The 57,671-nt window shown below is 41.7% G+C and carries 57 protein-coding genes, 1 tRNA gene and 2 riboswitches (1 of these 60 running past the window's edge); of the genes, 18 read left to right on the top strand and 40 right to left on the bottom strand.

The window, feature by feature from the left end:
• Both FC98_RS01835 and FC98_RS01830 read left to right on the top strand, forming a co-directional pair.
• Positions 1-4, top strand: the end of a protein-coding gene (locus FC98_RS01835) for an APC family permease (protein WP_056949114.1). It extends 1,598 nt beyond the left edge of the window; the window shows 4 of its 1,602 coding nt (coding positions 1,599-1,602); its start codon lies off the left edge, out of view; the stop codon is at positions 2-4.
• Between the two features lie 283 nt (positions 5-287).
• Complete coding sequence (locus tag FC98_RS01830) at positions 288-1,046, top strand: exodeoxyribonuclease III (RefSeq protein ID WP_040471882.1); 759 nt, start codon at positions 288-290, stop codon at positions 1,044-1,046.
• A gap of 130 nt (positions 1,047-1,176) precedes the next feature.
• Here FC98_RS01830 and FC98_RS01825 read toward each other — a convergent pair whose 3' ends face one another.
• The 8 genes from FC98_RS01825 to FC98_RS01790 form a co-directional block, all read right to left on the bottom strand.
• Positions 1,177-2,097 carry an ABC transporter substrate-binding protein gene (locus FC98_RS01825; RefSeq protein WP_056949113.1) on the bottom strand — a complete coding sequence of 307 codons (921 nt, stop codon included), beginning with the start codon at positions 2,095-2,097 and terminating at the stop codon, positions 1,177-1,179.
• 430 nt (positions 2,098-2,527) lie between these two features.
• A complete protein-coding gene (locus tag FC98_RS01820) occupies positions 2,528-3,097 on the bottom strand; it encodes an ECF transporter S component (protein ID WP_008857846.1) in 570 nt (189 codons plus the stop codon).
• A 96-nt stretch (positions 3,098-3,193) separates the two neighbouring features.
• Positions 3,194-3,285, bottom strand: a riboswitch (TPP riboswitch).
• A gap of 543 nt (positions 3,286-3,828) precedes the next feature.
• A complete protein-coding gene (locus tag FC98_RS01815; RefSeq protein WP_040471569.1) occupies positions 3,829-4,587 on the bottom strand; it encodes a sulfite exporter TauE/SafE family protein in 759 nt (252 codons plus the stop codon).
• Between the two features lie 106 nt (positions 4,588-4,693).
• Positions 4,694-5,137 (bottom strand): flavodoxin family protein, encoded by a 444-nt coding sequence (locus tag FC98_RS01810; RefSeq protein WP_050806270.1) that lies wholly within the window; start codon positions 5,135-5,137, stop codon positions 4,694-4,696.
• Between the two features lie 609 nt (positions 5,138-5,746).
• Complete coding sequence (locus FC98_RS01805) at positions 5,747-6,541, bottom strand: sulfite exporter TauE/SafE family protein (protein ID WP_420805273.1); 795 nt, start codon at positions 6,539-6,541, stop codon at positions 5,747-5,749.
• Between the two features lie 344 nt (positions 6,542-6,885).
• Positions 6,886-8,226, bottom strand: coding sequence for an APC family permease (locus tag FC98_RS01800; protein ID WP_056949112.1), 1,341 nt, complete (start codon positions 8,224-8,226; stop codon positions 6,886-6,888).
• A gap of 217 nt (positions 8,227-8,443) precedes the next feature.
• Entirely contained in the window at positions 8,444-9,034 is a 591-nt protein-coding gene (locus FC98_RS01795) for a DJ-1/PfpI family protein (RefSeq protein WP_040470570.1), read from the bottom strand.
• 182 nt (positions 9,035-9,216) lie between these two features.
• Positions 9,217-10,659, bottom strand: a complete 1,443-nt coding sequence (locus FC98_RS01790; protein WP_008855303.1) for an MFS transporter — start codon at positions 10,657-10,659, stop codon at positions 9,217-9,219.
• A 309-nt stretch (positions 10,660-10,968) separates the two neighbouring features.
• Between FC98_RS01790 and FC98_RS01785 the strand changes: the two genes are divergently transcribed.
• A complete protein-coding gene (locus FC98_RS01785; protein WP_056949111.1) occupies positions 10,969-12,084 on the top strand; it encodes a hypothetical protein in 1,116 nt (371 codons plus the stop codon).
• Positions 12,085-12,336: 252 nt separating this feature from the next.
• Here the strand turns inward: FC98_RS01785 and recQ are convergent, their stop codons facing one another.
• From recQ to FC98_RS01745, 9 genes are all read right to left on the bottom strand, one after another.
• Positions 12,337-14,109, bottom strand: coding sequence for a DNA helicase RecQ (gene recQ, locus FC98_RS01780; protein WP_008855300.1), 1,773 nt, complete (start codon positions 14,107-14,109; stop codon positions 12,337-12,339).
• Positions 14,110-14,435: 326 nt separating this feature from the next.
• Positions 14,436-15,419, bottom strand: a complete 984-nt coding sequence (locus tag FC98_RS01775; RefSeq protein ID WP_040470568.1) for a choloylglycine hydrolase family protein — start codon at positions 15,417-15,419, stop codon at positions 14,436-14,438.
• Positions 15,420-15,474: 55 nt separating this feature from the next.
• Positions 15,475-16,350, bottom strand: coding sequence for an acyltransferase family protein (locus FC98_RS01770; protein WP_008855297.1), 876 nt, complete (start codon positions 16,348-16,350; stop codon positions 15,475-15,477).
• Positions 16,351-16,368: 18 nt separating this feature from the next.
• Positions 16,369-16,530, bottom strand: coding sequence for a respiratory nitrate reductase subunit gamma (locus tag FC98_RS14565; protein ID WP_258430164.1), 162 nt, complete (start codon positions 16,528-16,530; stop codon positions 16,369-16,371).
• A 36-nt stretch (positions 16,531-16,566) separates the two neighbouring features.
• Positions 16,567-17,223 (bottom strand): VTT domain-containing protein, encoded by a 657-nt coding sequence (locus FC98_RS01765; RefSeq protein WP_008855295.1) that lies wholly within the window; start codon positions 17,221-17,223, stop codon positions 16,567-16,569.
• A 364-nt stretch (positions 17,224-17,587) separates the two neighbouring features.
• A complete protein-coding gene (locus FC98_RS01760; protein ID WP_008855294.1) occupies positions 17,588-18,199 on the bottom strand; it encodes a sugar O-acetyltransferase in 612 nt (203 codons plus the stop codon).
• A 132-nt stretch (positions 18,200-18,331) separates the two neighbouring features.
• The gene (locus tag FC98_RS01755) at positions 18,332-20,473 is read right to left on the bottom strand and encodes a DUF5776 domain-containing protein (protein ID WP_008855293.1); all 2,142 of its coding nucleotides are present in this window, start codon (positions 20,471-20,473) and stop codon (positions 18,332-18,334) included.
• A 675-nt stretch (positions 20,474-21,148) separates the two neighbouring features.
• Positions 21,149-22,108, bottom strand: coding sequence for an AEC family transporter (locus tag FC98_RS01750; RefSeq protein WP_054655000.1), 960 nt, complete (start codon positions 22,106-22,108; stop codon positions 21,149-21,151).
• A gap of 27 nt (positions 22,109-22,135) precedes the next feature.
• Entirely contained in the window at positions 22,136-23,758 is a 1,623-nt protein-coding gene (locus FC98_RS01745; RefSeq protein ID WP_008855291.1) for a malolactic enzyme, read from the bottom strand.
• Between the two features lie 109 nt (positions 23,759-23,867).
• On the opposite strand from FC98_RS01745, the gene FC98_RS01740 reads away from it, so the two are divergent.
• Positions 23,868-24,776, top strand: a complete 909-nt coding sequence (locus FC98_RS01740; RefSeq protein ID WP_056949110.1) for a LysR family transcriptional regulator — start codon at positions 23,868-23,870, stop codon at positions 24,774-24,776.
• A 225-nt stretch (positions 24,777-25,001) separates the two neighbouring features.
• Here the strand turns inward: FC98_RS01740 and FC98_RS01735 are convergent, their stop codons facing one another.
• From FC98_RS01735 to FC98_RS14560, 5 genes are all read right to left on the bottom strand, one after another.
• Positions 25,002-25,925 (bottom strand): NADP-dependent oxidoreductase, encoded by a 924-nt coding sequence (locus tag FC98_RS01735; RefSeq protein ID WP_008855288.1) that lies wholly within the window; start codon positions 25,923-25,925, stop codon positions 25,002-25,004.
• 249 nt (positions 25,926-26,174) lie between these two features.
• Entirely contained in the window at positions 26,175-27,125 is a 951-nt protein-coding gene (locus tag FC98_RS01730; protein ID WP_040470583.1) for a DMT family transporter, read from the bottom strand.
• Between the two features lie 241 nt (positions 27,126-27,366).
• Complete coding sequence (locus FC98_RS01725) at positions 27,367-27,804, bottom strand: GNAT family N-acetyltransferase (protein ID WP_040470564.1); 438 nt, start codon at positions 27,802-27,804, stop codon at positions 27,367-27,369.
• Between the two features lies 1 nt (position 27,805).
• Positions 27,806-28,240 (bottom strand): MarR family winged helix-turn-helix transcriptional regulator, encoded by a 435-nt coding sequence (locus FC98_RS01720; RefSeq protein WP_056949109.1) that lies wholly within the window; start codon positions 28,238-28,240, stop codon positions 27,806-27,808.
• A 275-nt stretch (positions 28,241-28,515) separates the two neighbouring features.
• Positions 28,516-28,668 (bottom strand): DUF1304 family protein, encoded by a 153-nt coding sequence (locus FC98_RS14560; RefSeq protein ID WP_008855284.1) that lies wholly within the window; start codon positions 28,666-28,668, stop codon positions 28,516-28,518.
• 416 nt (positions 28,669-29,084) lie between these two features.
• On the opposite strand from FC98_RS14560, the gene FC98_RS01715 reads away from it, so the two are divergent.
• Positions 29,085-29,357, top strand: coding sequence for a type II toxin-antitoxin system prevent-host-death family antitoxin (locus tag FC98_RS01715; protein WP_008855283.1), 273 nt, complete (start codon positions 29,085-29,087; stop codon positions 29,355-29,357).
• Between the two features lie 713 nt (positions 29,358-30,070).
• On the opposite strand, the gene FC98_RS01710 is transcribed toward FC98_RS01715, so the two are convergent.
• The 3 genes from FC98_RS01710 to FC98_RS01695 all read right to left on the bottom strand — a co-directional run bounded on the left by FC98_RS01710 (position 30,071) and on the right by FC98_RS01695 (position 35,719).
• Positions 30,071-31,843, bottom strand: a complete 1,773-nt coding sequence (locus FC98_RS01710) for a hypothetical protein (protein ID WP_008855282.1) — start codon at positions 31,841-31,843, stop codon at positions 30,071-30,073.
• Between the two features lie 389 nt (positions 31,844-32,232).
• Positions 32,233-34,425 carry a hypothetical protein gene (locus FC98_RS01705; protein ID WP_156637180.1) on the bottom strand — a complete coding sequence of 731 codons (2,193 nt, stop codon included), beginning with the start codon at positions 34,423-34,425 and terminating at the stop codon, positions 32,233-32,235.
• Positions 34,426-35,149: 724 nt separating this feature from the next.
• Positions 35,150-35,719: a recombinase family protein gene (locus FC98_RS01695; protein ID WP_056949106.1), complete on the bottom strand. Its 570-nt coding sequence runs from the start codon at positions 35,717-35,719 to the stop codon at positions 35,150-35,152.
• Positions 35,720-36,647: 928 nt separating this feature from the next.
• Between FC98_RS01695 and FC98_RS15305 the strand changes: the two genes are divergently transcribed.
• Positions 36,648-36,779: a hypothetical protein gene (locus FC98_RS15305; protein ID WP_268872047.1), complete on the top strand. Its 132-nt coding sequence runs from the start codon at positions 36,648-36,650 to the stop codon at positions 36,777-36,779.
• Between the two features lie 51 nt (positions 36,780-36,830).
• On the opposite strand, the gene FC98_RS01690 is transcribed toward FC98_RS15305, so the two are convergent.
• The 8 genes from FC98_RS01690 to FC98_RS14555 form a co-directional block, all read right to left on the bottom strand.
• A complete protein-coding gene (locus FC98_RS01690; protein ID WP_054654982.1) occupies positions 36,831-37,292 on the bottom strand; it encodes a hypothetical protein in 462 nt (153 codons plus the stop codon).
• Positions 37,293-37,325: 33 nt separating this feature from the next.
• Positions 37,326-37,751: a hypothetical protein gene (locus tag FC98_RS01685; protein ID WP_054654980.1), complete on the bottom strand. Its 426-nt coding sequence runs from the start codon at positions 37,749-37,751 to the stop codon at positions 37,326-37,328.
• A gap of 27 nt (positions 37,752-37,778) precedes the next feature.
• On the bottom strand, positions 37,779-38,231 hold the full coding sequence (locus tag FC98_RS01680; RefSeq protein WP_056949105.1) for a hypothetical protein: 453 nt from the start codon (positions 38,229-38,231) through the stop codon (positions 37,779-37,781).
• A gap of 54 nt (positions 38,232-38,285) precedes the next feature.
• The gene (locus FC98_RS01675; RefSeq protein WP_056949103.1) at positions 38,286-38,747 is read right to left on the bottom strand and encodes a hypothetical protein; all 462 of its coding nucleotides are present in this window, start codon (positions 38,745-38,747) and stop codon (positions 38,286-38,288) included.
• Between the two features lie 14 nt (positions 38,748-38,761).
• A complete protein-coding gene (locus FC98_RS01670; protein WP_054654974.1) occupies positions 38,762-39,262 on the bottom strand; it encodes a hypothetical protein in 501 nt (166 codons plus the stop codon).
• An 11-nt stretch (positions 39,263-39,273) separates the two neighbouring features.
• Positions 39,274-39,564, bottom strand: a complete 291-nt coding sequence (locus FC98_RS01665) for a zinc ribbon domain-containing protein (RefSeq protein ID WP_054654972.1) — start codon at positions 39,562-39,564, stop codon at positions 39,274-39,276.
• Positions 39,565-39,732: 168 nt separating this feature from the next.
• Positions 39,733-40,197 carry a hypothetical protein gene (locus tag FC98_RS01660; protein ID WP_156637178.1) on the bottom strand — a complete coding sequence of 155 codons (465 nt, stop codon included), beginning with the start codon at positions 40,195-40,197 and terminating at the stop codon, positions 39,733-39,735.
• A gap of 160 nt (positions 40,198-40,357) precedes the next feature.
• Entirely contained in the window at positions 40,358-40,510 is a 153-nt protein-coding gene (locus tag FC98_RS14555) for a hypothetical protein (RefSeq protein ID WP_156637176.1), read from the bottom strand.
• 144 nt (positions 40,511-40,654) lie between these two features.
• Between FC98_RS14555 and FC98_RS01655 the strand changes: the two genes are divergently transcribed.
• The 3 genes from FC98_RS01655 (at position 40,655) to FC98_RS15095 (ending at position 42,434) form a co-directional block, all read left to right on the top strand.
• Positions 40,655-41,002, top strand: coding sequence for a helix-turn-helix domain-containing protein (locus FC98_RS01655; RefSeq protein ID WP_056949099.1), 348 nt, complete (start codon positions 40,655-40,657; stop codon positions 41,000-41,002).
• Positions 41,003-41,175: 173 nt separating this feature from the next.
• Positions 41,176-42,210 (top strand): site-specific integrase, encoded by a 1,035-nt coding sequence (locus tag FC98_RS15100; RefSeq protein ID WP_235803562.1) that lies wholly within the window; start codon positions 41,176-41,178, stop codon positions 42,208-42,210.
• Positions 42,211-42,251: 41 nt separating this feature from the next.
• On the top strand, positions 42,252-42,434 hold the full coding sequence (locus FC98_RS15095) for a hypothetical protein (protein WP_235803564.1): 183 nt from the start codon (positions 42,252-42,254) through the stop codon (positions 42,432-42,434).
• 129 nt (positions 42,435-42,563) lie between these two features.
• Here FC98_RS15095 and FC98_RS01645 read toward each other — a convergent pair.
• A tRNA-Arg gene (locus tag FC98_RS01645) sits at positions 42,564-42,635 on the bottom strand.
• Between the two features lie 51 nt (positions 42,636-42,686).
• Positions 42,687-43,016 (bottom strand): hypothetical protein, encoded by a 330-nt coding sequence (locus FC98_RS01640; protein WP_008855261.1) that lies wholly within the window; start codon positions 43,014-43,016, stop codon positions 42,687-42,689.
• Positions 43,017-43,498: 482 nt separating this feature from the next.
• Between FC98_RS01640 and FC98_RS01635 the strand changes: the two genes are divergently transcribed.
• Genes FC98_RS01635 through FC98_RS01625 form a run of 3 tightly spaced genes read left to right on the top strand, consistent with a single transcriptional unit; the run spans position 43,499 to position 46,673 of the window.
• The gene (locus FC98_RS01635) at positions 43,499-44,146 is read left to right on the top strand and encodes an NAD(P)H-hydrate epimerase (protein ID WP_008855259.1); all 648 of its coding nucleotides are present in this window, start codon (positions 43,499-43,501) and stop codon (positions 44,144-44,146) included.
• A 58-nt stretch (positions 44,147-44,204) separates the two neighbouring features.
• The gene (locus tag FC98_RS01630) at positions 44,205-44,768 is read left to right on the top strand and encodes a M15 family metallopeptidase (protein WP_040470552.1); all 564 of its coding nucleotides are present in this window, start codon (positions 44,205-44,207) and stop codon (positions 44,766-44,768) included.
• 24 nt (positions 44,769-44,792) lie between these two features.
• Positions 44,793-46,673: an FAD/NAD(P)-binding protein gene (locus FC98_RS01625; protein WP_056949097.1), complete on the top strand. Its 1,881-nt coding sequence runs from the start codon at positions 44,793-44,795 to the stop codon at positions 46,671-46,673.
• Positions 46,674-47,048: 375 nt separating this feature from the next.
• Here FC98_RS01625 and FC98_RS01620 read toward each other — a convergent pair whose 3' ends face one another.
• Entirely contained in the window at positions 47,049-47,672 is a 624-nt protein-coding gene (locus FC98_RS01620; protein ID WP_008855254.1) for an LVIS_2131 family protein, read from the bottom strand.
• A 503-nt stretch (positions 47,673-48,175) separates the two neighbouring features.
• Between FC98_RS01620 and FC98_RS01615 the strand changes: the two genes are divergently transcribed.
• Positions 48,176-49,114, top strand: coding sequence for a linear amide C-N hydrolase (locus FC98_RS01615; RefSeq protein ID WP_054654966.1), 939 nt, complete (start codon positions 48,176-48,178; stop codon positions 49,112-49,114).
• On the opposite strand, the gene FC98_RS01610 is transcribed toward FC98_RS01615, so the two are convergent.
• Positions 49,106-49,912 carry an HAD-IIB family hydrolase gene (locus FC98_RS01610; RefSeq protein ID WP_054654964.1) on the bottom strand — a complete coding sequence of 269 codons (807 nt, stop codon included), beginning with the start codon at positions 49,910-49,912 and terminating at the stop codon, positions 49,106-49,108. The two genes, FC98_RS01615 and FC98_RS01610, sit on opposite strands and share 9 nt — an antisense overlap.
• Positions 49,913-50,028: 116 nt before the next feature.
• Positions 50,029-50,118, top strand: a riboswitch (TPP riboswitch).
• A 213-nt stretch (positions 50,119-50,331) separates the two neighbouring features.
• Between FC98_RS01610 and FC98_RS01605 the strand changes: the two genes are divergently transcribed.
• From FC98_RS01605 to FC98_RS01585, 5 genes are all read left to right on the top strand, one after another.
• Positions 50,332-50,925, top strand: a complete 594-nt coding sequence (locus tag FC98_RS01605; RefSeq protein ID WP_054654962.1) for an ECF transporter S component — start codon at positions 50,332-50,334, stop codon at positions 50,923-50,925.
• A gap of 18 nt (positions 50,926-50,943) precedes the next feature.
• A complete protein-coding gene (locus FC98_RS01600; RefSeq protein ID WP_008858046.1) occupies positions 50,944-52,374 on the top strand; it encodes an ATP-binding cassette domain-containing protein in 1,431 nt (476 codons plus the stop codon).
• Positions 52,371-53,024, top strand: coding sequence for an energy-coupling factor transporter transmembrane component T family protein (locus FC98_RS01595; protein WP_008858045.1), 654 nt, complete (start codon positions 52,371-52,373; stop codon positions 53,022-53,024). Before FC98_RS01600 ends, FC98_RS01595 begins: the two co-directional genes overlap by 4 nt.
• A gap of 459 nt (positions 53,025-53,483) precedes the next feature.
• Entirely contained in the window at positions 53,484-53,798 is a 315-nt protein-coding gene (locus FC98_RS01590) for a hypothetical protein (RefSeq protein ID WP_008858044.1), read from the top strand.
• A 70-nt stretch (positions 53,799-53,868) separates the two neighbouring features.
• Positions 53,869-54,054, top strand: a complete 186-nt coding sequence (locus tag FC98_RS01585; protein WP_008858043.1) for an LBP_cg2779 family protein — start codon at positions 53,869-53,871, stop codon at positions 54,052-54,054.
• Between the two features lie 756 nt (positions 54,055-54,810).
• Here the strand turns inward: FC98_RS01585 and FC98_RS01580 are convergent.
• From FC98_RS01580 to FC98_RS01570, 3 genes are all read right to left on the bottom strand, one after another.
• The gene (locus FC98_RS01580) at positions 54,811-55,539 is read right to left on the bottom strand and encodes a glucose 1-dehydrogenase (RefSeq protein WP_056949094.1); all 729 of its coding nucleotides are present in this window, start codon (positions 55,537-55,539) and stop codon (positions 54,811-54,813) included.
• A gap of 366 nt (positions 55,540-55,905) precedes the next feature.
• Entirely contained in the window at positions 55,906-56,148 is a 243-nt protein-coding gene (locus FC98_RS01575) for a zinc-ribbon domain-containing protein (protein ID WP_040471940.1), read from the bottom strand.
• Between the two features lie 195 nt (positions 56,149-56,343).
• Complete coding sequence (locus FC98_RS01570; RefSeq protein ID WP_008858040.1) at positions 56,344-57,507, bottom strand: hypothetical protein; 1,164 nt, start codon at positions 57,505-57,507, stop codon at positions 56,344-56,346.
• Positions 57,508-57,671 lie beyond the last annotated feature (164 nt).

Below are 57,671 nucleotides of genomic sequence, written 5' to 3'. Positions count from 1 at the left end.
GTAAGCGGAACAAAGCGTTTAGAGTCCGGAGCATAAGTCTCCACCAGCGGAAATTCCTGGGCTTGGAATTTTTGCTGGTGGTGCTTATGTGTAGGACTCTGCTTTGTGGAGCGATCCTAATCTATATAAATGTAGAAGACATTTCTAATAGCAGCATTCAACCATTAGAATGACCGCAGCTAGTTAGCTTTTTCATCTTTCCTCCTGAAGATCAGATATAGTATGATAAACGTAGGATTAAAGTCCTTATCATTTTCATCTCAAATTGAAAAAGGATGGCTAGATTAATGAAATTCATATCATGGAATGTCAATGGCTTGCGGGCCGTTGTTAAGAAAGACTTTGATAAAACCTTTAATGACTTAGACGCTGATTTCTTTTGCATTCAAGAAACTAAGATGCAGGCCGGCCAACTCGCCTTGACGCTTCCCGGCTATCACCAATACTTTAATTATGCCGAACGCAAGGGCTATTCTGGAACCGCCATTTTCACCAAACATGCCCCCCTGAACGTTTACTATGGCATCCAATCTGATGAATTTGACCATGAAGGCCGGGCAATCACACTGGAATACCCAACCTTTTACTTGGTCACCAGCTACGTTCCAAACTCGGGCGCTAAATTAAAACGCCTTGATTTTCGAATGGGGTGGGACGTTGCCTTCCAGCAATATCTTGCCAATCTGAATAAGGAAAAACCGGTAATCCTTTGCGGTGATCTGAACGTTGCCCACAAAACAATTGACCTTAAAAATCCCCAAACAAATCACCATAACGCTGGGTTTACTGACGAAGAACGAAATTCCTTCAGCCACTTCTTGGACCAGGGATTTATGGATACTTTCCGCCATTTTTATCCAGATATGACAGATATCTATTCGTGGTGGAGCTACCGGTTCCATGCTAGGGATCGCAACGCGGGTTGGCGGATTGATTATTTTGTTGCCAGCAACCGATTAGCTGATCATATTAGTGATTCAAAGATTTTAACCGATGTTTTTGGGTCAGATCATTGTCCAGTAGAACTGTTGACCGATGATATTTGATCATACTTGATAGCTCAAACAAGGATTTGAAAATCACATCTTTAAATCAAAAAATCTCGTAAGGCTAGTATAAAAAACTAGTCCCACGAGATTTTTTTGATTGCTACAACTTTTTAACATCTTTCAATTACTAGATGTCCAGATAACGATTCGTAAACCCGATGTCATTTGGAATCATCTTACCCATCTTTTGCCTATTCAACCAGACATAGAACTTTTCCCACCGGGATTTATCAATCACACCCCAAAGTGAATTTGGCATACGGTAATGCTGACTAATTTCTGACTGGCTTGCAAGCACCAGCGATTCTTGTAAGCGTCTGTCCGGAACATACCGCATCAATATTTGGGCAGCGGCTTCAGGAAACCGTTCAGCAAACATGAATCCCTTGCGAGTTGCTTTTAAAAATCGTCTGGCAACGTCGCCGTGCTCTCCCAAAAAATGGGTGTTAGCTGCCAACACAGGCGTGTAATAATCAAATTCAGGCACATAATCCTTTACATAGTAAAAATGATAGTCTTCATTCTCGTCACTTAATCGGGCCATTAACCCTTCCCAGTGATGGTAAACGAAAATGCCATCATATTTCTGATCAGCTAAATCCTTCACTGGATCAAAAATCATATCATTGGGCACAATCGTCACCTGATTGTAGTCGCCGCCATCCGCGTTAATCGTATCCCGAATAATTGCCTGTTCGGTTGGATAGCCAAAGGTCGCATAAGTGTTACCAGTCAAATCTTTAGGGCGCGAAATCTGATGGTTTGTCAGCAAGCCCGATAAGTTGTGGTCAGTTAATGCGGCAATTGCGACTAAGGGGGTTTGTTGATCCTTTACAAACACGTCAGACAACGACATCTGTTCAGTAATGGCAAAGTCAGCCTTTCCCTGTAGCAGCCAGTCCCGACCATCACCGTGGTCATCGGGCATAAAGATTGATAAGTTTAACCCTTCGTCAGCGTAGTAACCATTTTCAATTGCCGTATAAAAGCCAGTATGGTTGGTATTGGGAATCCATTCCAGCGCTAATCTAATTGTTTCAGTTTTCATTTCGGTCTCCTAACTAAAAAAGTGAGCGGATCCAGGCGGTTTGCAATCGGAGTGTAAGTCTCCGTCAGCAAAAATTCCCGGTCTTGGAATTTTTGCTGATGGTGCTTACGCGCAGATTGCTGCCTGGAGGAGCTGTCCTAATAAAATAGTGAGCGAAGCAGAGCGGTTAGAAATTGGAACATAAGTCTCCTCTAACAGAAATCCCTGGTTTTTAGGGATTTCTGTTAGAGGTGCTTATGTGGAAGTTTTTGCTCTGCGCAGCTGTCCTAGTAAAGTGAACGGCGTCAGGCGCTTAGAAACCGGAGGGTAAGTCTCCTTCGAGGGGAATTCCCGGTTCTGGAATTTTTCTCGGAGGTGCTTACACGCAGGTTTCTGCCTGACGCAGCGGTCCTAATAAAGTGAGCGGAGCAAAGCGCTCACACATCAATTATCACTTTGCAGAATCGTCACTATTCACAACGTGGCTGCGTTGTAACATCTTCACAATTAACATATTAACAACTCCACTAAAAATAAACGTTGAAATTAATCGAATTATAAACAGAACGATCACTAACGTTGGCGAATATTTTGAGTAACCATAGAAAATCATTTCCCGGATAAACGTAATGACCGTCACGAAAACAACGCTCAAGCTTAAGCTAATCCAGTTCCAAACTTTATATCCAGTAACTAAATACCCAAGCTCAGCCCCGATTCCTTGGACAAATCCGGCAATAACTGCTGCCGCACCAAATTGACCACCAATAAACATTTCAACGATTGAGGCCAGCGTTTCAACCAACGTTGACGATCCCGGCACCCGAAAAAGTAAACCGGCAAGCGGCCCAGCCATCACCCAGACACCCTCCAATATATCATTGGCAGCTGGCGCCAACCCAAATGGCGTTAAGGCAGCAGTTAGCGTAGTGTAAATTGGTCCGAGGATCCAATAAATCACACCAAAAAATAAAGCGATTAATGTCAATGTAATGACATCCTTTAAAGAAAAACGACGCATACAAAAAGCACCTCCATAAATTGATGGGGTGCCAGAATTGCAAGATGGGTTGACTTAAATAATTGCACACAGATACGTTCGTTAGGACAAACGATCCCAACTGCCGTAAATTTTCCCTTCGCTGGTGCTAACCAGATCAGGTTCAATGAGTATAATCTCAGCCAAAATTGGCACCCCAGTTATTTTGTTCTCATAAATAATACCAAGGAAGTGGTGAATTGTAAACGAAATAGTGAGCGAATCCAGGCGGTTTGCAATCGGAGTGTAAGTCTCCACCAGCAGGAATTCCCGGTTCTGGAATTTTTGCTGGTGGTGCTTACGCGCAGATTGCTGCCTGGAGGAGCTGTCCTAATAAAATAGTGAGCGGAGCAAAGCGGTTAGAACTCGGAGCATAAGTCTCCACCAGCAGGAATTCCTGGTCTTGGAATTGTTGCTGGTGGTGCTTATGTGCAGAGTTCTGCTTTGCGCAGCTGTCCTAAATAAGTGAGCGAAGCAAAGCGCTTAGAAACCGGAACATAAGTCTCCTCTGATAGAAATCCCTGGTTTTGGGGATTTTTGTTAGGGGTGCTTATGTAGAAGTTTCTGCTCTGCGCAGCTGTCCTAATACACGAAGCCAACCCCAATCAACAAAAAAAGACGGCCAAGACAAATTTAATTGTCCCCACCGCCCTTGAGCACAAATGGTTCAATGCCCCTGCCAAGGTATCTCTATCATACAACAATCTTCTTAATTACCCAACCAAATCCCAAATTGTCTTAGTTAAGAAAATAAGCAGAACAATTATAATGATTGGCCGAGCGATCCTACTCCCAAACCGTTTATAATAGGCTGCCCCTAAAAAGTTCCCAACAATACTAAAAAGGCCAGCAACTAATCCCAGCAGCATCATGACCTTACCACTCAGCAAGAAAACGACCAAGGCTGTTACGTTAGTTGTTAAATTAATGACTTTAGTATTGCCAGCAGCCAAATTGATTGGTAGATGGGCGATTCCCGTCAACGTAATTAATAAGAACGTCCCCGTACCAGGACCATAGAAGCCATCATAGGCACCAAGCCCCAGCGAAATAGCAATTGTCAGCATGAATTGAGAGCTAGTTAATTTAGTATCCGCTAGTTTAGAATTTAATGCATGACGGTTTAATAGCAAGTAGAGCGCTGTTAGCGGCAAAATAATTAATAAAATAACCCGGAAATCGTTTTCGTTAATATGTAAGGCTAATTGTGCACCCAATGAAGATCCAATGATTGCGGTCACAACCGAAACTGCCGCCAGTTTAATTCGAATGTAACCACTACGGGCAAATTCAATTGTGGAAATAACGGTTCCCATCGCCGATGACAACTTGTTTGTCCCGACGGCGAAGTGAGCTGGAATTCCAGCTAGTAAATACGCTGGTAGCGAAATCAAACCACCGCCACCACCGATAGCATCCACGAAGCCGGCTAAGCAGACAAGGGGACAAACAATCAAAAAAGTAAGTAGCAAATACCCATCCTCCCTTCTGTAAAATTAGTCAGCCTATTGCCATCAGAAAATAAAAATGAGGCTAAAAGTTTGTTTGGCCTCATTAATTTCAGATGTTAATTGCTAATTATTCAACGCTCATCGTCTCTGCCTGCGCCATCGTCGAAATTGTTCCCTTAAATTGCATATCAAACCGTTGGGCAACATGATCCCACACATGTTTAATGTGCTCGATCGCATCACCAGGCGCCGTTCCTGTAATGACGAGGTACATATCCTTATCCTCAAACGGATTATCTTCTGAACGGACTTCGGTCATCCGGTCAATAAACGTCTTCATATAACCGGTCATATCTGACCAATAGATTGGTGTTCCAAACACTAATGTGTCAGCCTTAGCTACTTGACCGCATACCTTAGCAAAGTCATCCTGGCTACTTTCTTGCCCATACTGAGCAATCTTCATATCCGCTAAATTAACCGTCTCATATTTTTGACCATCAATAAGCGTTCTGGCGAGCGTTTCCGTATCGCCATCTGTTTCTGCACTTGCGTTAATAAACAAAATCATCTTAATACCTCCTAGTGAGCGGAGCAAAGCGGTTAGAACTCGGAGCATAAGTCTCCACCAACAGGAATTCCTGGTTCTGGAATTTTTGCTGGTGGTGCTTATGTGCAGAGTTCTGCTTTGCACAGCCGTCCTAAATAAAGTGAGCGGAGCAGAGCGGTTAGAAAGCGGAGCCTAAGTTACTCCTACTGAGGCCATGGGCTTCGGCCTTTGGTAGGAGTAGCTTAGGTGCAGCTTTCTGCTCTGCGCAGCTGTCCTAAATAAGTGAGCGGAGTCAGGCGCTTAGAAACCGGAGTGTAAGTCTCCTCTGAGGAAAATTTCTGGTTCTGGAATTTTTCTCAGAGGTGCTTACGCGCAGGTTTCTGCCTGACGCAGCTGTCCTAAAATAGTGAGCGGCCCAAAGCGGTTAACAACCGAAGTGTAAGTCGCCATCGAGAGAAATTCCTGAGTTTGGAATTTTTCTCGATGGTGCTTACGCGCAGGTTGTTGCTTTGCGCAGCTGTCCTTAGTAATCCTACTTTACGATACACCAGAATTTCTTTAATGGGATAAGGATTTGCTCCTATTTGAAACATTTCTGAGGATTTTTTTGGTTTGAAATGACTATTACCCTTAAAAGTACGCCTTCATGAACAAGTCAACTGCTAACCCGAACGCGAGTAGGCTAACCACTAATTTCAGCTGGCGTTCAGGAATAATCCGGACGATTTTGGGACCAATATAGCCTCCCACAAACAAACCAAGTCCAAGTGGTAAAACCAGCCACCAGTATATATGCGAGTTAAACGCGTAAATGAGCGTCGCAACAAGGTTTGAAGCCCCCAAGGAAACGTTCTTAAGCGCATTATACGATGAATACGGCATAGAAGTGATCGAAGACAGAATTGCCAACATCATAACCCCGCCAGCAGCACCAAAATATCCACAATAAGCACCAACCAATAAAACCGCAATAATTACAATTGCAGAAATCACTGTCCTTTTGTGGCTGTGAGTTGAGCCATCCAAAGCTATTTCCTGCTTGTTCGCAGAGGTCTTCTTCACCTGGGTCAAAAGAAGCAGCCCCGCCAATAAAATAAAGAACGGGACAACCTTTGTAAAAGATGCGGATGACTGCTGCAATAATAGGAATGAGCCAAAGATACTACCGATAATTGTCAACGGTAGCACCTTAATCAAGTCCTTCTTATGATCCCCTAATTCTTTTTGGGAAGACACCGTCGATCCAAAGCCAGTCATGACCAAGGCAGCGGTGTTCGTAACGTTGGCGAACACCGGTGGGATCCCGACCGATAAGAGTGCGGGATAGGAAACCAACGAAGCTAGTCCCGCTGTCGTGCTAACAATTCCCGATAAAATTCCCACGGGAAATAAGATCATGATCATTTGGAGCATGTGAGTTGTCATATGTAGCCATCTCTTTCTTGAAAATTTATACTGCTAAGTATTTGAAAAAAATATATAATATTAAAATACAATTAAATTATAATTAAATCAATATATTTGCATTCTTTTTGTCTTAGCAATTATTTTTCAGAAAGAGTTGGTATCAAGCTGGATCAAAATATCATTTTAGTTTAGGATTCTTTGAAATACTAGATTGAAACATTAATCCGATCACATTCACTTTTCTAATTTTCTCATCAATTTCAAGGCCAATTCAAAAAGCAGGCAAACTCAAGCAGGTATTCACACAACGGCTCTTTTAAAAAGTTTTGCATGAATTTTCAATCGCTTGAATTTACCCGTTCCTAAAATGGCCGATCCTTCTCCGCAATATCTCGTTCTAGCCCATTTATTTGACGATCACGGTCATCATAGAAATACCAAATGCCACTAAGGATAAGTACGATGAGCCCAGCAAAAATCAATTCAACTGAGAAGCTTAAAATAAGGTATGCCGTTACTAACAAAGCAACAATCGGGATAGTGAGGCCACCTGGTAACTTGAACCCTTGAGGTAGCTTATTGTGGTGTCGTAATTTAATGGTTGCCATAATTGTCGGTACGTATTGAACAAATGACGTGAACACAATGCACGATGCCAAAAAGAGGTAATTTCCGGCGAAAAGCATTAACGCACAAATAACTGCCGAAATTAATAACGACACCATTGGAACTCCTCGCTTGTTTTGGTGCCCCAGCATTCTCGGCAACAACTGATGCTCAGAAGCGAGTGAAGCGGCAATCATTGGTGTTGAAAACGAAACGGAAAGGGCAACTCCAAGGATTGAAATTAACATGCCTCCTAGCGCCAAATCATATCCGAATGTGCCAGCAAGATGATAAAAAGATGCAGCGACCGGAACATTATCGGTCGCTAAATTGGTGCCAGAAACCCCAATCGCTGTGAATTGGACAATCATGTAGAGGGTTGCTGAAGTTAACAACACACTGATTAACGCCTTTGGTAATGTCTTTTCTGGATTCTTCATTTTGGATGCGGCGATTGGCAAAAACGAGAAACCCGTAAACATATAAAACACCATGCCAAAGCCCTCGTTGAATCTACCAAACAACGGCGATTCATTGGTAAGACTGCCACTGACATTACTAAAATTAGCGGGATGAATGAAGAAAATACCGATCGTGACAAAGATGACCAGTACCCCCACTTTGGCAATTGTTGAAATGTTATCCACCCAGTCCATAAAGTTAGTCCCAACTAAATTGAGACACGTTAACCCTGCTAAAATTCCAAGCGCAGCTAACAAATAATTACTATGATTATTCAAGCCCGGAAAAACACTCCGGAGACTTGTCACAAAGGCGGAAATTTCCGTTGCCATCGTAATAATGCCGAGTAACCAAGTGTAAATACCAATCTCAAAACCAGCAAAACGGCCAAACGCAGTGTATGTATATAACCACGCACCACCATCACCAGGAATTTTGCTGGCAAGGTTTGCAAAGCACAACGCGACCATCAAAACAGCTATTCCAGCCAGCGGCATTAGCAGCATACTCAAATCACCGAGTTTAGCGTAAATTCGGCTGGGCATCAAAAAAATTCCTGAACCAATAATGCCATCAACGCCGAGAAGGAAGACGCTGAGAAAGTTAAGTTGTTTGGTTGTAGTGTGATGAGCCATGTCAAGGACTCCCTTTGATCTAGTATCTTTTAGATTGATTTTCGGCGACTATCAAAAGTGATGTAATCGATTACAAGATCATTTTAACAGTTGTCTTAATCTAAATATATATTATTGACTCGACCATTAGTCGACCTTAATGGTTGTCAGCACTGCAGAATTGACAGCAGTAACCCTTACGTTTGCTTACTAAGGCCTCAAGCCAAAAAGGTCATCACTAGAATGGATTCCCATACTTCTCGCAATAGTCGTAGAATCCCAACCGATACAAATCAACTGCTCTTTTAGCATCGGCTTGATGATCGCCAATAAGTCCTAGAGTTAACTCAGTAAAATCTAAAGCTGCAGTTCCATTCGCAGTTACCAGATTTCGATCCCTTACCGCTTGTTTTTTCAAGAAACCAGCTTGATTTTGATACTCTGGAAAGTCCCGCCACAGATACTGAGCATTTCCCGTGTGCTGGTAATTGTTTAAGAATCCATTCTTTGCCAGAAAGTCAACGGAACCACAAATCGCCGCCAACGGTAATTGATTATCCAGCTGATCCTTAATCAGCTTTTTTAAATTTGAATCTTCCAGTGTCCAAGATTTGCCACCAATCAATATTAGAAGATCAATTTTAGAGTCCCGACCAGCCTCAGCTACCGCCTGGTCTGGTTCAGTTACCACCCCACCAATTGACGTGATCGTTTTTTGATTCGAAGCAACTTTTACCTGCCAATCCTTTCGCTGATTCAATATTCCCGTTAGATAACCAGCTTCCCAGTCCGCGTAATTATTTAACAATACGACAACTGCATTCTTCATTCGGTTTCCTTTCGACATAGAATTCAAATTTGCTTATAACAGCTGCGAACCTATGTTCGGTTAAAATTGTACAATATAACCATTATTTTAACAATGGCTCTCATCCTAATCCGCAACGTAACACGTATCCTAGGATTAGAAAAATCATCAGCAACAAAGTTTTAACCGAAAAAAGGTGCCCGCTAATCGGACCCCTTCGCAACAACCTTATCCGAATTTCTCCTTGAACCTAAATATCTAACTAGCACAACAATCAGGGCAATCGCCGAGATCACCGTTGCCATCCAGAACACATTATAGAACGCGTGGACAAACCGATCCCCGACTGCCCTGGTGATCCGAGTCACTCCTGGGAGTTGGAAGAACAACATTGATGATGCAAAGCTAATGCCAATCGTCATCCCAAGTGTTCGGGCAAACGAATTAAGCGATCCGGCAATCCCCGACATTTTTTTATCGACCATTCCCATCGTTAACGCATTGTTAGGCGACAAGAAGATCGCCATGCCAATTCCGTTCAACACAATTGGTGGAATTATCTGCCACATATTAAGGTTTTGCGGGAAAAACGCATAGCCAACTTGCGAAATCATCAAAATCAACAATCCAACAACCGTCATCAGCTCCCGATTAATCCGGTCAGCCAAGACACCTGCAAATGGCGTTGTCATCAACATGGTAACCGACTGCAACATAATTACCAACCCACTTGTAAATGGGCTCATGCCGTTATAGCTCTGCAGATAGAACGGTAACAAAATATTCGAAACGGAATTAACCATCATAACCAGCATTAACGCCAAGATTGAGGTCATAAATCCCCGATTGTGTAGTACTTCCGGCGCAATCCATGGCAAATTAGATTTATCATCTTGGACAAATGAGTAAACGGTAATCGCGCCACCAATGGCGAAGAATAGCAGGCCCATGAGTAGCTGTGAACGGCCGCTTTGGAAGAAGGAACCGCTCAAAAAGAAGATGATAATCCCCAATGTAAATAGGTTCTGACCAGTCCAATTAGCCCCCTTAGTAACTTCTCGAACGTGTGACCAGGACTCCCGTGGCACTGGCAAAAACTTGAAACCTAACCATAGGATAAGAATCCCCAATGGAATATTAATCCAATAAATCCACCGCCAGCTAGCAACCGAAATAATAAAACCACCAATTCCAGGCCCAGAAATCGAGCCAACCGAAATAAACATGGAAATCATTGCTAACGCTTCGGCCCGCCGTTTGTCTGGGAAATACTCGGTCACAATCCCCATCGAATTAGCCATAATCATCGCGGAACCAATTGCTTGAATCACCCGGCCAATTAAAATAATGACAAAATCAGGCGCAAATCCGGTAATCGCCGACCCAATTAAGAAAGCAATTCCCCCGGCTAGAAAGACCGCGTCCTTAGATAAAATATCACCAATATGCCCAAACATCACCAGCAAAATAGCAGTTGTTATTAGACCAATCTGAACAATCCAAGTTGCCATACTACTTGAAATATCCATCGAAACGGCAATCTTTGGAATTGCTAAATTCGTACTCGAACCCGACAAAGCTGTTAAAAGCGAAAATAGCCCTAACACAAAAATAATTGACAGGTTCTTTCCCCGACTTGAATCCATGTTACCCCTCCTCACTCTTTACAACTATTTATAACACTAAACGCTCTAAAAGTAGGAAAAGGTGCTTATCTTTATAGAATCAGTGGCTACGTATCTATTAGTCGAGATGATTAATGATCGTATTAATGATCCTTACAACTAAATAGGTCCATGCAACTGATAAGTTTGAGGGCCTAAAGCTCGTAGACGTGGTTAAATTTCTCCCCAAAAATTTAGGTCATGTTCGCTAGGCGATAGTGCTCTCCGTCTGTATAATGAGTACCTGAGGGGAACATACTATCCCAACTACAGGTTATTAGAGGCGATAAAATGGACAATCTTCAGCAACTCCAATCACTAAATCATTTAAGTTTACAGACACTTGCCACGAAAATTGGCATCTCTTTACCAACTATGAAAAAGGTCATGGCCAACGGACCCATCGCCAAACGAACTGAAGCCAAAGTAGCCGAGTTCCTACACAAAAACGTTGGTCACGCACGATTATTCCTTGATGAAACCTATTACAAGGCGACAAAAAGTGCAAATACTATGAGCCTGTCCTGCGTACTTATCAAGGCTGATAATGCCTGCGATTCTTTTAGAGAAAGCATGTATCCACTTGGCTGGCGGCCAGGTGATGAAGTTAAGGCAGCTGGGAAAGATATTGATACGTTGGTTAATTTGCTTTCAACCGTTTCAAATGATGATATTCAAGCGTTCTATACCAAAACATTAACCACTTACGATGACATCCCTGAATTAAAGTTTATCTGTCCCTACATTGTCACAATCCTCGAAACACTCACCCACTTACAATTTGAATCAATCAATCACTTGGACATCTTTTTAGATATGCGTAACGAATTTTCACCTGAAGCACTATCTGCCGGGAGTCAACTTTTGAAGGCCTTTCTAAAATTAATGAGGTGTCAAATTGGCAGTTTACAGCTAATAGCCAAAGATAGCCGAAACTTCATTGGTCTCCAATACGCTGACTTTGTGGCTAATTTGTCAATGCGAGCAAAAGAGACGCAATTGACAACAGCGAAGATCACCTCCCTGACCGTTAATAAAAGTGAGCGTAACCAGATGCTGCTAACGCTATCTGGATTGCAGCAACGTATTATCAGACACCATCGCGTTGCAAGTATCCCCGCTAATCCACCTCAAACAATTAAATACTTACTTGAATGTATTCGAGAGGTTGCCTACCGAGAACGAACCAGTCAAAACCGATCATCCTTCGGCCAACTTAAACAAGCCATGCAGCTATGTACCGACCAACTCCCAAAGGCTGACCAACATATCATCCTAAATGCCAAAGCTTCTGATTTCATTGACATGGAGGCCAGAGCATGCATCGCCTTACACAGCAATTTAAATGGGATTAATTTAAAAACCAGAACGTTTAATCAAATCATGAAAATGATCGATGCAAAATGAGCGCAAAAACGGCTGAGACATTAGTCATTTCTTTCATTTGTAATGGCAGCTTTGATCACTATTCACAATAGGACAACTGCGCAGAGCAACATTCTGCTTTGCTCACTTGTTTATACTGACCAAATCTAAGGAAACGACAAATTCCTGTCACTTAACGAAAGCGGGCCACTATTCCCCAAACTAGGAATAATGGCCCGCTTTCATTAAATTCTGAGGTCTAAATACCTACCCCAGTCTCTGCTATGCCCATTTTCAACTTACCGAATCAGCCGTGGCATCCTTAAAATCCGCAATCACTTCCAAGAACTCAGCGCCATACTTATCCATCTTGCTTTCGCCGACACCTTTAACGTCCAGCATTTCGGATGCCGTGGCTGGCATGACCGCACTCATTTCGTGCAATGTCTTATCCGAGAAGATAACAAACGGCGGCACACCCTGCTTTTCAGCAAATTCACGCCGTAATTTTCGCAACTCCTCGAACAAATCATCATTTTCTGGCAATGCTTTGGTCGCTTTAACTGACGTCTTTCGGGAAACCTTTTGCTCGCCCTTGAGAACTGCAAGGCCTAACTTGGTCACCTTTAAAACTGGGAATTGGCCGCCACTGGCAATTAAATAACCAGCTGCTGTTAAGTAATCAATCAAGCCAACAATATTCTTCTGTGACTTCCCTTTCATAATGCCATAGGTTGAAAGTTGATCGAAGCGAAAATTTTTAACCTTTTGCCCCTTTGAGCCAGCCAATACCAGTGCCACCAGGCTCTTACCAAAGTGCTCGTTCATTCTGTAAACGCATGACAACACCTTTTGCGTATCAACGGTAATATCCTGTGACTCACGCGTGTCCAAACAGTTACTGCAGCGGCCACAAGTCGGCCCATCCTCACCAAAGTAGTTAAGAATGAATTGCTGGAGGCACTGTTCGGTATTGGCATACTCAGTCATTACCTGCAGCTTCTGATACTCCCGACGTTTGCTGGGTTCGTCTCGTTCTGATTGGTCGATAAAGAATCGTTGGGTCTGCACATCGGCAATCTTAAACAGTAAAATTGCTTCACTAGGTAACCCATCCCGACCAGCCCGGCCAGCCTCTTGATAGTATGCTTCCAAGCTACCAGGGACCGAGTCGTGAATGACAAACCGAACGTTACTTTTATCAATCCCCATTCCAAATGCATTGGTAGCAACCATGACCTGCGCCCGATCATATAGAAAGTCATCTTGATTATGCCGGCGTTCATCTTTTGACAACCCGCCATGATACATGGTGACTGAGAATTTGTGTTTCTTTAACAGCTTCGTCAGCCGCTCAACTTCCTTACGAGTGCTAGCATAAATAATGCCTGACTCATCAGGATTGAGTTTCAAATAATCCAGCAAATACCGATCGCTATCTTGATCCTTCACGACCTTGAAAGAGAGATTGTCCCGTTCAAAGCCGGTCTTAACTTCTTCCTTGATTCCCAACCGTTGCTTAATATCCGCCGCGACCCGTGGTGTTGCCGTTGCGGTTAGGGCAACCACGGTTGGATTCGATGGCAGCTGATCTAGGTGATCCGTTAACGCCAAGTAACTTGGTCGGAAATCATGCCCCCATTGCGAAATACAATGAGCTTCGTCGACTGCCACTAAGTCAATTGGTAGCTTTGCTAATCGGAAAAAGGCGCCAGAGTCTAACCGTTCTGGGGAAACATATAGCAACTTAATGTCACCATTAGCCGCTTGGGCAAACCGTTCATCAATCTCATCATAATCCAAGCTACTGTTAATAAAAGTCGCTGGAATACCATTTTCGTTGAGTGCATCCACTTGGTCCTTCATCAGGGCAATTAGGGGTGAAACCACCAACGTTACCCCACCCAACAACATCGCCGGAATCTGGTAACACAGCGATTTGCCGCCACCGGTTGGCATAATTGTCAGCACATTTTGATGCGTCAAGATATCGTTAATAACAGTCTCTTGCCCTGGTCGAAAGCTGTCATAGCCGAATTTAGTTTTTAGAAGTTGTTGAGGTGTCATTCGTTAATCTGCCTTTCCAGTTACCTGCTTATATAGACTAAATACGTCAAAGCCTTTCAAATTCATTAAATAATTCGATATCCAGTTTGTGGATTGATTATTAAAAATACTCAATTCAAGAATCTTACTTTCATATAGTATCATAAAGATTATTCGTCGTAATCACAAGTAGCCTCGATCAATGGTCAAACAAAAAAGTCAGCTTTTTGAACGATATGAGCTGAACCCCTTAAATTGAATTTCTCCAATTCAAGGGGTTCAGTTCAATACTCAAAAAGCCGACTTTTTAAGTTACTAAACCGTTAGTCCATCACCAATTTACAATACTAGTTCAGCTTTTGAAACTGCTGCTGATCCGCAAGTGGAAATTCTGTCGGGACTGGTTTACTCATTAATTCTTCAGTGAGTGTTACCTGATACATCGTCTGATCAGTGTATGGCTGCATGTAATACGTTAAGTTTTGGGTGTCCATATAGCCCCGATATTGCGTATAATCTTCGGTGCCGTCTTGCTTAATTTTGACTCCTTTTGGAATCTCCACCGCATTTAAAACGTGACTCAATTCAGTGACGGTTTGGTCGGTTGTCATTTGATCCGTATACTCGCGCATGTAAACCGTTCGGATAAATCGGGAAACCGAGGTATAGTCACCCGGCATCCCCAACGCACCACTGCCGGGGCCAAACGACGATACTTGATAACCGTCATAATTTCTAGCTGGGTGTGGTGTTGGCTTAAGCTCCGTATAATTACTCAAATTTTTTAAGTGCCAGTTGAAATCTGGGCTATTAGTCATCACGCCAACCGGATTTTTCATGTAATGAATGCCGCTTTCAGTGACTTCCAAAACATCGCTTTCACCTGTTCGATCCGTTACGATCCAATGCAATGGCACGCTCTTACCCATAAGTTGAATTGGGGCGTTAACAATGTTTAATTGCTTCAACAAAGTTCCTAACTCCTGGCAACTAGATGCATTCCCCAAAATCAAGTTAAGAACTTCGTGCGGGGCAATGTTGATCTTGCCAGCTTTGGGCTGGTCGGCAAACTTAGCTTCACCGCTAAAGTAAAGGGCAGCAGCACTTACCCCCTTTTCATTGACACCATCAACTAATATGTAATGACCTAAATTCCTGCCAGCACCAACAAATCCATATTTAAGATGGTACTTCGAATCCAAAACATCACTCGGTAACGTCTGATCCCGAGGCATCACAACCGGCCGGCCTTTCAATTCAAACCCAAAATCCATTGTCCGAGCTAAAAAGTTATCACCCGTTTTTGATAGAAACGTGACACTTGTGCACATGTTTACCACTCCTTTGCTGTCTAGTTTACAAGTGTCAGATAGATTTGCCAACGAGTTAAGTAGTCCACGTAACTGGCAGATAATCGCGCAAATACTGATACATCATCGAAATCAGCACCGGAACCATAACAGCTAATACCAATTGCGGCATCCAATTCAGTCCACTTATTTTACAAATATCTAGAATAAATTTGTGGGCATACATAATGATCAACGTATGTCTCCCGATAATTCCAAAAAAATTCCCCAGTGGTATTTTAGCAGTCCACGATGCAGCAATAAATACCACAAAGCTAAAAAGTAGTGGAATTGTAAGCAGTAATATTACTTTAGGAAGACTACTAATAATTTCATGAGATTTCATCGATAATCTAAAATTGAACAAATTAAAATAATGCCCAGCCAGGACACCAACTGCTAATCCAATCATCCCCACCTCTAGCCAACCATTCTTAACTGATCTCTGAATAAATTGAAACCCTAAATAGCCGCAGAGCATATAAAAAATTGTCATTAATGTGATATCTAGATCCCAAGGAAGCGTCTTAAACCCTTCAATTGACACCCCAACAATTGTGTACCACGTGCTTAGATAAAGGCCCACTATTCCAATAGTTAATTGAAATAATTTAGATTTTATGACTGAAATAATCAACGTTACCACAACTGACGTAATGAGATAAACTTCGATAAACCAGAAAGTAGACGTATATAAGTTTAACGTTCGACCACCAATTAATACGCGAAACAAATGATCAAGCGTAAATGCCAATGGCTTCTTATGAATAAACGCGTAGGCAAACACCAACGCAATTCCACTGAGAAAATAAATCTTCAATTGTGGGAAGATTCGTTTGCGGAAATATTTTTCAAAACCTATGAGCGACACTGGTTGCAAGAAAAAGCCGCCTACAATAAAGAAAAGTGGCATGTGCCACCAGTATATTGATTATTTTAATAGGCCTGTCGTGACCATATGCCCGAGAACAACTGCGATAATTCCGTAAGCCTTCGTAATATCAACCCACGCCACCCGTTGGGAATCATGAATCAAGCTTGAATTGCTCTGCCAGATAACCCTCATTATTGTATATCTCTCCCATTTTCCTATCTTAATGACTTACGAGCGCCCAACAACATGAACAAGTTACATTAATTGCTTATTATTCCCAAAATATCTTTTCTTTAATGCCATCAATACTATTGGCAAGACAGAAGCCACTGCGATTCCAATAAAGATGAGTTCAAAATGGGCCTTAATAAAGGGAACCGTTCCAAAAAAGTAACCTGCTAAAGTGACCCCCAGTACCCAAACCAGTCCACCAACAACGTTGTAAACTAAAAATGTTTTCGTAGGCATTTTACTTAGCCCAGCGGTGAACGGAATCATTGTACGAATAACTGGTACAAACCTACCGATCGACACCGCTAAATTGCCATGGTGGGCAAAAAATTGATGAGATTTAGCTAACGGCAGCTTTTTAATTAACCTTGTGAATTTCGTTTTTCGTTTTAGGTGATGAGCGATCCTTGACCCTATTTTAAAATTAACAAAGTCCCCGGAAATCGCTGCTAATACAAATAGCGGCATTAGGATTTCAATTCTTAGCGAACCCGCAAGCACTGATAGTGACCCGCAAAGAAATAAAATAGAATCTCCTGGTAAAAAGGGGCAAAAGACAAGCCCCGTTTCTGAAAAGATGACGCCAAACAAGCCAACATATATTAATGAACCATAAGTTTCCATTAGCTCTGGTAACAAGCTTTGAATATGGAGACCGGATGCAAGTAAAGCAGTTATCATTAAAATTCCCTCCTCGCTTATTCGGATAACCACATGATAAAGGATTAAATTAGCTATATCTGGTGGCAAAGTATAAGCATTGTTTGAGAATTTCTCAGAATTAGGACATCTCTATTTTTAGATTTAGTGATGTGAAGGTTACTAAAACACATAACAAGACCAAGAAAATAACTATTTTACTTTTAGGGTTCAAAAAAAGAGACTGCGATAATGAGGTATACTCCAGAATTCAACCAAAAAAACGCCATCATCCTCGGTTTTAGAATGGTGGCGCTTTTTAAAATGATACAATTTTAAAGAAATCCTCAATATCAAAGATACTACCCTGCTTACACAACAGTAAAGTTTTATTAAATTCGGGAAATCAAAACAACTCTTTTTTTAACCGAATATTGTCCCCAACTGTAATCATGCGGATCACCTTGCAAGGATTACCCACTGCCAGTGAATTGGCCGGAATATCTCTGGTCACAACACTGCCAGCGCCAATAACCGAGCCATTGCCGATCGTCACACCACCGATCACCGTGACGTTACTGGCCAACCAGCAGTTGCTTTCAATCGTAATTGGTTTGGCATATTCTTTGCCGGGGAGTGATGGGTCGGGCATAAAGTTGCGGTCTTGGTATCGCAATGGATGCATTGGGGTGACAAGCGTCACGTTAGGTCCAAACAATACATCATGGCCGATCGTGACTGGCCCGCTATCTAGAATCGTAATGTTAGTGTTACCGTAAAATCGTTCCCCGATAGTCGTATGATCACCATAATCAAAGAAAATGGGGCCCTGAAAGTAAATCCGACCGCTAGTATGCGGCAATAACCGTTTCAACAAATCATGCCGCTTATCATCTTCATCATCAAATGTATCATTGTATCGTTTACATAACCGGTGGGCCAACCGTTGACGAGTCAATAATTTTGAATCACGTGGGTTGGTGAGCTTTCCGGCTAGCATCCGTTCCGTCTCGTTCATGGCATGCCTCCAAAGTCGTAAAATTTGTGTCGGTAAATGCAGTGTCTTTTGAATCTAGATTGAGTTAAGCAAGCATCATCCTTTTTTGAACTCATTCCAGATAATTCTTGGGGTTAACTAATCAGTTCGCACTCATTTAATAATCCTCACAAACTGGGTATTAGCCGTAATATAGCCGCCCTTTACCAACAGTCGCTTTGTTCCCGCCTGGGTAAACGACGCTTCGTGACTATAGGTATAGCCATTGACCTTTAAAGAAGTTCCCTTCTTGCATGACCCGTTTCGCTTAGTCAAGTTAGCATCCTGATACCTGTTGATGGCCTGTTTCACAACAACTCGTTTTGGCATTTTTAGCTGACCCATTTGAACTAACTTACGATTACCAGTAATATAGTTGCCGTCAGCCAGCTGATAACGCGTGGTTAAACGATGATCAACAAATCCAGTCATCTTGAGAACTTGACCTTGCTTATACCGCTTGACCTTTTTAGTCAAATTTCGGTTCTTGTAGGCATTCACGCCCTTGGGATTAACTACGGTTAAATGTGAGTGATTAGCTTGGTAGTAAACCGAACGCACGTATTTAGCATTGGCAGTAATATAGCCAGTTTTGCCCGCATTTTTACTATCATGATTCACGTCACGAACCCAATAACGCAGCCGCCCAGCCTTTGAGTACCGAACCCCATCAATTACAAACATGGGGCGAAAAATCCTGGGCTTCTTGACGTAGCTGGCTTTTCGTTCAGCCTTCTTAAAGTTGACATTTTTGTACAGGTAGATCTTCTTCAACGCATAAACTGCCGTCGGCGTTACCGTAGCTTCTTGAGTGGTGGTCTCAGTTGGCTGGGATTGGGTCGGCCCCTGCGTTTGATTTGGCTGTGTCGTTTCAACGGATTCACCAGGTGTGATCGTCCCCGTTGGATTGTCTGGAATCACATTCTTGCTGTAAACCAGCTTGAATGTCTGGGATTGATCACTAATTGTACCGGTTTGTCCAGGTTCATAATTTTTGAATGTATAACCGGCAATCGGCAGCTTGTACTGGCTTGCTGACAGATCAAAGGGTTGACCAATTGAACCAGTGATGGTTTGCGGGGTATGAATTTGATTTCCCTGCTCATCTACATACGTCACGGTTACTGATTTGGCAACCGGTGGCGTGATCGTATAAGGAAGAAAATACGTTAATACCGGGAACGGATAGTTCACATTATTGCCCGGGAAATAACGGTATTGGGCAATCATGTAATAAGTGTATGGATTGTGAACCACCGTGGCGCTTGACCCCCAAGGATCGGTATTATCCATGCTGGGCTGAATTTGGGGAGCCAGGCCACTATAGTCAATGTCATCGCCATTCACAGCTGCCTTGCCCGGAGCAACGTTCTTACCATAGATGCCATTCCGAAACACCTGAACATGTTGATACGGTGAAGTTGTTTCTAGCGGAAAACCACTAGCAGTTGTTCCCGTGGCAATCCACTTTGGATCGTATGGTTGAAACGGCTTGATGTCAGTTGTTTCGGCATTTTGAGGCAGGGCCTCTTTGAATGGTGCCTTCCAAGTGTACGAATTGCTCGGCAAATCTTTGGCTGGTAAAACCACTATTTGATTTAAATAATTGAATCCATCGGTATACTGTTTGGCATTCAAAACGTTTAAATTTGTAATGCAATTATCATTGATATATAAGGTTTTAACATTTGGCAACGCCGCAATCGGCGAGATATCCGAAATCCGGTTACCACCCAGGTCAATATAGGTTAGCTTTGTCAGCCCTTTGAGGGGTGAAATGTCAGTAATATCATTGTTATAAAAGTGATGACCGTAACTATAGTTCACACTGATACTTAGTTTAGTCAAATTAGTGGCATATTCAATTCCCTTCAACGAATAATTACCAGGATTAACCGGTCCCAATGCCCCATTGCCGCCATCAACCGGTTCGGTGGCGTTGTTTTCTGCGGTTGTGCCAGCTGCCGGCCACTCGAGGTCCTTCAGCTCAGCCAAATCGGCCTTGAAACTTTCAAGGGTAAAATCACCTAGCTGAAAAGAGTCTGGAACAATCCCTTCATGCTTCAGGTTTAGTAGAACTAATTGCTGCAGTTTCTGATTGGGCATGATATCGTTAATGGCCTGCTGATCAGTGATTGAATCAGCTTGAGCAATGGTCACAGTTGGAGTTGATGTAATAATAGTTGCTCCGACACCAAAAAGGACCGTCATGCCTGAAATTGCTATAATCGTCATGAATTTCTGACCAAATTTCATTTCATAGTCCCCCTCTTAAAAAAGTGAGCGGATCCAAGCGGTTAGGGATCAAAGCGGATGTCGCCTCTACCAGAAATTCCCGGTTTTGGAATTTTTGGTAGAGGTGCTTACGCGTAGATTCCTGCTTGGAGGAGCTGTCCTAAAAAGTGAGCGGATCCAAGCGGTTAGGGATCAAAGCATGCATTTCTGCCATCAGTGATCGCCTGGCTTAAGCTTTTATTGTAATCGCTTACATGTGATCTATAACCGACATGTTTAGCATAACCGCCTCTATATAAATGTTACCACTGGATACTCATAGCCTAGTGAGAATCCGCTTGTGAAAATAGTTACGTAGGTGGCTGTTTTTCAAAAGAGTGAACAATTATTTTAAATTTACTAATCATCTCCCAATTCGTAGTAGCAAACTTTCGAACACAATACCAGTGAATCCTGACCCAACCAAATCACATTACTTACCAAGTAAGTTCAAGTAATCAATAAATTTATCCAAGCAAGGCGCCTTCCCGAAATTCCGAGAAGGCGCCTTGCATGTTAACGTTCTAAATCAGCTTTTAACAAGTTGAATCATTAGTAGCGTTCATTATTTAGATCTTGCGACTGCTTCTAAAAGGTTGATACAGTACGGTAAATGATTGGATTGACGTGCCTATTCCAATTTGGTTTGTTAAAGCTTTAAATGAATCGAACAATTTCCATCAAAATCGGAATAACAATCACAAAGAGTACGGTACTAGTTGTGACAACGTTTGTTGCATATTCTACGTCACCATGAGATTGACTGACCAGAATCGGTAACACTGCTAATCCCGGGGTTGCCGATTGAATAATTAGACTGCTCGACTCCAGTGGCGCAATCGGATGACCACCCGAACGGAAAAGTACGACAATTCCAATCATGACTGCTGGTGCAATAATAAATCGCCCAATGAGTGCCATAATCGTATCCCGATCGAAGTGAATTGAACTCAGGCCAGCATCCGCTAACACGATCCCAATGTAAATGAGTGAAAGTGGCGTTACCAGATTTCCAACCATTGAGAAGGTTGAATCCACTAGCTTAGGAAGTGGTAACCCAATCAGCATCCAAATCAATGAAACAATAAAACCAATTAGTGGCGCTGGCAACAGTTTCCGCCAGTTAAATTCTTTCTTAACGGCAGTAGCGGTTGGATCATCGTTTGAGATAAAGAACACCCCAATCGCCCATGTGGAAATCGTGTTTGCCACATAGTAAATCAAGAAATATGGTAAGCTCACCTGACCGAACAACGCCAGATTTAGTGGCAGCCCAACAAAAATTGTATTTGCGTTAACAATCATATTGATAAACGTTCCTCGGCGTCCCTTACGAACTCGCAAAATTTTCATCAGTAGCCAGGCAATCAAATAACCGAGAGCAAAGCTGATAAAAACGTAGATCAGCCCGCCAGAGAGGCCTATCAACTTTTTTTTGGTTAAATTATCTAACACTGACACAAAAATTGAAAGCGGCAGTGCAACGTTCATAATCAAGAAGGAAATACTCCCCTTAAAATTGTCGTCAAACTTTTTCATTCTCCGTAATCCATATCCAAGAGCGATAACCAATATGATTTCAACCACACTTGAAATAGAAGTTAATAGTGCGTCCATGATGACCCCTTCCTTAAATCCTTGCTTTTAATATTGCGCGGTCCATTTTGTCTGCTCGATTTCCTTATCGACATCCTCGTTGGCAACGGTTGATAAGTGTCCTTTAACCGCTTGATGTGCAACTGCACTTGCGACCGTTGTTGAGAATTGGTTTAACAGATCCACTGGTGGGAGAACTGCTGCGCCGGGCTTGGTTGTATCCACAATGCCACCAAGGGAATGTGCAGCCGCACTGATCATCTCATCTGATAGCAACTTTGCATTCACCGCAATCGTTCCAAGTGCCAATCCTGGGTAAACAAGTGCGTTATTTGCTTGGCCAATTTGGTAGAAAACCCCTTTGTAGTCGACTGGCTTGCTAGGAACGCCCGTCGCAACGAGGGCCTTACCGTCTGTCCAATTAATCAGGTCTTTAGCATTGGCTTCCAACAGCTTGGTTGGATTTGAAATCGGGAAAATAATTGGTCGGTCGGTATGAGCCGCCATCTCTTGAACGATTTCTTTCGTGAAGGCACCCGAAACCGTTGATGTTCCCACCATAATTGTTGGATGAACCGCTTTAACGGCTGCCGCCAAGTTTGTAAGCTCATCAGCGTTTTCAAATTCCGACCGCTTTCTGGCAAATGGCTTCTGTTCTTGCGTCAAATCTGGCGTATCTTCGAATAAAAGCCCTTGCTTATCAACCAAATAGAAGTGCGATTTAGCTTCTTCTTCGGACAGGCCCTGTAGTCGCATCTCGTCATAAATACGTTTCACAATCCCTGCACCGGCAGTTCCGGAACCAAACGAAAGATACTTTTGGTCTGTTAATCGTTGCCCGGAAATTTGTAGGGCACCAAGAATGCCAGCTAAAACGATAATGCCAGTCCCCTGGATATCATCGTTGAAGGTTGTAATTTTGTCCTTATATTTATCCAAAATCTTTGCCGCATTGGTTCGGCCGAAGTCTTCCCAATGTAAGTAAAGGTTTGGAAAGAGTGATTCAGCTTCATTGACAAATTGGTCGATAAAATCATCATATTTTTGTCCCCGAACACGGCTATGACGATTTCCTAAATATAGTGGATCGTCAAGCAGGCTTTGCCGGTTGGTGCCATCATCAATCACAACTGGCAGAACCTGACTTGGGTCAATGCCAGCAGCAGCCGTATACACCATCAGCTTACCAACAGAAATATCAACCCCCTGGACGCCCCAATCACCAATGCCTAAAATCCCTTCAGAATCGCTAACAACGATGAGGCGAATGTCGCGGCCGTCCGCACCATTGACCAGCGCCTCTCGAATGTTCTCAGGATCATCAATTGAGAGAAAGACCGCATCCTGGGGATCCACAAAGTATCGGCTATAGTTTTCAATGGTATCGGCAATTGTCGGATCGTAAACGATTGGCATAAATTCGGCCACGTGTTGGCTAAATAAGTGAAAGAATAACGTTCTATTGGTGTTAAAAATCTGCATTAAGAAGAACCGCTTCTCTAAATCGCTCTGCTTACTTTGATATTGACCGTATACTTCATCGGCCTGCTCATCAATACTCTGGACAACGGGTGGAATTAACCCATTTAACCCAAGTTCACTGCGTTCTGCTTTCGTAAATCCAGTTCCTTTGTTTAAAAACGGATTGTTTAAAATTGCTCTTGCTTTCATTTCAATACACCTCGCATAAAAGATTTAATTAACGATACCCGTTATAAACGTTATAATGGATTATAGTCAAACATGTGTGTTTCGATAAATATTTTTTATGGAGAATATAATGCAAATCAAGGACATGGAATACTTCATTAAGCTCACGGAAGTCAGAAATTTTACTCAGGTTGCCCAGGCTTTCAAAGTTTCCCAACCAACGATCACGTACGCCGTTAAACGTCTAGAAACCGAATTAAATGCCCAGCTTGTCATTCGAAATCCGGAGCATCATAGTGTTTCGATCACCCCCGCTGGCGCGCAGTTCGTGGTTCATGCCAACAAAGTGATGATTGAACTCAAACGGGCAAGAGCGGAAATCCAAAGCCAAAAAGAGGCTAAGATTAAGTTAGGATTGCCACCGATTATTGGTAACTTTTATTTTTCAAAGTTCATTCCGCAATTAACTAAACAGGGATTGGTTAGTAAGTTAAACACAGACTCTTTTGGGTCAGAAGAAACCCTGGCTAAGCTATTAAGTGGTGACATTAATTTAGCCCTAATTGGCAGTAGTGAGCCGCTACGATCTCCCGACCTAAAATTATTCCTCCTGCGTCAAAATCCATTTACCATTATTACCGGATCTCGCAAGGACAGTATCAAGTTGCCAAAATTACTAAGCTTTTCCCAAGCTGCTGTCAATCCATTTATTGTCTTTAACGAAGGCTTTGTTCACAATAAGGCCTTCTCTTACTTCAACCTTTCAGCGGACGTTTCCCCGCAAATTATTTATAAAACCACCGATATCGGTATCCTTAAAAACATGGTTAGCCATAACGCCGGCATTGGCTTACTTACTGATTTAGCTATTGATAGCCACGACAAGCTCATCACCCATGCCATCATCGACGACAATCAGCCTTTGTTCAATATTTACCTTGCCTACCGTCGAAATTACCAATTATCTATAGATGAAAAGAAATTTGTGAAGTTGTTTCAGTCACATGTTTTACGCAATAAAAAGGCCCCCGGTTTTTGATACCAACTTGAATGACAGCTAAGTGCAGAAAAAATCAGTTTATTATCTGGTAAGTGATGACTTAGTTCTGGATCGTCTTCCTGACGTCACGACATCGGCTTTCCCTCTCAAACTTACAATCATTGGCACTAAAAAACGTTAGGTTCTGTACCCACCAATCAATTTGAGGGTTGCAGCGCCTAACGTTTTTTTAATTTACATTCATAATTCAATTAGTAACTACTATCAATCAGCTTCTTGGGTAACGATTATCCGCCCATCATGTTGTTTGCTCAACAATTGATGACCTTGAATCACCCCTGCGATCGAAAACGGCAGCTGATAGCCAATTCTGATTGAAACTTTCTTTTCAGCCATCAATTGCAATAAGGTCGTTAATGCCTTAGCGTCTGAAACAGCTTTGGTTGGGCCAATTGACTTGAACTGGAATGGTTTGTCAGAAAGGGGCTCATCACCACCAACACTGACAACAATGCCATTGTCTTTGACAATTTGAGCATCGCTGTCACTGCCGGCCCCATTAATAGCAGAATTAATCACAACGTCTGCTCGATTGGCGAGGACTAGTGCTGGATCCTGCTTATTATAAGCAACATATTCAGCTATCCCCAGCGATTTAACGTAAGCCTCATTTCGACTCGCGCCAATGCCGATCACGTTAGCGCCCAAGTTCAAAGCCAGTTGAGCAGCTAAAGAGCCAACCCCACCGGATGCACCCTTGACAACCACCGTTTGGCCCTTTTTGACCTCACCAAAATAATAGACGGCCTTATAAGCGGTAATCCCGGGCGTCACAATCCCTGCAGCTTCCGCAAACGTCACACCTTCAGGAATTTTGACGGTTCGGGCTGCCGTCGCATAGGCATATTCAGCGTATGAGCCGTGTCCATGAGCAACCACCCGATCGCCAACTTTAAAATCCGTAACGTTTTTGCCAAGTTTAGCAACCGTCCCGGCAACATCCCGGCCCGGAATAACGCGGTGAGTTGCTGGTTTCCACTCACCTGCCCGCATTGACTTTTCAAAGTTATTCAGATTAAAAGCCTCGGTCTTGATCAAAATTTGATCATCCGAGATTTCAGGGGTTGGCACGTCATATTCTTCAAAGACGTCCGCATCCCCATTATGATCGTATCCAAATGCTTTCATGTTGAGTCACTCCTATTCTAAAAGTGAGCAGAGCAAAGCGTTTAGGGATCGGAGTGTAAGTCTCCTATACCGGAAATCCCCGGTTCTGGGATTTTGGGTATAGGTGCTTACATGGAGATCCCTGCTTTGCGCAGCTGTCCTAGTAATTGATTAAATTGTAAGGGTTATCTTTTCCATTAGCAATCAAACGGCTTGGATATGTTCTCCAGCATCAAACAGGTAAAGCCACCACCATCGTCCCGCCGTTAGCTAGGCCATCTTAATCAATCCAACCCCAATTAACATTAAGACAATGCCAAGGACTTGGGCGGGTACCATGTGCTGTCTGATTGACTGCCACCAGCCAAACTGTTGCACTAAGATTGAGCCAATAATTTGACCGATTAAGCCCATCATAATGGTCAGGCCCGTCCCAATCTGAGGCACCGTAACGACGGTAACAAATAGAAATAAGCTCCCCAAAATACCGCCGAACCAGTCCCACGGTCGCGTGGCTTTGAGTTCGTTAACCGTTGGCAGCCGCTTATCGATTATCAAAGCAACAATGATAATTAAAAATGTGCCAATCAGAAATGACATGAACGCTGCTTGACTGGTTGACTGTAACAACGTACCTAGATGACCATTGATCGCCTGTTGCATCGCGGCAAAGATCCCCACAATGACTCCCCAAATCTGCCAACCAATCACAACTGACTGTTGATTCCTGTGGGTAACCGTTGAATCAAACGTCCTAACATCCCGATTTCTAAAACTGGGTAAAACGACCGCGACAACAACCCCAACGACTAAAATAAGGATGCCAATCAATCGCCAAGGTGTCATCGCAACTTTGGCCGCACCAAACCAACCAAATAAGTCAATGATGGATCCCATCACAATTTGTCCAAGAATCGGCAAGATCGTCGTTTGAATTGCGCCAATTTTAGGAAACAACAAAATATTAGAGGTCAAATAAATGACCCCTAAAGCCCCTCCAAGCCAAACCCAAACTGGCTGTGTTTGAATAAAACCAATGCTTGGAATTAGCCGTCCACTCATTGCCAATGATAATACCGCCAGAAATAGCGTGCCGACAACGAAGGAGATGGAACCAGCAATAAACGGTGACTTAACAATCCGGCTCAAATCGGTATTAATGGGACTCTGGTTTGACAGCAGGAACCCCGCGATTAACGCAATTAACATGAATATTAGTATGACGATCACCCTCACAACAATTGTATATTAAAAATTAGTATCACTTATCACCTAGAAATAAAAGCAGCCACCTATTCAGTTCAACTGAACGTTAGCTGTTTGAGATCGCTATTCTCAAAATGAATGAGTCATTAAATTGAATTACAATAATTGATTGTATTGTACACCTGTTGTTGGAAACAGGGCCAATGGCGGCAAACAAAAAGCAGGATATTTAAACTAACAGTCATATTCAATTGCCTTACATTGCCTGATGCACCATCTTGATATGTGGCGTTGATTCAAATGTAAAAACATTACCAATCGGCTTGAACAAAAACTTTTCGTAAAAGCCCTTCACCTGCGCCTGTGATTCGATTTCAACCCGCAATCCTGGATAATCATTGCGAATGACGGCGATAATGTTTTCCATCAATTCATTTCCCAATCCCTGGCCACGATAATCTTTTCGGGTAACAACCCGCCCAAATGTGACATGGTCATGATCTTGAAAGACCCTTGCATACGCGATAATTTCATCGTTCGCATCCGTCTTAAACACATGGATCGCCTTCAGATCATTTTTATCAACCTCTTGGTAAATCCGTTTTTGACTAACGACAAACACAGACGTTCGAAGTTCATATATTCGAAATATCTCAGTGTTCGTTAATTCATTGAATCTTTTAGCATGCCACATCTTACTTACCCCCATTAAATAGTAATTGATTAATTGTTACCACAGCTTTATAAAACTCCTGCTTTTGATCAACGTCTAAGCCAGAGAGTAGCTTCTCAATCTGGTCATCTGACTTGGTATCTAGTTCTTTACATAATTTAATTCCCTGAGCAGTCAAGTTCAAAACATTCGAACGGTGATCTTGCTGGGAAATTGTCTTATTAACCAGCTTTTTTCTCAATAGATGGTTAATTAAGCGGCTTGTGTAGCTCTTGTCAATATTCAAAAAAAGGGCAACGGCATTCATTGTTGTGAGCCGTTCAGTTCTCATTGTTAACAAAATTCTGGCTTCTGGCCAGCTAAGATCGATATTGAAAACATTTTTATTCAGGATCCCCAGAATTTCAGTATATTCTCGGTTGAAATACCGGATAGTGGCCAATTCATTAGGTTTCAAAAAACACGCTCCTCTCCGATGATTGTGAAAATTCTACTGCTTTTAGTGGCTTTTGTCCACTATTTATTGAAATGGCTGTTCTATATCAACCGTACTTATAGCATTTACTTCAGCTGGTACATTCATTAGAAGATATAAAAAAGGAATTTATGAATCGATGAGTTACGGCCCAAACCTTTATGATGATACAAGAAACGATATTCAGTTGATAACAGCTTATTTAGACGATAAATTTGACAGTTCTATCAGTAACACAGTGCTATCGGGGCATTTGATCAGCTTGAAAACTTACGAGACTTTACAAAGGTCGGCAAGCTGAAAGCCTTTTGAGCTAAACTAGTTTGACTTCCAAACATCTCTAAAATCATAATTCCCAACGCCTCAAGGGCCACTAATACGATGAAAATATCCGTTATCACTTTTAACATAACTTCACCTTGCTTTTCCCCTAGTATAAACCAGTAAGCCGCCAGCCCCTCTGCGACTCCTCTTCCAAATCGAATTCAATTCACCTAAAGGTTGATATTAACTTCATTTCGTTTTAAAAAATATTTATGATAGATTTTCCGAGATTAATCTAAAAACATCCGCTTTCATACATTACCAATCGCTCACTTTACCATTTTGCAACCTGATATTTTACTTTTTTGAAGGGTAAATTTGACTATTTTATAAGTTAATTCTATCGTCGCATAAAATATTTGGTAAATCTCAATTAAACTTTGCTTTCTGTCTATCAATCCTAAGACAATGGGTTCTGATCGCGATAGTTTAATAGGAACAAATAAGGACTTGTTGCAAATTTGCAGCAGCAATCGTATCCTTTTGCTAGGAGGAGGGGCGAATGAAAATACCAAATTCCAGAATTAAAAACATTAAACCAATTTCTGAATTGCGTTCCTACAATAAGCTTTTAGACGAAGTAACCCCTGAAAATCCTGTCATTCTCACTAAAAATGGCTACGGTAAGTATGCAATTATCGACATTGCGGAGTATGAGAAGTACGAGCGAACTCAAATGGCTGACGAGCTGGCCCAAATTCAATTTGTTAACGATGCTCGTAAAGGTGATTTACATTCGTTAGAAGATGTTAAACGGGAAATCATAAATCGATGAGTTACGGACTAAGCCTTTATGAGATGATACAAGAAACCAAACCATGTCCAGTCAATAGCAGCTTATTTAGACGATAATTTGACTGGTCTATCAATGATAGGGTGTTATTAGGAATACTTGATCAGTTTGAGAGCTTACAAAGAGTGGGATATAGTATTCGAATATCCATTCAAGAACAAAAAGCCACTTTCATTGAAGTGACTTTCTTACCAACCTTGATTCAATTCATCTATGTATCGTTCTCCAAATGTTAAACTGGGATCATGAATCCCACCTTAAAGCCTACAAATAACAGTATGGGTCTATAAACATTGGAACAACGATCATGGATAGTCAGTATAAATCTTGTGTTTTGAACCAACTTTCAAGAACTCGTTATGACTTAAAAATACAGGCAAATTTGTTAGATCAGTCAGTTAGATCTCTAACTGGCTTTTTCTTACCAGAAGCTGTTACAGAAGTGACTAAACAGTTTTTTTCATTAAAAGTAAACTTCCTTTTACAATATTTTCAAAGACATCTCTTAAAGTCTTTAGTTTACGTATTTGAACATTATCTCCTCAATAAGTTCAATACATCTCAATATTATTAACCAACATTCCGATATTAAATCAACTGAAAACTTCATGTAATTACAGAATAATACATAACACAAAGCACCATCATCTCACTAATATTAGCCTTACAATCAGGGGGAAACTAAACATGCTACTTTATAACTGCTTACGTAAGGATGGATCCAAAAGATTCGTTATTGGGTAACTTAATAATGTCTGTTGTTCCTTTGATGGGATATCGTTCCATAATTGTAGCAAATCGTCGTTGGAATATTGAAGGAGAACACCTGCTCCAAATTTTTCCTCAGAATACTTACTTCCTATCAGTCCAAATAATTTAGACTGAATATCACCAGGCAACTTACAATTTTTTCTAAAAAGAGTTTGTACATAATTTAACCATACTAAACTATCGCTATACTTAGACTGAAGAATTAATTTATAGCAAGAGATGGACGTATTTAAAAAAGTTTTACGATGAGTTCTATCGAATGCAAAAATTAACTTGATACAATAGCTGTCGGCAAATTCCACTTCCCTTTTTGAATGAAAGCCATGAGTTTTGTACCAGTCAATAATTAATTGGCCATTAAAATCCCCCACTAAAGGAATGTTTTGATCTGCATAAGTATAAGGATTTATAAAGAAACTGCCCTTTCTTTTATACTCTACATTCAAAAAAGCTGCCGTGCTCTTCTGAAACAAACTTTGAAATACAAATCTATGCTTTGGATTTCCTGGCGATACAACAATATAATAATCTTTGCCAAAAAACTGACTTTTATAAAGGCCAGCCCGTTGAATTTCATTACCGTTTAAATAGCCACGGAACAAATTAAAAAGTCGACTTTTTTCCTCTTCAGTACCCTGATGTTCTATCTCATAGTATGGAATATGTGTTGAGTCTTCAAATCCAGAAATAGTTTGTAAAGATTGATAAATTTTTTTCAGTCTCGCTTCAAATTGGTTATTCGAATGCTTGGAATTAGACTCAAATGATACCTCTTTATCATCAATTAAAAAGGAGTCACTATTCAAAAGCTTTAAAACCATTATTACATTGTTTAGTTGTTCATCTAAGTTCGGAGCATCCTTTAAATCAAGATGAACAACATTGGAATCTTTAATAAAAATAAGTTTGATACACCCGGAGTTGCCCACCCTAAGAATCAGTTTGTCATCGTAAACTTCTAATTTAGAAATGATAGCTTGTTTCTGCCCGGGAAATTGTACAGACACTTTTTTAGAATGAAATATCTCAATTTTTTCTGGTGATACAACTCCCACTGGTACATGCATATTATCAACATTTTTATAAAGAACAACATCAGTGGTGCGTAATGTTTCTTCGAGACTCTCATTTGAGAAAACTTTAATTCCAATCGAACCAGAATCCATTTGTTTTGGATTTTCATCTTTATTCCACAAAACTAATGGTTGTTGGTCACTAATTTGAGTCAACGACCTCAGCAATAAATTATTTGCTTCATTGTCATCTTCTGGGAATGGTAGAAACTGAAATAACTTTTTTTGCTTACCATGCATGTTTTTCAAATACCTATCAATCAAGAGTGGTGATAATTCTCTAAAACAAATATCTCCTGTTACACCATCATCATTCAAATAAACAACAAAAAATAACAAGCCACCATTTCTTTTTATTGAATTTAAACCAACCGTAGTTAATGGAAATTTTTTAGATTTCTTATTTTTTTGATTACGCGTCCCTTTTATCTGTACTTCAATTTTCCCAAAAAAGTCGGATTTTTTAAATTCTTTTCCCATGCTAGATGTATATAAAGCAATAAATCCATCACTTATTGGAGTTTTATCATTAACATTAAAACCAGTGTCAACGTGTAATCTAGCCAATCGAGCTTTTAGAATATTAATCGCCGACTCTTCTGTTTGCTTTGTATTAAGCTTCAATTTAATCTCTCCTCGCAGTTTCTAATAAGATAGTTCTTATGACTACAAATAAGCGATCACCCGATTGAATCAAAAGCCTTAAGTGGTCAGCAAAAAGCCGCTGATCTCTCAGCGACTTTCCTTGTTAAACTCGGTTTACTGCACCTATGCGTCCCCCGAGAGTCGAACTCGGATCATGAGGACCGAAATCTCATCCAAGCCCTTAAATAGCAACCGTGACCATCAGAATCACTGTTACAAAGGCGGTAAGGGGCAACGCAACTTTTTATACTTTGAAGCAATTTGCAAGAACTCGTCATGATTCTCGTCATGATTTTTAAAAATTTAGGAGAATTAGCTAAGTCAGTCAGTTAGGTTGCTAACTGGCTTTTTTTCGTGCCCAAAAGTTTTTAGGCAACAATCTCATCTCTCACAAACGGAGCCAAGACTTTTGAAATCTTACCTAAAGATAGCCAATTAATTTCTCGTCTAGAAATGTCTTCTTCGGAGTACTTGTTAATATATCCCTTCAAGGTTTTTCCTGTTTGAAGCTTAACATCTTGACTATCAACAACCGAGTCGCGATATTCCTCAACTTGTCTAAGAAAATCAGTGACATCATCCTTATCCGCTTTCACATAAGCCAGAAACTTGGTAGCCTCAATAAATTCATCTTTAAGTGTTATTGAAGACTTTAACTTTATTCCCTTGTTCATGGCATTGTCCATCGTCAGCAAAAATAAATTAGCGTCCAGTAAATCATAAATAAAGTAACGCTTAAGAAGCTTGTTGGCATTTTCCTTGTAAGTATTTTGTTCCTGAAGTGTTTTAAAAGGAGCAGTAACGAAGTATCCTAATTTGCCATTTTTGACAAATCCCGTTGGCTTATTTGACCAATCGTAAGATAGTTTAGCTTCCGTTTCCATTACCATTTTTTCCTCACTCTGAAGCTTTTTTACTTTTGAATCTCGCTTACGCTCAGCAAAGGTTGGAAACCGTCTCTGGGTACTTATATAGGTCAACTGGTGCTTATGTAAAGCTTCTAATATTTCACCGGGTGTCGTATTGCTTATGGATGACATTGCATGAATCGTTCCATCTTCTGTCCCATTTAATCTAGTTCTTAAATTAAATCCCTCAGTTTCAGAAGTTCCTTTGAATTCGAACCACGTATTGTTAAGAAACTCTTTAGTAACCATCTGATAAATTGGAGAAGCAAGTTCTGAAAAGTTTGATTCTAGGCGAATATCATCAATACAATTCTTGGAACTTACAAGAATGCCATCGGTAGTAATGTTTAAAAGATGAAACGGCTGAACTTTCTTTAAAGCTTGAACCAATAGAAAAACATGCCATCTTGTAATTGCGGTGTACTGAGATGCAACAAAGGGGTCACTAATTGAAGACAGAAAGCGTTGTTTGTTCGAACTAGACAGCCCATCACCATGAATTCCTTGAGCAGTTTTCCCGTAAATAGAATTACCTGCTTCCTTCCAAAGTAACTTTTCAACATCATTATCAGCTTTCATTCGCTTTTGCAAGAATATGTCTTGCGCGATTCCACAATGATTAAGAGCATCAAAGTACATTCCTCGGTCTGTTGAAAGCTTGCGCTGAGAAACGATAGTTGCCTCAGTAATCTCCATTTTCGCTCCCATATTATAAGCAATCCAAAAATCAGTAAGCGTCATAATAATGTTGGGTTCTTTTTGAACAAAGTGTGGGCCATCATCATCTGGAGAATATGATGCAAGCGGGATAAAATCACTATCACGAGACCACATTACACTCAATTGGCAAGTCCCCACTGTATAAGCTCCATTTACCTTCTCCATAGCTTTTACTAATTCAGCGGGAGTGGGCATCGTTAATTTTTGGCCAACTTCTGAATATGTTAACCTAGGAATTAAATGACCACCAACGTTATAAGCCGATTTCAAGTCAATATCAGTTAGTACCCCCTCGCAAAAGGTGCCAGAACGATATGCAACATTGATACCTCCGCGGAAGCTCTGAATAGCTGTGTAAAAGCCAGTGTTAGTTCTCAATGGTTGTACATTGCTAATCATTCTCCGACTTGGAATATTGGAGCTGATATACCCCCTCAGCTCTTCAGTTGTTGCTCTTGAATCTTTTCGTTCCAAAGATTCAACAAACTTTGTAGCAAAACTGGCAATTGTAATTGGTAACTGATGCTTCTTGGCACCCTTCAATTGCAGATTTGACATCACAATGTTAGTGTAACAAGCTAGCACCTTTGTCTCGTAGTAAGGAACCGTAGTGGGGATATTAAACAAGTCACCTAGTTGTCTTAACGTTGTCTTGGCCGGGGCTAATTTAATTACATCCCTGAAAAGGACCTTTGCATAACAACAATTACGGGCCCTATCATTAAAACGAATCCAGATATTGTCAAAGCTAGAAAATTGATGTCCCGAACTAACCACCTTAGTATCAGCATACGAGCGATTGAAGTCCTTCAGAGCGGACAGAACTTGTTGCCCAGAAAAGGTAACGAGAGTAAGGCCCAGCCCCTTGGACTTCTGATGCCTGCTAAAAGGCACATTAGTCTCATCTGCAAATTTAAAAATCTCATCAAACACGTCAATTAAATGTGGCGACTTGCGCTGAACACATCGGTTGGTAATGTGCTTACCGTTTACTAGCGTGAGACTAAACGTAATTTCACCGGCAGCACCCAGTACACCTTTATCGCTAAGAGACCCATCCACACTCAGGAAAGCAAAGATTTGCCCGTCCGGAAAGCCACCCAAAAGTTTCGTCAGATTACTCGTTGCAATCATTTTCGTCATCACCTTAATCTTAGTCTACGATAAGTTAAAAATTATCGTTAAAGTAACACTACAACGTTTGCAAGAATAAGTCAAGCCTTATTTACAAAGAACAACGAGCTAATACAAATTTCGTAACTAGCCAGGGGCTTCCCAGCTTACTCTAGCAACGGATGCAGGTGTTCCACAAACTAGTATTAATGGGAAGAATCCCCAGCACTTGCTGTCTTTATCTCTACCCTGACCTGTGATGCCCCCTGCCTTCCTAATTAATCATGCTTGTCAGGCTCAACCCACATGCAGACGGCTAAGAAGTACAGGAAGCAACTGGTTCCGGTACCGACAAGTAACTCGGCTATAGTGTCCATGATTACCAGGAGGACGAACTTCCAAACATGCAGGACTATCCAGATTACTAGAAGCCATGACCCAATGGTCTTCCAATTAGAATTAAAGAAATTGAATTTAATTTTGGGCTCGGAGATTGACTGGGAGTGGTACTTTTGCATTCGGGTCATACACTTAGATTCCCTTCTTAAGAGTTCTCGATTTGTTTTTTAACCCGTTGTATCGTTGATATCGATACATTAAAGGCTTTACTCGTGTCCTTATAAGTGTGGTCGCTTAAGTAAGCGTAAATCGCCTTATATTGTTCCGTAATGACTCTTTTAGGACGTCCCTCGTGGTAATTGGCCTTATGTGTTCTTGCGTATTCCTTACCTGCTTGAGTCCGCTCGACAATCATATCTCTTTCCATCTCGGAAACTGATAATAATGTCCGAGTAATCATCCAGCCCATGGGTGTATCTTCAATCGTCCCCAGGTTTAACACTTTGATGGTCACCTGATTTTTCAACATGAGCTTGATGATACCCAAGGCTTCACCAGTATTTCGAGCGAACCGGTCCAGTTTGGTAACCACAATAGTGTCGTTCTTTTTCACTAAATTTAGCAACTGATTAAACCGCGGTCTGTTGGTGGTCATCCCCGTGAATTTCTCTGAATAAATGTTGTTAGGTTTGACCCCTGCATCTTTGAGCTCGTTAATTTGCTCATTCAAATCTTGTCCTCTAGTTGACACCCTAGCATAACCAAATGTCGTCATTTATTATCGCTTACTTTCTGAGCAAAGTTTATGAACATCTCATAACCTTATGATAACGCTATCGGCGTGCGTATTCAACAACTATTAAGTTTAAGAACAAATCAATTTTGTTCTTCACTAATGCTGTTAGTAATTCGTCTCCAACTTGGTTCTCCGCATAATTGTTTAAAAAGCTTACAAGTTTCACCCCCTGCCCCCGCTTCGAACACCATACTCCAAAATAGGTACTCCCCAGAAAAAATGTCACTCTAGGATGTCACCAATTTCATTCGAAAACCACCAATCCGATTCTTTTAGGTTGAATGAATTGGAATCCAATGTTTACTACGTTGAGCGTGTTCAACTTATGCCACGTTCAAGATAGTGACACAATGTCACTTTATACAACTACTTCGCCACTTAGGATTTTCTTTTGAAAATCGTTTTCTTCTATAATTTAGTTAGGAACTAAAAACTACTATATGGAAGAAGTTGTGTCTCAATGAAGATAACAGTAATTGGAAAACTACGAGTAGTTAAAAAGATGGAGAGAGCCATGCAAAGAAAACTATTTCAACAATTTACCCATGGTGAGATTAGTGCCGTTGACTTAACTAACAAGTTGGCACGGACAGAATATCTTCTTAACGAAATGAGGAAACGACAATCCTAATAGCCGAATGATTGATGTCAAATCCGTACTACCTGAAAAAAATGAGCATTTATCATCCGCGTTTACGAATTCTCCCCCGTAAACGGACATTATTGAGCTTAGAACAGGACTGTAAAGCAAACTGATTAATAGCCTGAGAGTTTTTATCTTGTAATCACAATCAGTGTAAAATAGAGGTATAGAGCAATTTGAGTTGAATAATAATTGCTTCAAAATCTAATTAAGAAAGCGTGATGTCCAACATGATTCATTCCATAACAAGGGTGGTGAAGCCACATGACGGAAAAAGAAATCAGGAAACAAGCAAAACGACTACTATTAACGGAATACATTAATGGCGAGATAGAAGTTACTGACTTGGGCTACATGCTTAGACAAGTTGATGCTTCAACAACTCCAGAAAGATAGCCAAATTAAAAGGAGTGTCCTCAACTGGTCGCTCCTTTGTTTGTTATTCAGTTAGTAATACATGAATCTAGCTTGGTATGGAATCCTGCTCCTGAAAGCGTATGTATCATTGATTCCAAAGCCTGCCCCACCAGCCGAAGCCAAACACTTGTGACCTCGCTTGTGGATGACTCGCCAATATCCAGGCACCATAGAAGCCCTTGAATGGCTCGAATAATCTGACGTTGGTGCCGTAAACTTGTGGCCTGAGACGTACACGCAATTCTTACGGATGTGAGACCCGTCAAAAGCCTTGCTGGTAATAATCGCCTTCCAGTGACCTTCAACAATTCGATGCCGGTAAATCTTAATCTTGTTGTAATTATGATGATGCGGGTTATATTCGTACCAAACTCCACGGGCAAACTTAGGGAATACGGTTTGGTAATGTGAGGCACTTGCTTGCTGAGTTCCAAAGCCAAGACCAATTACTAGGCCAAAAATCATCATAATCATTACAGCTAACTTTTTCATGTCATTGCTCCTTCAAGATAAACCTTTATTTAATCAGCGGTAATAGCTTTCCGCAAGATTAGAGCCCTTTATCACAATATGATTATGAGCTTTCCATTTAATCCAAACAGTACTTTTAAGCGTACCGTATGAAGTACCCTTAAATTTATACAAATGATGTCCCAGGTACTTGTAATGTGCATGAAAGGCCAGCACAGAGCCAACATCCGTTGGCCCATTTAGTACGTGGTCTTTAGAGCTAAGAGTGTACTTCGTAATATATGTAGTGTCTACTCTGTAGCCAGCAAAACGCCCTGAGCCAAAGTGTTTAGGCCTCGTTTTCCAAGTTCCTCTCAATGCGCTAGGAGTCCCTTTATGCCAGCTTGAAGCGCTCACTTGTTGATTACCAAAACCAAGACCAATCATTGCCAGTCCTAATGCTGCTGCTAGTGTTGCTATTCCTGTCTTAAGTCCTCTCATAACAAACCCTCCAGATGGTTAATTACTTTAATAAATCCGAGTCATTTTTTCTAGCTTGCTAACATAATGTCCACCAGAAAAGTGTTCACCTGCATTTGCATAAATTACGTGTCCATTGACTCTTGTAACTTTAACGAGTGGATTTGCTTCCAATGATTTTTGGTACTTGCCTTCAATCAGATATATGTGACCGCTATGCTTGTAACGACAACCTTTCAAATGTACTCCATACTGGTAACCGTAAAATTTTATTTGAGTTCGATAAGTCTTAAATCCCTCGTAACGATGAGCATTTCCATTCTCAACACACCGATTACCAAGTTTCACATATTTTGGCGACAACTTAGTTCGGTAAAATGTATTCCGTAAAAATCCCGGAGTCCCTTTATGCCAGACTGAAGCATTAGCAGTTGTGCTAGTAATCCCCAATCCAAATCCTGCAGTCAATAAAGCTGTTGCAATAATTGTTTTAATCTTCATTTGATTACCTCTCAACAATAATTAGTCTAAGTTCCATCTGCAAAGCTTGACAACCTACCATTTCAAATCTCCTGAAATATGATAAACCTTTGTCGGTTTAAAATGGGTTAAAACATAAAACGTATGACCTTGTTGCGGAGCTTGAAGCAATACATGGCGACGTTTACCATTAATCCTTAAGTGTGCAGAAATAAACGTTGGTGCGTCTCCCACGCCCACTGTATGAGTGATAATTGTATGGTACTGTCCACCTTTAAAGCGAAACTTTGATTTGTGGGTCATAACATGGAAGTCTCCCTCACGTGCAACAACAGTCTTCGAATCACCTTGCTTTACAGTTCCATTATGGGAAAATAATTTTGTTCTGATAGTTAACGAGTGATTATAGTAAGCCTTTTGATACCAAGTCCCGCGAATGCTCTTTGGTACAGTTGCTGCATTAGCAGTTGTACTAGTAATTCCCAAGCCAAATCCTGCAGTCAATAAAGCAGTTGCAACCACTTTTCTAATTTTCATCTAATTGTCCTCCGTCATGGCATCGTATTAAAGTCCATTCCAAAACCACTAGTCAAATCATTAATGTTATAGGCGGCATCCTCAACGGCAAACTTCGACATGTTATTAATACTGTCTCGTGATAACCCCTGCGTATAAGTTTCGCCATCACTTCCAGGTTTAACTTCTGTAGCATGAACCCAATTCAAATTATTAGATAAATCAACGATTTCAACCAAGTAAACATAATGGTTATCATATTTAAAAACATAATTTCCATGTTTCTTATTCTTTAAGACAAATACTCTGTTCGCTGAATCATCAACTGTTCCATTCTGATTAGCCTCGTTAATTCCGGCAACCATAACATCCGCCTTAATCTCATGGTGATTATCATGCTTAATACTATAAGCCAACACTGAATCGCCACTCTTTAGACCTTGCGGTACCCATGGTCGTTCCTTGATAATAAAGAAAGCCCCAATCAGGGCAATAACAAGAACCGCGCTCCATTCCTTGCTAGGATTCCTAAACATTGCTTACCTCCTCATTTCTTGAATTGATGGCCGCATTGAGGACACCAATTAGCATCTGGACTCACCTTGGCATTACATTCTGGACAAACTTTCTTTTCCTTACCATTTTCAATAATTGAGACTGACTTGGGCTTGTTCCCAGAAGACTCAACATTCTCATGTGAAGAATCGTCTTTGCTCCCAAAGAGAAAGTCCAACACCGCAAAACAAACTGCTCCTATAACCATACCCATTAGTCCGAACGGCACACGGAAAATCATTAGAATAACCCAAACAATTCCAAACTTAAGCCAATTGTTCATGGCAAGCGCTCCTCTTTGTTGAAATTGGCTTTATCTTCCAATCAATTCAACTAATAATTAAATCTGAGCCGATTAAAAAGCTCAAAATCATAACCCAGTGATAATCCAATGTATCATTAAGACCCCTCCGATTTTACGAATGAATGTCAGCATTGCTACCTTAACTCATTAATTAAAGTTGATTTGTTGAAGTGTTTTGTAATTTAAGCTATTTTCAACGGAATCAGTATCAATTTCTTTGAGGTTCGACACCATCTTTTGTTTCTCATAACCCGGGATTTTTTGAGCCGTTGTATCAATTACATATTTATAATACTTTTGATTATCCATATCGTTTTTCCAAGTAACCTTGTATAAATAAAACCAGTGTGTAGCATTATCATCCAGTTGCATCTTAAACGTTGTAGAATTGTTATCTGTATTTCCAAGTAAATAAACCTTAACGTCTGTTGCGCCTGTACCACCAAAAGCATCGAAAACATCTTCTTTATCGCTTGCGGCTGAAACGGCCGATTTAACTCCTGAAAATGTTTCGGTAGGGCTTGACTCGGTGGAATTGTTACCACAGCCAGCTAATCCGGTTACCAGGACAATTAATGTTAAAACTACAAGCAATGTTCTATGATTCTTCATTCCTAACACCTCAGTATAATTTATGTATTTTGTAATCCTCACTTTGTTATCCGTAAAAGCCATCATACAGACACTTCCGTGTTTCATCTCAACTGCATTAATTCTGCATTCAGGAACCAGTCTTTGCATTTGTGATTATTGCAGGTACATTCTTCCCGTTCTATTTAGACTTCTCTTCTGTACCATAGATGGCAGTCAATAGTCCATAAACAATAGCGCCTAGAATTATGCCTCCAAAGAATCCTACAGGAAGAACGAAGTAACTTAATGCGCCAGTAAGAAAAACAATCCATGTCTTTTTGCCTTCACTCATTATGGTCATCCTCTTTCCTCATCATATTAAAGTAACCCACATGTTAGCCTTACCTTATATTCTAGTCCAGCTAGTTCCGCTTGACAATAGTCACTTCTGGATTTTTCTTAAATCCTTTAGGCTCAGTTATTGAGGTGATTTTAAATGACGGAGAATTTAGATATAGGCAAGTTAATCAAAGAAAGACGGAAGCAACTGCACATTACACAAGACACATTGGCAGAGTTGAGCGGCCTATCTGTCAATTACCTATCGAAGCTTGAGAATGGTAGTCGTCAAAACATTAGCGTTGACACCCTTTTAAAACTTGCACAAGCGTTTGGAACAACCGCAAGTGATTTTTTAGCTGGGACAAATTCCAAAAGTAGTTTGGAATCGACATTAACTAGTCACGAACGATTGCTAATCAACAAGTTAAATGAGATAAGCCCTGATAAAAGGGATGTATTAGCGCAAAGAATGCTTGATATTATTGAACTTCTCACCAAATGAAAAGGGATTCAAAAGTTTTTTGTTACAACTGATGATTGTGTCCAGCCACTATGAGCCATGGTTGACCACCTTAAACAATCACGAATTTTACTTTTTACAGACGGTCAACACTTAACCTGTGGGTTATAATTAATCTGACTTAGCTAATTCGCCTCTCTAATGAGGTGAATAATGTGTCAATCAGTAAAACAAAATCAGGTTCATATCAAGTTAATGTTTACATTCCTAGTGATGTCCGTCAGGCATTGGGCGTGAGTCATAGCAGACTCGCCCAAGTCGTTAAAACTAAGCTGAAAGCCCACGAGCTTGAGACCAACTATCTTAACCAAATTAGTCAGGCCAGGATGGGCAAGGTCTCCAACTTAGCTGTTCATAACTCGGCCATCACTTTCGAAGACTTCTATAAAAAGGATTGGTTACCAGCTTATTTATCCGGTTCAACCGGTCATGCGGGACAAGTTCCCCGTTTATCAACATCAAATTTAACCCAGAGGCTGTTTCGGCTGCACATCCTTCCGTTATTCGGAAGCTACACGTTAATTGAGCTTAACAACAATCCGTCACTAGTCATTGATAAACTGAGTCAACACGCAATCACTTTTGCCAATGTAAAGCAGTTGTCTAGCTACACTAGTCAAGTCTTTGCAGAAGCCAAATATAGGAAGTATTTGAATTCAGACAATATCAGTCCTGAGATTCATCGCGTACCGGCAACCAGAAAGATTCAGTTAAAACGACATCGTGAAGTTAGCGGCGGGGATGCGCTGACAGTCAATGAACTGCTCGACTGGTTGAATGCAGTTGAATATGATTACCAGAGTCAGCAGCTCTGTCTTCAAGATTATGTGATGTTCTTCCTAACCTTATTCATTGGTGATAGAAAATCTGAGACGTACGGCCTTCAATGGTCTGACATCAGCTTAGAACAAGGCTATATCGACATCATTCACAGCTTGGATGAAAACGGCAACCTTCAACCAACTAAGGAAGGAAAACAGACTAGGTTTAAAATCACCCACAAATTAGTATTACTTTTACGTGTTTGGAAGACCAAGCAATGTCAACAGTTAACTGCGACTGGTATTAATATCACACCACAACAATTTGTATTCACCTATACAAATGCTAGAGGTCAAGTTAACCAACCGGTAAATCCGTTCTACTTGAATAACCGGCTTAAGACCATCCGAAGCGGCACCCTGAGTTAACTAAAACGCATCCCCATGCCTTAAGACACACCTTTGCGACAATTGCTCACCAAGGTGGCGCCTCTATGGAAGAGATTTCGAAGGCGCTTACTCACTCCGACACGAAAACCACTAAGGATTACGTTGATACTCCAGCGATTGTCACGTTATCAACTTTCAATAAGTTTGAAGGCCAACTCATGAGAGCAAAAGAAAAAGCCAGTAAGCTTAAACAGCTTTACTGACCAATGAAAGATACTCTCATAAACTCGTCATGATTCTCGTCATGGATTTAGACAAGCGCCAATCAATTTTTACTTTTTAGATACATCAAGTAGTCTTTGACTGCTTGGTATAACAACGTTTCACACCTATGCGTCCCCCGAGAGTCGAACTCGGATCATGAGGACCGAAATCTCATGTGCTATCCATTACACTAAGGACGCCTTACAAGATACTATTATAGCGAATTCTGAATATTAACACAACCGCAAACTTCAGGAAAATTCACGGGCAACGCGGTCAGCTTGGTCTTCTAAGTACCACATGAGCTTGTTGCCATCGGCTTGAAAGTCTGCTTCAAAAGAATCGCCAATTGGGTTGATCTTCTTGAGGAGTTCCTTCTTCAGCCCATAGACCTCGATCTCCTTGCCGACCAACTTACCAGTATCGTAATGGCCCTCTTCAGCCTCATCCAAATAACCTTGAAAAGCATCTTCAATTACCTGTTTCATTAGGCCCTCCCTGGTTGTTTCCGGGTGACGGGCCTTTTCAATTGCAAACTTATCTTCAAATTCATGCATGTTTTCTGGATAATCCAGTGACATAGTCTCACCTCATCAACTATTTTTAAGTGAATGGCAATTAGTCTTGCGCACCGTGTAAACACAGCTAGCTAATTTTAACTTAGGCATACTACAGCGATTCTCCCACCTAAGACAGCCATCCCTTTCACTACTTTCATATAATATATAGTAACATTAATTTTCCTAACGGTTTATTTCTTGCATTTCAGCGCCAATTAGATGAACATATACGTGAATGATGTTTTGATTCTAGGACAGCTGCGCAAAGCAGAAACCTGCGCCTAAGCCACCTCAACCAAAAATCCCAAAACAGGGATTTCTGTTCCTTGGCAACATTGCAGAAATGTGCTACACCAAGCAGAGACTTGCACCTAAGCCTTCTCCGCCAAAAATCCAACCCCAGGATTTCTGGCGGAGAAAACTTAGGCTCCAGTCTCTAACCGCTTGGTTCCGCACTCTAACCGCTTTGTTCCGCTCACTTTTACATTAGGAGGCATTTATTCATGGTACAAACAATTTCCGTCGCAGAATCACGCGAATTAGACGATAAAACAATCAACAAGATCGGTATCCCTTCCATGGTCTTAATGGAACGAGCTGGTCTTAAAATTTATGAAGATATGTTAAATAACCCAGCACTTGATTTAGGGAAAGTGCTCATTCTAGCTGGAACCGGCAATAATGGCGGTGACGGGTTGGTTGTTGCCCGGCTACTGTGCACCCACGGCTACGACGTCTCCATCGTCACGGTTGGCAACCCTGATCACGCCAGCGAGGACCACGTTAATCAGCAAAAAATTTGTGACTACTACCAAATTCCTAAGGCATTTATGAGTGATGACTTCAATAAGTACACCACCCTCGTTGACGGACTATTTGGCAGCGGCCTTTCACGAAATGTCGGTGGCGACTTTGCGACCGTGATCGATAAAGCCAACGCTTCAACGGCTAACATTCATGCGATTGATATTCCGTCTGGTTTGAACGGCGACACTGGTGAAGCCATGGGAACCGCCATTGAAGCTACCTCGACTTCAACGATCGCTTACGCTAAGGCCGGCATGGTCAAACCCGGTGCTGACAAATACACCGGCAAGCTATTTATTGACGATATTGGCATTTATAAAGGCAACTCATTTGATAATGAATAAATATTAACCTATTATTAGAGTAACTTGTTTAGTGCTGAACTTACCAGGAGGTGCCATCATGGCAAGCAAAAAGGATCAAGGATACGTTAACGTGCACGATGTTGACCCAGATATTATTGTTGATTTGAAATACGCAACCACTGACAACTTTACTCACCAAGTCGTTTATGATTTTGATCAAGCAATCTCTCGAATTGATACGGTCAATAAGCTCGCTGCGGCAAGTAAGGCCTTAAAGCAACAGGATTATCGTCTCAGAATTTGGGATGCATACCGACCAACCTATGCTCAGCGAAAGCTATTTGAAGTCTACCCTGATCCGATTTGGGTAGCCGAACCCGATCCAAACTTTAGCCATCAAAAGGGGGTTACTTTTGATCTGACGCTAACCGACATGGCTGGCAACAACCTTGAAATGCCAACCCCATTCGATGATTTTACCGGCTTAGCCAAACGGAGCGAATACGCCTCATGGACACCAGCGGCCCAGAAAAATTATGATACTTTAACGAATGCGATGACGGCGGCTGGATTTACTGGCTATGAAAATGAATGGTGGGACTTTCGGGATGTTGATGCAGATAAATTCGGCCCTCTGGAAGTTGATCCAAAAGACTACTAATAATAGAAACTAGGAGTAAGGAATATGAACGTTGGAATCATTGGTGCGGGGCCCCGCGGGATTGTCTTGACGTCCCAACTACTTAATCAATTTAAAAATCGCTTTGAACAACAGGAGAAACTGACAATTACCATTTTTGACCCGTACGGGATTGGCGGCCGAGTTTGGCGTAAAGATCAGTGGACTGGATTAATCATGAATACGCCAGCTGATCAGATTTCCCTCTTCACTGACGCATCGGTTAACATGACGAGTCGTGTGTTTGATGGCCCCTCACTTTTTGAATGGTCTTCAAGCGCTGAGGCACAAAAATATTTGACAACGAACGATTATCCAGAAACCATTAAAACGGCCGCAACCAACTTAGATGGCCGTGACTATGCACCTAGAGTCTTATATGGCGCCTACATCAATTGGTTTTATAAAGAACTCATCAAGCAGTGTCCAATCGAAGCCAACGTAACCTTGAAAAAAGTTACCGTTAATGGCCTTCAGTATCAATCTAATAACCAAATAACGCTAATAACTGATAGCGATAACTTCACGGTTGATAAAGTGGTCATGAGCCTTGGGCAGCAGGACAATTATCTCAACGACGAGGAACAGAAGCTTGCAACCTACGCGCAGGAAAATAAATTGACTTATATTTCACCAACTCACCCGGGTGATGCTAATTTAAACGACATCCCTGCTGGCGAAAGTGTGATTATCCGTGGTCTTGGGCTCAGCTTTTACGACTACGTGTCCGAGTTGACCCTTGGCCGGGGCGGCACCTACATGGACAACGATGACGGTAGCCTATCTTACCAACCAACCGGCCGCGAACCCCGGATCATTGCCGGTTCGCGCCGCGGAATCCCATACTATCCAAAAGCAATTAGCGAGAAAGGTTATGGCGAACAAACCAAGCCGGTCTTTTTAACTGACGAAAATATGGATAAGGCTTCCGTAGATGGTAAACTGCCATTTGCCGAGTTTATGCGCTTATTAAAACTCGATCTTGACCTCATTTATTACAGCCTTTTGATCAACGATAAGTTTCCTTATAAAAGCGTCACTGAATTTAAGGACCGCTTCATCAATTCTGAGAACCGGCCTGCGGTTTTAGCCGCTTTTGGCTTTGAGGAAGAGGATATCTTTGACTGGGATTACATCGTTAACCCCTTTAAGGACGTTCAGGTCGTTGGTACTGAAGATTATCAGTCAGTCATTGTGAACTGGTTAAATCAGGTAATCCCCGACGCTGAAAAGGGGTCTAAGACAGGGCCAGTATCGTCTGCACTCGAATTATTGCGAGACTTCCGACCCGTTTTTAGACGGATAATCGCTGCCGGCCGCTTTTCTAATGAAGATTATGTTAACAACTTTTTGGACAAGCTTAGCTCAGATATTAGTTTCTTATCAGTAGGAGCTCCCGTTTTACGAAGCCGGCAACTCTCTGCCCTTATTCGAAGCGGGGTCGTTACCATCTTGGCACCAGGAATGAAAATCAAGACCCAAAGTGGTTGGTTCGTGACCGCATCACCTAAGCGAAACACAGATGTCTTCAAATCAGCCTCCTTGGTGGAAGCCCGGGTTCCAAAACCTGATTTAGATATCACTGCTAATCCGTTATTAGAAACCTTGGTTGATAATCAATTGGCCCGAACAAAAACGTTACTGATAGGCGACAAAGATGTTCGTTTGGCAGCCGTCGACGTTCAGCCTGACTCCGATCAACTTATTGATAAGGGTGGCGCTCAGCAGCCCAACGTTTATATTTGGGGCATACCACTTGAAGGCTTGCGGTTTGCGACCAATGCGAGCCCTCGTCCTGGCGTCAATGATATTAATCTACAAACTGCTGATAAGATTGCTGCTAATGTGTTGGAGTTAAAATCGGCTGAGGATGTTGATATGAATTAATTAAATTTGTAAATTTTGAGCATCTCTGCCAAGTGGGCGGGATGCTTTTTTGTGTATGAAAAAGTCACGGCGAATGAATGCCCGTGACTTGGTGTGATGGCTATTTTATTGATTAGATATAGTGGATTAAAATCATTTTGAAATACAAAAGGTTGCACTGAAGCACCACGACCAGAAGCACCTAAGTCTCTCCCACCAAAAATTTCATCCCGAATTGTGTGCCTTATGTACTGAGATCTCGTCCCTTAGCCCTCATAGATTAGGACAGCTCCGCAAAGCAGACGCTAGACATATAAAGGACTCACCCCTAAAATCCAAGCCCATGATTTTAGGGGTGAGTCCTTTATATGACCGCGTCTAACCGCTTTGCTCCACTCACTTTACCTTCATAAACGACCGATCCGGTATTCTAATCAAACTAAATCGGTTTGCTTGGCGACCCGCGTGTAAGCCAATGCCATTAAACCAATTTTTCTTATACGTCGCCGTGACCGTTGCCACCCATGCGTGTTGATAGCGGCTATCCAAATGGTCTAACCATTCTTTGTTCCATTTATACGTCTCTGCTTGCAGGTTCAAATTACTCTTACCATATACCACAGTTGCGTTTAGACTATCAACCTGGTATTTGCGGCCTTCTACGTAATATGTATAGTTTTGAATTGGATTTCTACCAGAACCGTTTTGAACTTCAACATAGTCAGAGCGATCATTCTTGTACCGAATAATCAGTGGTTTGTAACTATAACTAGTGGTGATCCGGTTCTTGTCCATTTTGGCAACGTCTTGGAAAAATGTGGCGTAAGACATCCCCCAAAGCGCCAGCAAAAACACAACCAGTTCGGCACACGAGACGCCAAAGTTTGGCCACGTAAAGCTTTTCTTGGTTGTGACAATCAATTTCAGCCGACGAGCCCGCATGTCGTGGATCATCCAGACCAAATATACCAACAAGATAAGCCAAAAGGCCATCCCAATTAAATTCCAGGCGGATTTCATAATTACTCCCCTTTTTACTTGTTATTGAGTTTAGTTTACACTATTTTAGAGTCGAGTGCGAAGCCAAGCGCTTAGAAACCGGTGCCTAAGTCTCTTCCACCAGAAATCCCGGGCTTGGATTTTTGGTGGAAGAGACTTAGGTGCAGGTTTCTGCTTGGTGCAGCACGTCTCCACTATGTTGCCTAGAAATTTAAACCCCAGGTTTGGGTTTGAGTCGGAGGTGACTTAGGTGCAAGTCCCTGCTTATTTTCGCACGTTACCACTATGTTGCCCGATCATGTTTCTCAATGTTGCAAAAAGCTAGAAATCCCGGGCTTGGATTTTTGGTGAAAGAGGCTTAGGTGCAGGTTTCTGCTTGGCTTCGCACGTTACCACTATGTTGCCTAAAAGCTTCTAAATCCTGGGTTTGAGTCGGAGGTGACTTAAGTGCAAGTCTCTGCTTATTTTCGCACGTTGCCACTATGTTTATCATGTTTCTTAAATGTTGTAAATGAGGTGATCCCATGTGTACCAGTCTAACCTTACAATCTGAAAACCAGCATGTCCTCCTTGGCCGCACCATGGATTTTCCGGTCCGCGCTAAGTGGCACCCAACACTAATCAATTCCACCAGTTATCAAACGGCGCTATCAGGTACCCGCAAGTTAATTTATCCTTACGTTGGGGGTGGGCGTCACGTTGGCAATACTCATATTCTTATTGCCGATGGTGTCAATACCGCCGGGCTAAGCTGTGCCGAATTGATGTTCCCGATAAAAGCACATTACCTAAAGAAGGCTGTTTCGGGTAAGCTAAACTTAACCCCTCAGGACTTTCTCCCCTGGGTTCTTGGTGAGCATATTTCCATCGCTGAAGTCATCGCCGACCTAGATCGCATTGCCCTTATTGGTAAAAATTGGCTGGCTGGCAATGAAGTCTTTGCGTTTCACTGGATCCTAGCTGATCAAACTGGCCGGACGTTAATCGTTGAACCAACCATTAATGGCGTTGAGGTTATTGCTGATTCAATCGGCGTACTGACAAATTCACCAACCTATCCAGAACACATGAAACGATTTCAGCAACGGTTAGCAGTCTCACCTACCATCAGTGCCTTAAAACAAAAGGCCCACCAGATTGTCCTAACTCAACGGGTGCCAGCCGCTACCAACACGCCAACGTCACGTTTTCTGGAAGCTGCTATTATCAAATTGGGAAGTGCGACCCTTCCAAATCAATTTGCGGCCCGCAACCGACTGTTTAATATTTTAAACGCAGTTGCCATCCCATATCAACCAACGATGAACGACCACCCCAATTTTAACTATACGCATTACATTTCAATTCTTGACACATCAAATCAAACCTACTTCTTCACGTATCACGATTCAAATCAAGTCTTCAGCTTCTCATTGCCGGAACTGCTTGACCACTATCCGAAAACAAACCAGTTTCTAGCTTAAGTACTTTGTGATTTGTTGCTGAACGCCCTGTTCGTTATTTGTCTTTTCAGTAATTTGATCAACTTTAGCTAGTAAATCAGCAGCCGAATTTTTCATCGCAAAGCCGTCTTTGACCGCACTAATCATTTCGAAGTCATTACCATTATCACCAAAGGCGGCGACGTCATCAAGCGATAAACTCCAGTTAGCTAACAGCGTTTCTAGGCCAGTAAGCTTGCTAACACCATCGACCATAACGTCTAATCCGTTCATACCAGAGGAAGTGGCTGCTAATCGGCCACTAAACTTATGATTAAAGTCACTTTGACGCTTGGCAACGCCCCCTGCTTCCCAGGTAATATCCAACTTGTAGATTGAATCAAACACCAGCTTTAAGTCAGCCATCGACTGCATGTTTTCGTAAAAATACTGGGAAGCCTGGAACCGTTTTGAGTCAGCTGGTAAATTGCAGTACGTGCCATTGCGGCCGACCAGAATAATTTCAGCACCAGCAAACTGCGGCTCTGATTCCAGATATTCCAGGGCGGTTCGCAAGACCGGATGATCAATGATTTCTTCGCCAACAATGACGCCGCGCTCATCAATCACTAACGCCCCATTGTTACAAATATACGAGATTGGGCCTGATATGTTCTTGAAGAGGCCAAGCAAATGCTGATACTGATTGCTGCTAGCCGAAACGAAGTGCATCCCCTTATCTTTCAATTGATCCAACTGAACTTGAAATTCTTTTTCTGCAAAGGTACCCTCGTCGTTTAAAAACGTACCATCCATGTCACTTGCAATTACTTTAATCACTGAAAAATCCTCCCACCATATTCACTCAACTAACCGTAAAAACCATACTTTCATTCTACAATGTCGTGAATTAGTTTGTAAATTACTTTTATATTTAGTATACTGAATTCAATCATACAACTTATCTGGGGTGCCTAGCGGCTGAGAAAAACCCATCGAACCTGATCTGGCCAGTACCAGCGAAGGGAGCATACTTCCGTTGTATTCAAATGGATTATTTGCAATTAGATGAATTTCGCAGCCAGGGTAAAACTTCACGTTTTGCGCTGGCTTTTTTGAATGCTTTTGATGGTTTTAAATGAGTTTTCGGGTGAGTGGCAACCATTGCTTTGACGCTTTTACGTTTTGCCAATTATTCCTCACCGTTAGCGCTCCAAATGGTTTGTATGAAAATCATATTATGGAGGTATTTACTATTCATGGACAATAAGACTCAAGCCGATACTAATCGGAATCATCAAAGTAAATGGACACTTCGTAACATTATCTTGATTGCTTTGATTGCTATTTTTACCGGAATTATTTTCTGGGGAGCGGGCTTTCTCTATACCGCACTAACCGTTGCCTTAACGCCAATTGGTGGCGCTCCGTTTGCAAACGACCTATTAATGGGTCTTTGGTGTATGGCTGGCCCACTTACTGGTTTTGTCGTTCGGACCTTTGGCTCAGCGTTCGTTGGTGAGTTCCTTGGGGCCGCCGTTGAAGTCTTTCTTGGTGGTCAATGGGGCGCAGGTGCTTTTATTTCCGGGATTGTGCAGGGAATTGGCTCCGAACTTGGCTTTACCTTTACCGGCTACAAACGTTACGACTGGGTTAGCCTGAACGCTTCAATTTTCACTACGGTTGTCGTGACCTTTGCTTGGGATATGATCAAGAATGGCTACAACAAGTTTGGCATTCCACTGTTGATCGCCCTCTTCATTACCCGTTACATCTCAACCTTCATTTTTGGTGGTGTTTTGACCAAGATGATCGTTAAGCTATTGGACCGTAGTAATGCATTTTCACTCTAATCATTAGGAGCTTTGATCATGACTGACGTTTCGATTAACCATTTCACTTATGAATACCCTAAGAGCAACGTCAAGGTATTAAACGATGTCGACATTACTTTCAAACACAACCATTTTTCCCTTCTAACCGGTCCATCCGGTAGTGGAAAATCGACCTTACTCTATTTTATCGCTGGATTATATCCGCACTTTATCGGCAATGATGCTCTGGGAGGCATCAAGTTCGGTGACACGGATATCAACCAAATTCCAAGAAATCAGGTAAGTCACTCGGTTGCAATGATGTTTCAAAATCCCAACCAACAGTTTGCCATGGACACTGTCATCCATGAAATGACCTTTGTGTTGGAGAATATGCTGGTTGATCCTGCCAAAATGGATGACATTATTAACCACGCACTCGCGTTTTGCGGCATTGACAAGTTACGGTCACGGATTATTAATACCTTGTCGGGTGGTGAAAAGCAACGGGTAGCTTTAGCTTGCATCGTTGCCATGGATCCACCAGTGATTGTACTGGATGAACCATTTGCCAGCATCGACCCTGATTCACGACTGGACTTAATCAAAAAGCTCAAATTGCTGCAGCAAGACCATGATAAAACCATCATTCTTGCTGACCACGACCTTAATGATTACCAAGGTGTCATCGACGAGTTCTATTATCTCGATCCGGATTCGCATCGCATTAGTTTACTAGATTCACAATCTGCTCAACACTTCTTCGATAATTTTAAAACCACGCAGACAATTAATAAGCGAATTGCGATTCCAACTGATGACGCACCAGCAATCATCAATATCAACGATTTCAAGCTCCAGCCACACCACTCATTGTTGCTTAAGTTGAATCAATTTAAATTTTATCAGGGCAAAACAACCTTGATCACCGGGGCTAACGGGATTGGTAAATCCACCCTGTTCAATGCCCTGACCAAGCTACTGCCTTACGATGGTTCAATCGAATATGATGGTAAAAATATCCAAAAGATCCGACCGTTACCCTACGCAAAGAACGTCACACTGCTTTTTCAGGATGCTGAGAATCAGTTCTTAAACATCACTGTTAAAGAAGAGCTTGATTTATCCCTTCAGAACAGGACTAACCAAGCATATTCTACCGATGACGTTCAGGCGATGCTCCAAAAGTTAAACATGGCTGGCCGCGATGAGCAGGTTGTTTATTCGTTAAGTGAAGGGCAAAAGAAAAAGCTTCAAATCATTGAAATGTTAATCATGAACCCACCTGTCCTCCTGTTAGATGAACCGTTTAAGGGGCTAGATTACCGTTCACTAGAGGTCGTGGTTGGCTTTCTACGCCGAGCAAAGGAATCCTTTAATCAAACTCAAATTATTATCTCTCATCAGTTATCCGGCTTGGATACTTTGATCGACTACCACGCCAACTTCGCTGATCAAAATCTGACTTACCAGGAGGTTATCAAATGAATCCTGGATTAAAACTTCTATTAGTGATGGCGATAGCCCTGGAGATTTCCTTCACACAATCATTGATCGTTAACATCATCTTAGTTGTCGTGAGTTTTGGCTACATCCTCATTCAACGGGTAAGCTTAAAGGCACTACTGGGGCTCATTTTCTGGCCGCTGTTTCCCGCAATTGGCTTGTTTGTATCACAATGGCTTTACGGAAGTGCCGGGATTCACTTTGCTTGGATCCTGTTTACTCGGATTTACGCCTATGTCTTTTTAGGGGCCACATTTACATTAACCAGCAGTATCACCGATTTGGCCCTAACCTTAGAGCAAGATTTTCGGTTGCCCTCTAAATTCGCATACGGGGTCTTGGCGGCGTTCAACTTGATGCCCAAGATTAATGAAGAAGTTAAAATCATCAAGACTTCTGCCTTGATGCGTGGTGAAGCATTGCATTTCTGGTCACCAAAACTTTATTTCAAAGCTATTTTATCGTCTATTCAGTGGTCGCAAAATCTCGCTGAAGCAATGACGTCACATGGATTTGTGGAGGATCAGGAACGAACCCATTACCGAGTAATTAAGATTACTGGCTTAGATTGGTTTTGGTTCATTGGCCTCTTTGCATGTGTACAAGGGCTGTTGTTCTTTATTAGATACTGATTATTAGGACCAACTCGCCTCCCTCAAAGGACAGCTGCGTCAGGCAAAAGCTTCCATATAGGCACCTTGGTCAAAAATTCCAAAACCAGGAATTTCTGCCCAAGGAGACTTATATTCCGACGGCCGTGGAACGCCTAGCCTACTTGGCAGTTTTTAACCGCCTGACTCCAATCCTTAACCGCTTTGTTCCGCTCACTTAAGCTTTTATTCCTGAAATTTCCTTTTTGCATTATAATAGGGTTAAGAGTAGAAAGAGTGTGTGGAAGAAGCATTGGCGATCAGAATATGATGCGTCGATCTCTGCTTCACGAAGCACCACTCAAATGGCGTGTGACGAGACACGGATGCTACGGTACCAAATAAAAATGATTTAAATCCCGTTTTTGGATTTAAATCATTTTTATCTTATAGGTTTCGTGACAGTGCCAGCAGAGCACGTTGAGGAAGAGGGCGTTTAACATGCGGGCAAACATGTTTGCATTTGCATTTGGTATCTTTGCACTAATTGTTGGCATCATTGTCGACTTATTTGGATTATTCGATCAGTTTTGGTCATTGTCTAGTGCTAAAACCGTTTTGATTGGTAGTATTACTTTATTGTTAGGACTAGCGTTTCTATCACTCCCCAACCGAATTGAACGCTACCTTGGCGAGGCGGCCGTTTCACTAGGGATGTTATATTACTTTTATATCCAGACTAACAATCTGTGGGTTGCCCTTGTGATTGTCGCAATTATCGCTGCGGTAATGGAATATGGGTTAAGACATCGTTAATGTGTGCCGATTGACTTTTTATTGCTATAATAGATATATGGCAACATGAGGTTTATCAAATGGAGGAATTATGATGGCAGAACAATTTAGTACCCTAGCTGAAGAAATTATTAATTATCAGAAGAAAAACGACATGCCTGATACTGCGTTAGCATTTAACTTGCATATTTCCGTTGAACGCCTCCACAATATCAAATCAATGGAATCGGAACCAACTCCAGATGAAAAAAGGACGATAGAATCGTTGGTAAGGTAGTGAGAGTGCGGAACCAAGCGGTTAGAAGCTGGAGTATAAGTCTCCTTTAACGGAAATCCCCGGGCTTGGGATTTTTGTTAAAGGTGCTTATGCGCAAGCTTCTGCCTGGTGGAGCACGTTTCTGCAATGTTGCCAATGAAGAAATCCCTGGGATTTTTGGGGGTTGTTAGCGGTGCTTATGTGGCAGTTTCTACTCTGCGGAGCAATCCTAATCCACACAGCCAACCCACCCCAACGTCATTTCATAGCTATTATTACAAGATTAAGGTGACCCAATTCAGGATTCAATTCCTGCTTTAGGTCACCTTTTTAGTTTGAAATTATACTCGTAAATTTATTGTCCTACTTTTACACTAACCAGTATTCACGATGTTTTCCAATGGATTCCATCTATACAGTAATCGTTCCCTTTCCAAACAGATTAGGACCGCTTCTCAAAACACAGGTTTGCGTGTAGGTATTTCAAGTGAAAATCCTCTAAGCCCACGGATTCCAGATCTAGGCTTTTTTAGGCTTCATAGAGTAGGACCGCTCCACAAAGCAGAAGTCTGCACCTAAGCCACCTCACTCAAAAAGCCCAAAACCAGGGATGCAGTTTAAATTTACATGGAGCTGGACTTCTAGGCTTCATAGAGTAGGACCGCTCCGCAAAGCAGAGACTTGCATCTAAGGTACTTCCGACTTAAGCCCAAACCCAGGCCTTAAGTCGGAAGTACCTTAGACTCCAGTCTCTAACCGCTTTGCTACGCTCACTTTTTACTGTGCCGTTAATCCGCCATCCACCACAAACTCCGATCTGGTTGAATAGCTTGAATCATCCGATGCCAGGAACAGCACCATTTTTGACACTTCCTCTGGCTCAGCCACTCTTTGTAGCGGAATAGCCTTGGCAAATTCCTTAATCACTGCCTCGCTATCACCCTGATGAATCATTGGCGTTGAAATCACGCCCGGATGGACTGAATTTACCCGAATTCCTGAATGAGCCAATTGTAGTGCTGCTGCCTTGGTCATTCCTCTAACGGCAAACTTAGTATCCGTATATCCAATGGCACCGCCAACCAATCCATTCATCGATGAAATGTTAACAATACTGCCACCATTTTTCATTGCTGGAACCGAATATTTCATTCCTAAAAACACTGACAACTGATTAATTTTAAAAATCTTCATATAATCAGCCACCGTGGTATCTGCTAGCGATTTGTTAACACTAATGCCAGCATTATTAACTAAAATATCCAATTTACCAAATTTATCTGTTGTTGTGTTTACGACGTTTTTCCAATCATCTTCATTTGACACGTCTTGCTTTACAAAAATCGCCTGATCACCGAGTTCATTTGCTAATGCAGTTCCCTTTTCCTCATTAATATCAGTAATGGCAACTTTTGCCCCTTCATTAACAAACAATTTTGCGTGACTTGCGCCCATTCCTTGAGAAGCCCCAGTAATAATCGCAACCTTGCCATCTAATTTTTTCATGGTATTCCTCCTATAGTGAGCGGAGTCAGGCGCTTAGAAACCGAAGTGTAAGTCTCCTCCGAGGGAAATTCCCGATTCTGGAATTTTTCTCGGAGGTGCTTACGCGCAGGTTTCTGCCTGACGTAGCTGTCCTAAAACAAGTGAGTGGAACAAAGCGGTTAGAAGCTGGAGCCTAAGTTTTCTTGACCGGAAATCCTGGTTTTGGATTTTTGGGCAAGAAGACTTAGGTGCAAGCTTCTGCTTTGCGCAGCTGTCCTAAGATAAACATTCCTTCCTCATCCAACTAAATTATACATTATTGTTATGATTCCTATAAGATTTTTGCCTGGAAATTATCCTAAAAAAACACAGCTAACTTCGCTGTGTTTATGAGTGCTTTTTATGGAAGAAACGTTTCCAAAAGGATTCCCGCTTGGACACCCCGGCTTCTCCTTGTGTTTGGTGATATCGCTTCATCCCTTCTTTGTAGGGATTGCCAAACAACTGATTGTATGATGGCTTGGATTGCTCATGTTCCGGTAACTTTTTACCGCAATTTGGACAAATAACATCGTTGACAGTTAATTTGGCACCACAGTACGGACAAAATGCAAATTGATTTTTCGCCATTACCATCACCTCGATCGGGTTTCCGTGGCTAAGTAAACCCATGGTATAATTGCTTGTTTGATCTTACATAGAGTATGGGCGCTCCGCAAAGCAGAGACTGGCGCCTAAGCCTTCTCCACCAAAAATCCAAGCCCGGGATTTCTGGTGGAGAAAACTTAGACTCCAGTCTCTAATCGCTTTGCTCCGCTCACTTTCCTAATCCACTTCATTCTCCGCCAAATAGGCCTTCAGATAATCAAACGCCATTTCACGGACCGTTTCAATTCCTACCTGCTTAATTTGGAGTTCACCGTCATCATCAACGTCTAATAATTCGACGGTCACAACCCCCGTTTGCAAATCAAACGCCGTTGGGTAGCCCACAAAATTTTCCTGGTCATCTGTTTCAAACCTAATGATGTTTCGATAATTAATCGCCTGCATAATGATATTGACCAACATATTATCCGCATTATCAAAAGCTCGTTCAGCATTTAATACCGGTAAGGCAAAGTGCTTGGCTTTTTGATTAGCCGCCACAAACTTTTCAACAACTCGCAGGTAATCCGCATCCACAATGATTCGGCGAATATCATCATAACGAATCCATACATAGCCACCAAAGCGACCATTCATATCCACCACCAACATCACAAGTTCACTTTGATTATTCGCGATAATCTTACCAACGTAAAAGTACTTCCGGCCATCATTGGTGTCAATGATCAACCAACTTTGATCCGTCCGCAATTGCATCGCTCTAGTCTTAAACTGGTTTTGATCGGTAATCACCACGTCATCAGTATGGTTCGCCGGCTTAATCAATTCCAACGTGTTCTGCAATAATTGCAATTCGGTCCCACCAAATTCAATCCCCCGAATATCAGCGAATTTAATCACATATTTCGGCCGTTTAGAAAAGTCGTACTTATTGATATTTTGAAAAGCAATGCCATCAGCTTGAATCTCGCTAATTAAGCCTTCATTATATTTCAATTCGTCAAAGTTCTTAGTAATGATCAGTGATACTCGCTGGTCTTCGTGGAGCGTCTTCAACACTCGGTCAAACAGGGAGTCACTCATCTTGATCGGCATATCAAACGGTGGATTGACAGCCATGTGGTGCTTTTCATCAAAGGCAATCCGCTCCTTCATGCTTGCCAAGTCATAGCTGTCAGTTTCAAGCCGCTTAACGGAACTAATTTTTAGGTAAACTTCCCCATCTTGGAGACCATAGTCGTTATAAGTGATCATGATAAAATCCTTAGAGCTCAAATACTGAATAATTCCGGTGTAAACAATGTCACTATCTTTTTGAAACGCATTAATTAACAGTTCATCGATTTGCGCAGCTCGTAGCTTGTCGTATATGGTTTTCACGGTTTATCTCCCTTCTTTCGAGGATAAAATTAGTTGTCGGTTGGATTAGCATGAGGTCAGTTGCAAAATAGTGAGCTGCGTGGACATCATAACTGATTTTCTTTTGTTACGTAGAGTAGAACCACTTTGCTCCTGGCAACATTGCAGAAACGTGCTACACCAAG

The organism is Lentilactobacillus kisonensis DSM 19906 = JCM 15041 (genome assembly GCF_001434135.1).
GTDB classification, from domain to species: Bacteria; Bacillota; Bacilli; order Lactobacillales; family Lactobacillaceae; genus Lentilactobacillus; species Lentilactobacillus kisonensis.
Note: the sequence above shows the minus strand (reverse complement) of the source record. Positions and strands in the feature narration are given on the sequence as shown.

Coding starts and splice junctions, on each gene's coding strand:
- FC98_RS01830 (WP_040471882.1), top strand. CDS start 288: ATGAAATTCATATCATGGAATGTCAATGGCTTGCGGGCCGTTGTTAAG.
- FC98_RS01825 (WP_056949113.1), bottom strand. CDS start 2,097: ATGAAAACTGAAACAATTAGATTAGCGCTGGAATGGATTCCCAATACC.
- FC98_RS01820 (WP_008857846.1), bottom strand. CDS start 3,097: ATGCGTCGTTTTTCTTTAAAGGATGTCATTACATTGACATTAATCGCT.
- FC98_RS01810 (WP_050806270.1), bottom strand. CDS start 5,137: ATGATTTTGTTTATTAACGCAAGTGCAGAAACAGATGGCGATACGGAA.
- FC98_RS01805 (WP_420805273.1), bottom strand. CDS start 6,541: ATGACAACTCACATGCTCCAAATGATCATGATCTTATTTCCCGTGGGA.
- FC98_RS01800 (WP_056949112.1), bottom strand. CDS start 8,226: ATGGCTCATCACACTACAACCAAACAACTTAACTTTCTCAGCGTCTTC.
- FC98_RS01795 (WP_040470570.1), bottom strand. CDS start 9,034: ATGAAGAATGCAGTTGTCGTATTGTTAAATAATTACGCGGACTGGGAA.
- FC98_RS01790 (WP_008855303.1), bottom strand. CDS start 10,659: ATGGATTCAAGTCGGGGAAAGAACCTGTCAATTATTTTTGTGTTAGGG.
- FC98_RS01785 (WP_056949111.1), top strand. CDS start 10,969: ATGGACAATCTTCAGCAACTCCAATCACTAAATCATTTAAGTTTACAG.
- recQ (WP_008855300.1), bottom strand. CDS start 14,109: ATGACACCTCAACAACTTCTAAAAACTAAATTCGGCTATGACAGCTTT.
- FC98_RS01775 (WP_040470568.1), bottom strand. CDS start 15,419: ATGTGCACAAGTGTCACGTTTCTATCAAAAACGGGTGATAACTTTTTA.
- FC98_RS01770 (WP_008855297.1), bottom strand. CDS start 16,350: ATGCCACTTTTCTTTATTGTAGGCGGCTTTTTCTTGCAACCAGTGTCG.
- FC98_RS01765 (WP_008855295.1), bottom strand. CDS start 17,223: ATGATAACTGCTTTACTTGCATCCGGTCTCCATATTCAAAGCTTGTTA.
- FC98_RS01760 (WP_008855294.1), bottom strand. CDS start 18,199: ATGAACGAGACGGAACGGATGCTAGCCGGAAAGCTCACCAACCCACGT.
- FC98_RS01755 (WP_008855293.1), bottom strand. CDS start 20,473: ATGAAATTTGGTCAGAAATTCATGACGATTATAGCAATTTCAGGCATG.
- FC98_RS01750 (WP_054655000.1), bottom strand. CDS start 22,108: ATGGACGCACTATTAACTTCTATTTCAAGTGTGGTTGAAATCATATTG.
- FC98_RS01745 (WP_008855291.1), bottom strand. CDS start 23,758: ATGAAAGCAAGAGCAATTTTAAACAATCCGTTTTTAAACAAAGGAACT.
- FC98_RS01740 (WP_056949110.1), top strand. CDS start 23,868: ATGCAAATCAAGGACATGGAATACTTCATTAAGCTCACGGAAGTCAGA.
- FC98_RS01735 (WP_008855288.1), bottom strand. CDS start 25,925: ATGAAAGCATTTGGATACGATCATAATGGGGATGCGGACGTCTTTGAA.
- FC98_RS01725 (WP_040470564.1), bottom strand. CDS start 27,804: ATGTGGCATGCTAAAAGATTCAATGAATTAACGAACACTGAGATATTT.
- FC98_RS14560 (WP_008855284.1), bottom strand. CDS start 28,668: ATGTTAAAAGTGATAACGGATATTTTCATCGTATTAGTGGCCCTTGAG.
- FC98_RS01715 (WP_008855283.1), top strand. CDS start 29,085: ATGAAAATACCAAATTCCAGAATTAAAAACATTAAACCAATTTCTGAA.
- FC98_RS01695 (WP_056949106.1), bottom strand. CDS start 35,719: ATGACGACATTTGGTTATGCTAGGGTGTCAACTAGAGGACAAGATTTG.
- FC98_RS15305 (WP_268872047.1), top strand. CDS start 36,648: ATGACGGAAAAAGAAATCAGGAAACAAGCAAAACGACTACTATTAACG.
- FC98_RS01690 (WP_054654982.1), bottom strand. CDS start 37,292: ATGAAAAAGTTAGCTGTAATGATTATGATGATTTTTGGCCTAGTAATT.
- FC98_RS01685 (WP_054654980.1), bottom strand. CDS start 37,751: ATGAGAGGACTTAAGACAGGAATAGCAACACTAGCAGCAGCATTAGGA.
- FC98_RS01680 (WP_056949105.1), bottom strand. CDS start 38,231: ATGAAGATTAAAACAATTATTGCAACAGCTTTATTGACTGCAGGATTT.
- FC98_RS01675 (WP_056949103.1), bottom strand. CDS start 38,747: ATGAAAATTAGAAAAGTGGTTGCAACTGCTTTATTGACTGCAGGATTT.
- FC98_RS01670 (WP_054654974.1), bottom strand. CDS start 39,262: ATGTTTAGGAATCCTAGCAAGGAATGGAGCGCGGTTCTTGTTATTGCC.
- FC98_RS01665 (WP_054654972.1), bottom strand. CDS start 39,564: ATGAACAATTGGCTTAAGTTTGGAATTGTTTGGGTTATTCTAATGATT.
- FC98_RS01660 (WP_156637178.1), bottom strand. CDS start 40,197: ATGAAGAATCATAGAACATTGCTTGTAGTTTTAACATTAATTGTCCTG.
- FC98_RS14555 (WP_156637176.1), bottom strand. CDS start 40,510: ATGAGTGAAGGCAAAAAGACATGGATTGTTTTTCTTACTGGCGCATTA.
- FC98_RS01655 (WP_056949099.1), top strand. CDS start 40,655: ATGACGGAGAATTTAGATATAGGCAAGTTAATCAAAGAAAGACGGAAG.
- FC98_RS01640 (WP_008855261.1), bottom strand. CDS start 43,016: ATGTCACTGGATTATCCAGAAAACATGCATGAATTTGAAGATAAGTTT.
- FC98_RS01635 (WP_008855259.1), top strand. CDS start 43,499: ATGGTACAAACAATTTCCGTCGCAGAATCACGCGAATTAGACGATAAA.
- FC98_RS01630 (WP_040470552.1), top strand. CDS start 44,205: ATGGCAAGCAAAAAGGATCAAGGATACGTTAACGTGCACGATGTTGAC.
- FC98_RS01625 (WP_056949097.1), top strand. CDS start 44,793: ATGAACGTTGGAATCATTGGTGCGGGGCCCCGCGGGATTGTCTTGACG.
- FC98_RS01620 (WP_008855254.1), bottom strand. CDS start 47,672: ATGAAATCCGCCTGGAATTTAATTGGGATGGCCTTTTGGCTTATCTTG.
- FC98_RS01615 (WP_054654966.1), top strand. CDS start 48,176: ATGTGTACCAGTCTAACCTTACAATCTGAAAACCAGCATGTCCTCCTT.
- FC98_RS01605 (WP_054654962.1), top strand. CDS start 50,332: ATGGACAATAAGACTCAAGCCGATACTAATCGGAATCATCAAAGTAAA.
- FC98_RS01600 (WP_008858046.1), top strand. CDS start 50,944: ATGACTGACGTTTCGATTAACCATTTCACTTATGAATACCCTAAGAGC.
- FC98_RS01595 (WP_008858045.1), top strand. CDS start 52,371: ATGAATCCTGGATTAAAACTTCTATTAGTGATGGCGATAGCCCTGGAG.
- FC98_RS01590 (WP_008858044.1), top strand. CDS start 53,484: ATGCGGGCAAACATGTTTGCATTTGCATTTGGTATCTTTGCACTAATT.
- FC98_RS01585 (WP_008858043.1), top strand. CDS start 53,869: ATGATGGCAGAACAATTTAGTACCCTAGCTGAAGAAATTATTAATTAT.
- FC98_RS01580 (WP_056949094.1), bottom strand. CDS start 55,539: ATGAAAAAATTAGATGGCAAGGTTGCGATTATTACTGGGGCTTCTCAA.
- FC98_RS01575 (WP_040471940.1), bottom strand. CDS start 56,148: ATGGCGAAAAATCAATTTGCATTTTGTCCGTACTGTGGTGCCAAATTA.